Source organism: Flagellimonas iocasae (genome assembly GCF_042682725.1).
Classification (GTDB): Bacteria; Bacteroidota; Bacteroidia; order Flavobacteriales; family Flavobacteriaceae; genus Flagellimonas; species Flagellimonas iocasae.
This window is the reverse complement of record NZ_JBHUHU010000004.1, coordinates 1-57,671: the sequence shown is the minus strand read 5'-3', so window position 1 is coordinate 57,671 and position 57,671 is coordinate 1. Positions and strand designations below refer to the sequence as shown.

At 43.8% G+C, this 57,671-nt stretch carries 50 protein-coding genes (1 of these 50 running past the window's edge); 38 read left to right on the top strand and 12 right to left on the bottom strand.

What is annotated here, in order from left to right; all coding sequences use genetic code 11:
* The 10 genes from ACFSJE_RS14010 to ACFSJE_RS13965 all read left to right on the top strand — a co-directional run.
* A protein-coding gene (locus ACFSJE_RS14010; protein ID WP_036383522.1) for a TonB-dependent receptor crosses the window boundary here: on the top strand, positions 1 to 18 show its 3' end. Its footprint begins 3,507 nt before the window's first position; 18 of the gene's 3,525 nt are visible here — the last part of the coding sequence; its start codon lies beyond the left edge, outside the window; the stop codon is at positions 16 to 18.
* Between the two features lie 17 nt (positions 19 to 35).
* Positions 36 to 1,415 carry a RagB/SusD family nutrient uptake outer membrane protein gene (locus ACFSJE_RS14005; protein WP_036386573.1) on the top strand — a complete coding sequence of 460 codons (1,380 nt, stop codon included), beginning with the start codon at positions 36 to 38 and terminating at the stop codon, positions 1,413 to 1,415.
* A gap of 205 nt (positions 1,416 to 1,620) precedes the next feature.
* Complete coding sequence (locus tag ACFSJE_RS14000) at positions 1,621 to 2,508, top strand: PIG-L deacetylase family protein (protein ID WP_036383524.1); 888 nt, start codon at positions 1,621 to 1,623, stop codon at positions 2,506 to 2,508.
* A gap of 47 nt (positions 2,509 to 2,555) precedes the next feature.
* A complete protein-coding gene (locus ACFSJE_RS13995; protein ID WP_036383526.1) occupies positions 2,556 to 3,818 on the top strand; it encodes an MFS transporter in 1,263 nt (420 codons plus the stop codon).
* Entirely contained in the window at positions 3,815 to 4,660 is an 846-nt protein-coding gene (locus ACFSJE_RS13990) for an ROK family protein (protein WP_225604830.1), read from the top strand. The genes ACFSJE_RS13995 and ACFSJE_RS13990 overlap by 4 nt, the downstream gene beginning before the upstream one ends.
* Before the next feature lie 58 nt (positions 4,661 to 4,718).
* Positions 4,719 to 7,334, top strand: coding sequence for an exo-rhamnogalacturonan lyase family protein (locus tag ACFSJE_RS13985; RefSeq protein WP_225604829.1), 2,616 nt, complete (start codon positions 4,719 to 4,721; stop codon positions 7,332 to 7,334).
* Between the two features lie 86 nt (positions 7,335 to 7,420).
* Positions 7,421 to 8,851: an SLC13 family permease gene (locus ACFSJE_RS13980; RefSeq protein ID WP_036383527.1), complete on the top strand. Its 1,431-nt coding sequence runs from the start codon at positions 7,421 to 7,423 to the stop codon at positions 8,849 to 8,851.
* Positions 8,852 to 9,051: 200 nt separating this feature from the next.
* Positions 9,052 to 9,777, top strand: coding sequence for a DUF6088 family protein (locus ACFSJE_RS13975; RefSeq protein WP_036383530.1), 726 nt, complete (start codon positions 9,052 to 9,054; stop codon positions 9,775 to 9,777).
* Complete coding sequence (locus ACFSJE_RS13970) at positions 9,774 to 10,748, top strand: nucleotidyl transferase AbiEii/AbiGii toxin family protein (protein WP_036383532.1); 975 nt, start codon at positions 9,774 to 9,776, stop codon at positions 10,746 to 10,748. Before ACFSJE_RS13975 ends, ACFSJE_RS13970 begins: the two co-directional genes overlap by 4 nt.
* A gap of 162 nt (positions 10,749 to 10,910) precedes the next feature.
* Positions 10,911 to 11,285, top strand: coding sequence for a hypothetical protein (locus tag ACFSJE_RS13965; RefSeq protein ID WP_127137023.1), 375 nt, complete (start codon positions 10,911 to 10,913; stop codon positions 11,283 to 11,285).
* 297 nt (positions 11,286 to 11,582) lie between these two features.
* Here ACFSJE_RS13965 and ggt read toward each other — a convergent pair whose 3' ends face one another.
* The 10 genes from ggt to ACFSJE_RS13915 all read right to left on the bottom strand — a co-directional run bounded on the left by ggt (position 11,583) and on the right by ACFSJE_RS13915 (position 29,275).
* Positions 11,583 to 13,268: a gamma-glutamyltransferase gene (gene ggt / locus ACFSJE_RS13960; protein ID WP_119647236.1), complete on the bottom strand. Its 1,686-nt coding sequence runs from the start codon at positions 13,266 to 13,268 to the stop codon at positions 11,583 to 11,585.
* 64 nt (positions 13,269 to 13,332) lie between these two features.
* Entirely contained in the window at positions 13,333 to 14,610 is a 1,278-nt protein-coding gene (locus tag ACFSJE_RS13955) for a M14 family metallopeptidase (protein WP_119647237.1), read from the bottom strand.
* 10 nt (positions 14,611 to 14,620) lie between these two features.
* On the bottom strand, positions 14,621 to 15,991 hold the full coding sequence (locus tag ACFSJE_RS13950; RefSeq protein WP_119647238.1) for an alanine/glycine:cation symporter family protein: 1,371 nt from the start codon (positions 15,989 to 15,991) through the stop codon (positions 14,621 to 14,623).
* A 4-nt stretch (positions 15,992 to 15,995) separates the two neighbouring features.
* Positions 15,996 to 17,318: an amidohydrolase family protein gene (locus ACFSJE_RS13945; RefSeq protein WP_119647239.1), complete on the bottom strand. Its 1,323-nt coding sequence runs from the start codon at positions 17,316 to 17,318 to the stop codon at positions 15,996 to 15,998.
* Between the two features lie 12 nt (positions 17,319 to 17,330).
* Positions 17,331 to 20,351: an amidohydrolase family protein gene (locus tag ACFSJE_RS13940; protein ID WP_119647240.1), complete on the bottom strand. Its 3,021-nt coding sequence runs from the start codon at positions 20,349 to 20,351 to the stop codon at positions 17,331 to 17,333.
* A 28-nt stretch (positions 20,352 to 20,379) separates the two neighbouring features.
* Positions 20,380 to 21,855, bottom strand: a complete 1,476-nt coding sequence (locus ACFSJE_RS13935) for an aminotransferase class V-fold PLP-dependent enzyme (protein ID WP_119647241.1) — start codon at positions 21,853 to 21,855, stop codon at positions 20,380 to 20,382.
* Positions 21,856 to 22,121: 266 nt separating this feature from the next.
* Positions 22,122 to 23,039 carry an N-formylglutamate amidohydrolase gene (locus ACFSJE_RS13930; RefSeq protein ID WP_127137025.1) on the bottom strand — a complete coding sequence of 306 codons (918 nt, stop codon included), beginning with the start codon at positions 23,037 to 23,039 and terminating at the stop codon, positions 22,122 to 22,124.
* 65 nt (positions 23,040 to 23,104) lie between these two features.
* A complete protein-coding gene (locus tag ACFSJE_RS13925) occupies positions 23,105 to 24,502 on the bottom strand; it encodes a SusD/RagB family nutrient-binding outer membrane lipoprotein (protein WP_119647243.1) in 1,398 nt (465 codons plus the stop codon).
* 12 nt (positions 24,503 to 24,514) lie between these two features.
* Positions 24,515 to 28,018 carry a SusC/RagA family TonB-linked outer membrane protein gene (locus ACFSJE_RS13920; RefSeq protein WP_119647244.1) on the bottom strand — a complete coding sequence of 1,168 codons (3,504 nt, stop codon included), beginning with the start codon at positions 28,016 to 28,018 and terminating at the stop codon, positions 24,515 to 24,517.
* Positions 28,019 to 28,123: 105 nt separating this feature from the next.
* Complete coding sequence (locus ACFSJE_RS13915) at positions 28,124 to 29,275, bottom strand: FecR family protein (protein ID WP_119647245.1); 1,152 nt, start codon at positions 29,273 to 29,275, stop codon at positions 28,124 to 28,126.
* Positions 29,276 to 29,390: 115 nt separating this feature from the next.
* Here ACFSJE_RS13915 and ACFSJE_RS13910 point away from each other — a divergent pair, with 115 nt between their 5' ends.
* Positions 29,391 to 29,978 carry an RNA polymerase sigma factor gene (locus ACFSJE_RS13910; RefSeq protein WP_119647246.1) on the top strand — a complete coding sequence of 196 codons (588 nt, stop codon included), beginning with the start codon at positions 29,391 to 29,393 and terminating at the stop codon, positions 29,976 to 29,978.
* 138 nt (positions 29,979 to 30,116) lie between these two features.
* Here the strand turns inward: ACFSJE_RS13910 and ACFSJE_RS13905 are convergent, their stop codons facing one another.
* Positions 30,117 to 30,833 (bottom strand): sulfite exporter TauE/SafE family protein, encoded by a 717-nt coding sequence (locus ACFSJE_RS13905; RefSeq protein WP_119647247.1) that lies wholly within the window; start codon positions 30,831 to 30,833, stop codon positions 30,117 to 30,119.
* 120 nt (positions 30,834 to 30,953) lie between these two features.
* Between ACFSJE_RS13905 and ACFSJE_RS13900 the strand changes: the two genes are divergently transcribed.
* Together ACFSJE_RS13900 and ACFSJE_RS13895 are read left to right on the top strand one after the other, a co-directional pair.
* Positions 30,954 to 31,376 (top strand): Lrp/AsnC family transcriptional regulator, encoded by a 423-nt coding sequence (locus ACFSJE_RS13900; protein ID WP_072882442.1) that lies wholly within the window; start codon positions 30,954 to 30,956, stop codon positions 31,374 to 31,376.
* Between the two features lie 357 nt (positions 31,377 to 31,733).
* Positions 31,734 to 32,210, top strand: coding sequence for a hypothetical protein (locus tag ACFSJE_RS13895; RefSeq protein WP_119647248.1), 477 nt, complete (start codon positions 31,734 to 31,736; stop codon positions 32,208 to 32,210).
* A 41-nt stretch (positions 32,211 to 32,251) separates the two neighbouring features.
* On the opposite strand, the gene ACFSJE_RS13890 is transcribed toward ACFSJE_RS13895, so the two are convergent.
* A complete protein-coding gene (locus tag ACFSJE_RS13890; protein WP_119647249.1) occupies positions 32,252 to 32,479 on the bottom strand; it encodes a hypothetical protein in 228 nt (75 codons plus the stop codon).
* A 1,170-nt stretch (positions 32,480 to 33,649) separates the two neighbouring features.
* Here ACFSJE_RS13890 and ACFSJE_RS13885 point away from each other — a divergent pair.
* From ACFSJE_RS13885 to ACFSJE_RS13765, 25 genes are all read left to right on the top strand, one after another.
* Complete coding sequence (locus tag ACFSJE_RS13885) at positions 33,650 to 34,045, top strand: hypothetical protein (protein WP_225604828.1); 396 nt, start codon at positions 33,650 to 33,652, stop codon at positions 34,043 to 34,045.
* A 118-nt stretch (positions 34,046 to 34,163) separates the two neighbouring features.
* Positions 34,164 to 38,564 (top strand): CusA/CzcA family heavy metal efflux RND transporter, encoded by a 4,401-nt coding sequence (locus tag ACFSJE_RS13880; RefSeq protein WP_036383459.1) that lies wholly within the window; start codon positions 34,164 to 34,166, stop codon positions 38,562 to 38,564.
* An 18-nt stretch (positions 38,565 to 38,582) separates the two neighbouring features.
* Positions 38,583 to 39,845 carry an efflux RND transporter periplasmic adaptor subunit gene (locus ACFSJE_RS13875; protein WP_036383460.1) on the top strand — a complete coding sequence of 421 codons (1,263 nt, stop codon included), beginning with the start codon at positions 38,583 to 38,585 and terminating at the stop codon, positions 39,843 to 39,845.
* A 115-nt stretch (positions 39,846 to 39,960) separates the two neighbouring features.
* On the top strand, positions 39,961 to 40,299 hold the full coding sequence (locus tag ACFSJE_RS13870; RefSeq protein WP_036383461.1) for a P-II family nitrogen regulator: 339 nt from the start codon (positions 39,961 to 39,963) through the stop codon (positions 40,297 to 40,299).
* 10 nt (positions 40,300 to 40,309) lie between these two features.
* Positions 40,310 to 40,732: a Fur family transcriptional regulator gene (locus tag ACFSJE_RS13865; protein ID WP_036383462.1), complete on the top strand. Its 423-nt coding sequence runs from the start codon at positions 40,310 to 40,312 to the stop codon at positions 40,730 to 40,732.
* 34 nt (positions 40,733 to 40,766) lie between these two features.
* Positions 40,767 to 41,138, top strand: a complete 372-nt coding sequence (locus ACFSJE_RS13860; RefSeq protein ID WP_036383464.1) for a SpoIIAA family protein — start codon at positions 40,767 to 40,769, stop codon at positions 41,136 to 41,138.
* Between the two features lie 27 nt (positions 41,139 to 41,165).
* Positions 41,166 to 41,384 carry an SHOCT domain-containing protein gene (locus ACFSJE_RS13855; protein WP_036383466.1) on the top strand — a complete coding sequence of 73 codons (219 nt, stop codon included), beginning with the start codon at positions 41,166 to 41,168 and terminating at the stop codon, positions 41,382 to 41,384.
* A gap of 42 nt (positions 41,385 to 41,426) precedes the next feature.
* Positions 41,427 to 42,197: an AlbA family DNA-binding domain-containing protein gene (locus ACFSJE_RS13850; RefSeq protein WP_036383468.1), complete on the top strand. Its 771-nt coding sequence runs from the start codon at positions 41,427 to 41,429 to the stop codon at positions 42,195 to 42,197.
* Positions 42,198 to 42,278: 81 nt separating this feature from the next.
* Complete coding sequence (locus tag ACFSJE_RS13845) at positions 42,279 to 42,641, top strand: SpoIIAA family protein (RefSeq protein WP_036383471.1); 363 nt, start codon at positions 42,279 to 42,281, stop codon at positions 42,639 to 42,641.
* Positions 42,638 to 44,572 carry a heavy metal translocating P-type ATPase gene (locus ACFSJE_RS13840; RefSeq protein ID WP_036383473.1) on the top strand — a complete coding sequence of 645 codons (1,935 nt, stop codon included), beginning with the start codon at positions 42,638 to 42,640 and terminating at the stop codon, positions 44,570 to 44,572. The genes ACFSJE_RS13845 and ACFSJE_RS13840 overlap by 4 nt, the downstream gene beginning before the upstream one ends.
* A 79-nt stretch (positions 44,573 to 44,651) precedes the next feature.
* Positions 44,652 to 46,640, top strand: coding sequence for a heavy metal translocating P-type ATPase (locus ACFSJE_RS13835; protein ID WP_051947305.1), 1,989 nt, complete (start codon positions 44,652 to 44,654; stop codon positions 46,638 to 46,640).
* Positions 46,641 to 46,679: 39 nt separating this feature from the next.
* Complete coding sequence (locus ACFSJE_RS13830; protein ID WP_036383475.1) at positions 46,680 to 47,114, top strand: Fur family transcriptional regulator; 435 nt, start codon at positions 46,680 to 46,682, stop codon at positions 47,112 to 47,114.
* 87 nt (positions 47,115 to 47,201) lie between these two features.
* Positions 47,202 to 48,605, top strand: a complete 1,404-nt coding sequence (lpdA, locus tag ACFSJE_RS13825; protein ID WP_036383477.1) for a dihydrolipoyl dehydrogenase — start codon at positions 47,202 to 47,204, stop codon at positions 48,603 to 48,605.
* A 19-nt stretch (positions 48,606 to 48,624) separates the two neighbouring features.
* Positions 48,625 to 48,834, top strand: coding sequence for a hypothetical protein (locus ACFSJE_RS13820; protein WP_036383480.1), 210 nt, complete (start codon positions 48,625 to 48,627; stop codon positions 48,832 to 48,834).
* Between the two features lie 43 nt (positions 48,835 to 48,877).
* Positions 48,878 to 49,678: a cation efflux transmembrane domain-containing protein gene (locus tag ACFSJE_RS13815; RefSeq protein ID WP_036383482.1), complete on the top strand. Its 801-nt coding sequence runs from the start codon at positions 48,878 to 48,880 to the stop codon at positions 49,676 to 49,678.
* 36 nt (positions 49,679 to 49,714) lie between these two features.
* Positions 49,715 to 50,626 carry a cation diffusion facilitator family transporter gene (locus ACFSJE_RS13810; protein WP_081894367.1) on the top strand — a complete coding sequence of 304 codons (912 nt, stop codon included), beginning with the start codon at positions 49,715 to 49,717 and terminating at the stop codon, positions 50,624 to 50,626.
* The gene (locus ACFSJE_RS13805; RefSeq protein WP_036383486.1) at positions 50,623 to 51,621 is read left to right on the top strand and encodes a sodium:calcium antiporter; all 999 of its coding nucleotides are present in this window, start codon (positions 50,623 to 50,625) and stop codon (positions 51,619 to 51,621) included. Before ACFSJE_RS13810 ends, ACFSJE_RS13805 begins: the two co-directional genes overlap by 4 nt.
* Before the next feature lie 3 nt (positions 51,622 to 51,624).
* Positions 51,625 to 51,798, top strand: a complete 174-nt coding sequence (locus ACFSJE_RS13800) for a hypothetical protein (RefSeq protein WP_164732281.1) — start codon at positions 51,625 to 51,627, stop codon at positions 51,796 to 51,798.
* Between the two features lie 14 nt (positions 51,799 to 51,812).
* Positions 51,813 to 51,989, top strand: coding sequence for a hypothetical protein (locus tag ACFSJE_RS13795; RefSeq protein ID WP_162987829.1), 177 nt, complete (start codon positions 51,813 to 51,815; stop codon positions 51,987 to 51,989).
* Positions 51,990 to 52,264: 275 nt separating this feature from the next.
* Positions 52,265 to 53,107 carry a universal stress protein gene (locus ACFSJE_RS13790; protein WP_036383490.1) on the top strand — a complete coding sequence of 281 codons (843 nt, stop codon included), beginning with the start codon at positions 52,265 to 52,267 and terminating at the stop codon, positions 53,105 to 53,107.
* Positions 53,108 to 53,472: 365 nt separating this feature from the next.
* Entirely contained in the window at positions 53,473 to 54,543 is a 1,071-nt protein-coding gene (locus ACFSJE_RS13785; protein ID WP_051947306.1) for a di-heme oxidoredictase family protein, read from the top strand.
* Positions 54,544 to 54,984, top strand: coding sequence for a QcrA and Rieske domain-containing protein (locus ACFSJE_RS13780; RefSeq protein WP_036383492.1), 441 nt, complete (start codon positions 54,544 to 54,546; stop codon positions 54,982 to 54,984). It begins immediately after the preceding gene.
* The gene (locus ACFSJE_RS13775; protein ID WP_225604827.1) at positions 54,974 to 56,188 is read left to right on the top strand and encodes a hypothetical protein; all 1,215 of its coding nucleotides are present in this window, start codon (positions 54,974 to 54,976) and stop codon (positions 56,186 to 56,188) included. The genes ACFSJE_RS13780 and ACFSJE_RS13775 overlap by 11 nt, the downstream gene beginning before the upstream one ends.
* Before the next feature lie 246 nt (positions 56,189 to 56,434).
* Positions 56,435 to 56,554, top strand: coding sequence for an ArsR family transcriptional regulator (locus tag ACFSJE_RS13770; RefSeq protein WP_231562679.1), 120 nt, complete (start codon positions 56,435 to 56,437; stop codon positions 56,552 to 56,554).
* Positions 56,541 to 57,671: efflux RND transporter periplasmic adaptor subunit (locus ACFSJE_RS13765; protein ID WP_379831574.1), on the top strand; the 1,131-nt coding region annotated here is incomplete at its 3' end. The genes ACFSJE_RS13770 and ACFSJE_RS13765, both read left to right, overlap by 14 nt.

Below are 57,671 nucleotides of genomic sequence, written 5' to 3'. Positions count from 1 at the left end.
GTAAACTTAAAGTTCTAACCTAAAAAATGGAAAACATGAAACGAGTTCTATATATAATACTATGCACGGTTCTATTCGCCGGATGTAGTGAAGACTTTACCGACCTTGCACCAGTATCCAATAGGAATGAAGCCGATTTCTATAATTCTGCGGATGATTTTGAAGTGGCCATCAATGCAAGTTATTCAGGGCTTCAAAGCACAGGAATTTATGGAAGGGGGTATTGGACCATGTTCGAGATGCGAAGCGATAATACCGATCAAGGTCCGGATGCCACAGGGTTGGCACGTCAATACACCGAAATCAATTCCTTTACCGAAGATGCGTTGAACGAGCAGATTACTTCCGCATGGAGTGAATCGTACAAGGTGATTGCCAATTGCAACGTGATTTTGGAACGGATACCTAATGTGGAAATGGATGCCTCCCTAAAGAACAGGGTCACAGGAGAAGCACTGTTCATTAGATCATTGGTGTACTATCATATGGCCATCGGTTTTGGAAACATCCCTTTACAGCTTACACCATATATCTCTGGGGAAGAGCTGACACAGGTCGACCAAAACACGATTTTGGGACAATTGGTCACGGACCTGACCGCGGCCGAAGATGCCTTACCGGTTTCTTACTCGGGCAGTGAAGTGGGAAAAGCAACAAAGGGAGCGGCTGCTACTCTTTTGGCCAAGGTATTGCTGACCTTGGGTGAAGATTCTGCTGCTGAAACGGTACTTCGGAGAATCATAGCCAATTATGGATATGAACTGCTTCCAGACTATGCCGATTTATGGGGTGTGGCCAATGAGAACAATGCGGAATCCATTTTTGAGGTGCAATACATCAGTGGGGGGATTGGACAAGGAAGCCTTTTTACCAACGATTTTTCACCCAGTACCGATTTGCAAACAGGCTCAGGATTTGGGCGAAACCGACCTACGGTTTCCATGTTGGAGGCATATGAGGACGGTGACCTTCGGTATGATATATCGATGGGGGATTCTTATGTGGATTTGGAAGGAGAGACCATAGAAGCTAGGTACATCAAAAAGTACCGATCTGATTTGGCAATTGAAAACGATTCCGATACCAACTTTGTGGTTTTTAGATATGCAGATGTACTTCTTATGCTGGCCGAAGCATTGGGGGAAACACCCGAAAGCTATGATTTGATCAATGAGATTAGGAATAGGGTAAATCTTCCCGATATTGATGCCTCCACTCCAGGAACCTTCGAAGAAAAACTATTGCAGGAAAGAAGAGTGGAGCTTGCTTTTGAGAACCATAGATGGCCAGATTTAAAACGCTTTGGTATGGTGGATAAAATCCAGGATGCTGAACCCTTCATCACCGGGACAAGGGAGTTTTTCTATATCCCACAACGTGAGATGGACATTAACCCAAATTTTGTACAGAACTAAGCAATGACTTTGATTACGTTATAATGTGTTTTCATTATTTAAGTTAGTTTGATTGGTAGCGCCCCAAAAGACCATGAATCCCTACTTATGATGCTATGGGTGCCATTGTCAAAAAGGACAGGGGTCCGTTTCATAAAGTTGCTTTAAAAGAATCGACCAAAATCACAATTATTAAATTTTTAAGGAACCTAATATAGATTATACGATGAGAAAATTAATGATGGCAATTTGCCTTTGCTTTGCCTTTGCAACCATCCAGGCACAAGAAAAAAAAGTACTCAATATTATAGCCATTGGGGCACACCCTGATGACTGTGACTCAAAATTCGGGGGTACTGCAGCACTCTTTGCAAAAATGGGCCACAATGTGAAATTTTTGGCGTTGACCAACGGAGACGCAGGCCACCAAAGCATGGGAGGAGGGCCATTGGCCAAAAAGCGCAGACAAGAGGCCAAGGATGCGGCCAAAGCTTTGGGTATTGCGGAATACGAAGTTCTGGATAACCATGATGGGGAGCTGTTTCCCACTTTGAACGTTCGACTGGAGGTAATCCGAAGAATACGTGGCTGGAACGCTGATATCGTTTTAGGGTTGAGACCCAATGATTATCATCCCGATCATAGAAATGCAGGTTCCGTTGTACAAGATGCAGCCTACATGAACATTGTGCCCAACGTAGCTCCGGACACACCACCCCTTAAAAAGAATCCAGTTTTTCTATACATGAGCGACCACTTTAAAAAGCCATACCCATTCCAAAAAGACATTGCGGTGATAGTGGATGATGTGATCGATACCAAAGTCAAAGGTTTGGCGGCCCACGATTCACAAATGTTCGAATGGTTGCCATGGACCAATGGAATGGACCTTGCCACCATTCCCAAAGGAGAAAAGGAAAGACTGGCATGGCTGAAGGACAGATGGATGAACAGAAAACCCGATGCCGGCACTTTGGAAGTCGTAAAGAAGTGGTATCCCAACGTGGATGTCTCCAAAGTAAAGCAGGTGGAGTTCTTTGAGATTTGCGAGTATGGAAAACAACCGACCGAAGAAGAAATCAAGGAATTGTTCCCCATGCTGGGTACAGAATAGGAGTGGACCAATATTTGGAACCCCAAGATTAAAATAACCAACCAAAAATGGAGCACAACAAGGCCACAACCAAAAGATATTTTCACATCATTGGGTTGGTAATGATCGTATTCTTTGTAATATCCTTCATCACCAACATACTGAACTCCATAATAGTGGATGTTAAGGGTAGTTTTGATCTAAGTCTGACTTTGACAGGCCTACTGCCATTTACATTCTTTATCGCATATGGGATCATGTCCATACCTGCAGGGTTCCTTTCCGAAAGGTTTAGTGAGAAGACCTTACTGTCCGTATCCTTTCTGGTAATGGCCATTGCCTCTATGGGCTTTGCCCTTACCCCACAGTACAGCGTGTTCAGTATTACACTATTTATACTGGGTTGTTGTATGGCGGTCCTTCAGGTCATTATTAATCCCATGTTACGCGTGGCCGGAGGTGAGGAACATTTTGCCTTCAACTCGGTACTGGCGCAATTGGTGTTTGGGTCAGCGTCTTTTTTAAGTCCTTATCTCTATAAATACTTGGTGAACAAGGAAGAGGTTTCCAACGATATGATTGCAGACATGTTGCGGGGATGGGTGCCTGAGGATTTGCCTTGGGCCTCGCTCTATATTGTGTTTGCCGGAATATCCCTTTTGTTGTTTTTCTATGTTTTTTTTACCAAATATCCAAAGTTTGAAAAGACTGAGGAGGAAAGGGCAGGGGACAAAAGCTCCTATTGGGATTTATTGAAAAACAAATGGACCTTACTGTATTTTATAGGGATGTTTTGTTATGTGGGTACGGAACAAGGTGTTGGAAATTGGATATCCCAATTCTTATCCGAATACCACGGACTTGACCCACAAACCACAGGAGCTGACACTGTATCCTATTTTTGGGCCATGTTGACGGTAGGATGTCTGCTGGGCCTTCTATTGTTGAAGTTTATGGATAGCCGGAAACTGTTGATTTTCGCAACATCCATAACCATAGTCTGTCTTATTTTGGCCTTGACAGGCTCATCCCAAATGGCATTGATAGGTTTTCCAATGGTAGGATTCTTTATTTCGGTAATGTATTCCATTATAGTTTCATTGGCGCTCAACTCGGTAAAGGAACACCATGGTTCGTTGTCCGGAATTTTATGTACCGGTATAGCAGGTGGGGCGGTCATTCCATTTATGGTAGGGGGGCTGGGTGAAATGTTGACCCTGAAATCTGGAATGTTTTTTCTGATACTGCCCTTGGCATTTATTCTTTCCATCGGCTTTTGGGCCAAACCCTTGGTAAATAATAAGACGATAAGCTTAAAGAAGGAACAGTGAAAGGGATTGGAGCAGAGGTTCTTGGGGTTGATATAGGTGGAACTAAGATCAAATCGGGCAGGGTGATGGGAAACAGAATAGTGGATACCCATCTCATTGAAGTAAATCGAGATGATTCAGAGGAAATTGCCCTCAATAAGGTGTTTGGGGCCATTGATGAGCTTATGACTGATTCAATTCGAGCCATAGGTATAGGTGTTCCCGCGGTAGTAGATCCAGATTCAGGAATGGTATATGATGTACAAAACATTCCATCTTGGACAAAAGTTCCTTTGAGAAGAAAAGTTCAAGATCGGTACAATGTGCCTGTCCATATTAACAACGATGCCAACTGTTTCGCGTTGGGCGAGAAGCATTTTGGGAAAGCCATGGGATATTCGAATTGTGTAGCGCTTTCATTGGGAACAGGATTGGGTATGGGCATTTTGGTGGATGGAAAGCTATACAATGGCGTACTGTGCGGAGCGGGGGAAGTAGGTATGATTCCTTATAAGGATGGGATTATGGAGCATTATGCAGGTAGTTTTTTCTTTGATGAAAAATACGGGGAGTCGGCCAAAGCCTTATTCAGGAAGGCCATGGATAAAGATAAGTTAGCTCTACAGGCGTACAAGGAATACGGAGTTCATCTAGGAGAAGCCATCAAGGCCATTCTTTATATGTATGCTCCCCAAGCCATAGTCCTTGGCGGATCCATAAGCAAGGCATATGCGTTTTTTAAAGAATCGATGCATGAAACCTTAATTTCATTTGCTTATCAAAAACAATTGGAACAAACAAAAATTGAAACATCAGACTTAATGGATGCTCCCATATTGGGCGCGGCTGCATTGTGTCTGTAAAATGTATAATCGTATTGCACAAATGAGAATACTAGCTTTAATATTACTTACATGTTTTTTGCTTAAATCCTGTGGGACCCCAGAAAAGGGCAAGCAGGTCAACATTACCATAGAGAACAATAAAGAAGGTGCACCAATAACCCTTGGAATTCCTTTTCCAAAAGGTACACTCCATTCGGTGGACCATCTACGTCTGTTGACATCCCGAGGTACTGAGATTCCTTGTCAAACCACAGAAGTGAGCAATTGGGGGCCAACCGACGAAAGTGTTAAATGGGTATGGGTTTTCTTTTTCTCCGAAAAAGACTCAGAATACATATTGGAATATGGTGATTCTGTAATACCCATACTTCCCAAAGAAAAGATTGTTTCCATGAACAACATGCGGCCCCAAGGTGGGATAGAGGTGAATACAGGGCCTTTGTCCTTCTCCATACATAAAAAAGGGAATGGTTTTTTGGATGAAGTGTTTTTGGATTCCAACAAAGATGGAAAGTTTGATAAGGAGGAGCTCATTGTTTCTTCACCAGGAAAAAATAGGGGTTCTTTTCTCGATCTTTTGGATGATGCCGGAATAGATACTTCGAAAGCGGTGATAAATGAGGTGTTCAGGGAGAAAGGATCTGGCCCGATGCACAGTATATTCCGGATAGAAGGAACCTATACCTATAGCAGATCGGATAACAATCTGTCCCCTTTTACCATTTGGTTGCACGCCTATGCGGGAAAAAGCTACATAAAAGTTTTGCATACCATGACCTATACAGGAATCCCGGACAAACATAAACCACAAGAAGGGGAACATGCCAATATTGCCACACAAAATAAGATAATCGTAACGGAGAACACTGAGAACGATATGGGTTGGACTCAGCCCAATGATCAAATTGCAGCCTGTGGGCTTCAGCTTAAATACCATCTGGATAATGAAGTAAATGTTTCAATGCCTCTATATGAAGGAAGCTGGAAAGAAGACAAAGCCAATACTTTTCTGGAGGAAATCGCTGCCAATGGGGAATCCCCAGTTCAACTTTTACAACAAGGCCCGGCAAGGAGAAAGAGCACCAGTTTAAGAAGTTTGTACCTCAACGGTTTCAAAAAGGAGGACGATGGGAACAATCCCGATACGGCTTTGGAATTTAGGGCCACTGTTTCAGAAGGGGAAGAAAGTAAAGCAATAGTGGAAAGGGCTAAAGGATGGCTCAACGTTACCGACGGAAAACGAGGAGTAGGCGTTGGGATTAAAAACTTTATGAAGGAATATCCCAAAGGGATTGAGGTCGATCCTGCCAATGGAACTCTTTTGGGCAGTGTTTGGCCCAAGGAAAACGGTCCCATGAACTTTGCTAGACATAATACCGAACCGGATGGGGGCATGTTGGGCAATTTTGCCCAAGGGATTACCAAGACCACAGAGTTTGTCTATTACTTCCACAACAACGATGCTATGGATAAAGTAGGGAAAAAGATGGATTATATCATCGAAAACCCAGTGGCGCATGCCACACCTGAGTGGTATACCCAATCCAAGGCATACGGTAATATGGCCCCTTTTTCATCCAAGCATCCGGAATTTGAGAACGCCCTGCAATATAAATACCAATGGTGGGCCTATAACCAAAAGCATGAGCCGTGGTATGGGATTTTCAACTATGGGGATGGGAAAAGTTACTACTTTAATGGAAAATGGGTACAATGGACCAATAATGAACCCACAGTGGACTTCATGCTCTGGACCAACTTTATGCGGACAGGAGACTCCAAATATTATAATTTGGCCCAAGCCATGAGTAGGCATACCATGGATGTGGACAATGTGCATTGGCCCAAAAAAAGAACCTATTATGGGGAGATAAATGATGCCATAGACTTCTGGAACTATGAGGATGAACCCAAGTCCACCCCCTATTTGGGCATAGGAAGAAGGCATGCCAATGAACACTGGTATGCTCTTTTGAGTGCCCATGTATGGATACAAGGTTGGATTGCATCATATTACCTTTCTGCCGACCATAGGGCCCTCGAAGTGGCCAGAATGACTGGGGATACTTATATCAACAGAATATGGGGGGAGCATGATCTAAGGGGAAGAAGGTTATATCTATCCGTTTTAAACCTTGTTGAACTGTACGATGCCACCAAGCTCCAAAAGTATAAGGACGAACTGGACGATAGGGTCAAGTTAATGTTGGAATTCCAGGAACGTCAGGGAGGAAACCTACTCTTGGATAGATATGGGTATAGTCAGACCTATGTTGCCCAAGGACTTTATAAGTACCAACAGATAACCGGTGATGAAACCGTGAGACAAGCTCTTTTGAAACATGCTCGCTGGGTCAGGGATGTGCCTCCCTTGAACCATGAGATGGAATCATATTTGGCGACCATATATCCATTGTTGATAGGATATGAGTTCAGTGGGGAAAAAGTGTATCTGAATGAAGCTCTTGAGAGAGCCAAAGTACTAATGATCGGAGAACTGCCCAAAGAACCAGCGTCCTATGAAAATGCGGAAGCTTTTAGCGAAGATCTGGTCAAGATTTCCTATTTGCCAAAAAGTAAAAAGAGCTTTACCAATTGGGAAACCAATCAAGGACTTCGCGTATTTGGATGGACCCATGCCTATAACATTCCTTACCTGTTGTACTGGATGGACAAGGAACATATGAATTAAATCTTGTAATCTTTGCGAAAAGAGGCGGTTCGATCATAGATCAACGCCTCTTTTTTATATAACCATACCAAATCAATTCAAAAAACATGTCATATAAACGTATGGGCCTTTTACTTGGTCCGATTCTGTTTCTTCTCATTCATTTCTTTTTTAGCGGGGAGGGTCTCTCCTCCCAAGGAAGGGATATCTTGGCCGTTACCTTATGGATAGGTGTTTGGTGGATTTTGGAGGTGCTTCCGATAGCTGCCACGGCGCTGCTTCCCATTGTTTTGTTTCCCATGTTGGGGGCACTGGGCCTAGAGGAAACCACAGCTAACTATGGCCATAAATATGTTTTCTTGTACATGGGTGGGTTTATGTTGGCAATGGCCATAGAAAAATGGAACCTGCACAAGAGAATCGCATTGCATATCATAAGGGCCATTGGTACCAATATGTATACCATTGTATTAGGATTTATGGTGGCTACTGCGTTTCTTTCCATGTGGATATCGAACACGGCCACTGCAGTGATGGTAATGCCGATGGCCATATCCATTGTAAAACAGTTAAAGGACAATCCACGGACCGCCAAGGACGAAAATGCTGTTTTTGGCAAGTTGCTGATGCTTTCCATCGCATATTCGGCATCCATTGGAGGGATAGCAACATTGATAGGTACCCCACCCAATCTGGTTTTCGCCGGTTTTGTACAGAAGGCCTATGGGTTGGATATCAGTTTTTGGCAATGGATGAAGTTTGGACTTCCGATATCGATTCTACTGTTGATTTTGGCATGGCTATACCTTACGCGGATTGCCTACCCGTTGCGGCAAGGAAGATTTCCTGGGGGAAGGGAAGAGATCCATAGGCTTATACAGGAACTGGGACCTATGAAAAGGGAAGAAAAGATTGTTATGGCCGTTTTTGTTCTTACCGCACTCTGTTGGATAACACGGTCGTTCTTATTACAAAAGATTGTTCCTGGGATAGATGATACCATAATAGCCATTGGAGCGGCACTTGTTTTGTTCATTTTGCCTGCTGGAAAGGGTAGGAAGATGATAAAATGGGAAGAAGCTGTTCAGATTCCTTGGGGGATAATTCTGTTGTTTGGTGGAGGAATGGCCATCGCTAGTGGTTTTGAGACTAGTGGGTTGGCAATTTATCTGGGTTCACAAATGACATTCTTTGATGGATTACCCTTGCTTACGTTGATATTATTGGTCATAACCTGCATAAATTTTTTGACGGAAGTCACCTCGAATTTGGCCACTACGGCCATGATGTTGCCTGTTTTGGCACCATTGGCGGTGACCTTGGATGTTGATCCGTTCGTGTTGATGGTTGCCTGTACCACTGCCGCTTCCTGTGCTTTTATGCTTCCAGTGGCAACGCCCCCAAATGCGGTGGTCTTTGGATCGGGCTACCTTAGAATCCCCGATATGGTACGTACTGGTTTTTTAATGAATTTAATTTCCATTCTTGTGTTGGCCATTGCGGTGTATTTCCTATTGCCTCTATTTTTGAAAATATAAGGGATGGTGGAGGAATGTATGTTCACATCAAAGAGAAATTTCTAGTAACATATTGAGTGGTTTGTTAAAAACCTATACCAATAATATCTTGTGACTAATTAATATCAAGGCGGATCATCGAATAATCTTTTTAATCAATATGTCAAGTTTTTTGCGCATAAAACTTGACATGTAATTTATTTGGATATCTTTGCATTGTAATGACAATTGCGAAAAAAATAGCGGATAAAATAGCGGAACTCCCGAAGGACAGTACTTTTGGTTATGCCGATTTACCTATTCGGTCAGAAGAATATGTAACCGCTGCAAAGGCCTTGGAACGACTACAAAAAAAAGGAATTATAAGAAAATTGTCCAAAGGCATTTTTTACAAACCCAATGTAACGGTTTTTGGAGAACTAAAGCCAAGGGAAGAGGATATTCTAAGACCATATTTATACGAAGATGGTAAGCGAATAGCCTATATAACCGGAACCTCTTTGTACAATCAGTTGAACCTGACTACCCAAATACCGTCACTATACAAAATAGCAAGTGCCGAAAAGCGCATATATATTAATAGAGGCGGCATCAAAGCAAAGCCCGTAAAGAGCTACGCACCCGTTACTGATAAAAATTATAGGATGTTGGGTTTTTTGGATGCCATGAAAGACCTTAATAGCATTCCGGATGTTGATAAAAAATCCGCTATTCTTATTTTTTTAAGACGTTTAGGGAAAATGACACCCAAAGAATTGGATGTACTCATCAAGTATGCTCTCTTGTACCCACCACGGGTAAGGGCTTTGTTGGGAGCACTATTAGAACAACTTGATGTGGCAATCGATATAAAAGAATTGAAAAACTCACTTAATCCACTTACTATCTATAGATATAATTTGCGTGATACCACATTGACAACACAACCAAATTGGAATATCGTATGAATCTGCACACTAATAGTGAACTCTTTGCTGAGGCGATAAGGGCAACTGCCCAACGTATGGATATTCTAGAAATTTACGTGGAAAAGGATTATTGGATATGCTATGCCCTAAAGCTCATTTATGAAAGTGCAAACAAAGATGAGGCCATATTTAAGGGGGGTACAGCTTTGTCAAAGTGTTTTAAATACATTGACCGTTTTAGTGAAGATATTGATTTGGTAGTATTGCGCAGGGAAGAAGAGACGGGGAGCCAATTAAAGAACAAGCTTAAAAGAATAACCAAGGAAATAGTAGAACCATTCGAGGAGGTGGATATTGATGGAATCACCAATAAAATGGGAATGATAAGAAAGATTGCCTATAACTATCCCAAAATCTTTGAGGGCGATTTTGGACAAGTAAGGGATACTATCATTGTTGAAGCTACGTGGTTAGGTCACTTTGAACCATATATTAAGAAGGTCGTCAATACGTATATCTATGAAATGATGGTTGACTCAAACCAAACCAAACTAGCAGAGACTTATGGATTATTACCCTTTGAAGTACTTGTGTTGGATGTCAAAAGAACACTTTGCGAAAAAATAATGAGTTTGGTCCGGTTTTCCCATACTAAAAACCCAATTGAGGATTTGAACAACAAAATTAGGCATGTATACGATATTCATCAATTATTAAAGGATGAAACGGTTCTAGGATTTTTCAATTCGGGTGCATTTGATAAAATGCTCCTAAGGGTAGCCCATGATGATACGCAAAGTTTTAAGAACAACAATGATTGGTTAAAGTACCACCCAAAACAAGCATTGATTTTCAAAGAACCTGAAAAAACATGGAACCAACTTAAAGATACCTATCGCAATGAGTTTGAGTATTTGGTTTATGGAAAATTGCCAAAAGAGGAAAGCATTTTGGAAATAATTCTGTCCATATCAAATAGACTCACAAAAATAAAATGGGAGAATGTATAATGTAGATCAAATAGTAGACCAAAACAAGGACACGAAATGCAAATCTTTAATCTACTTATCTCTACCTACCCACTATCCAGCAGAGGAAATCACTTCTGCCGTTGAATCGGTTGGATATCATTTTACCAAGAAATAAAAGGAATGTCCAGAAGAATAGATTAAATGGTTCAAATAGGATTGGGGGTTACCTTGATCCTATTCGGATTGTATAAGTTTTTTGGATTTCTGCCTCACGACCGTGTGATGACCGAGGAGTCCATTGCTGTTTACAAAGGACTATTGGCCAATAAATTTATAATGCCAACAGTGGGTGTGGTGGAACTGTTACCAGTTATACTTTTGGTCGTTGGTAGATGGATAATTGTTGCATTGTTAGCTATGATTCCTATTGCTTTTGGAATCATGGGTTTTCACTTTGCGGTGGATATACAGGGCATTTTTTGGGGAATTTTGATAGCTTTTGGGCTTGTTTACCTTCTTTCAATGCATTTTTCTAACGTTGGATACCTAATCAAGGAAGTGGATACCATTGGTTGAATATCGTGATTTTCCATAAACCGCAACCAATAATTGAATTTATTGGTTTTTGAAAATTCCTTTACTATAATATGTAAAGTTCAATTTTTTGTTTGTAATCGCCCCAAGGTGTCTTTGGCTTTTAAATTAAAGGGATATCAATCAGGAATATAAAGGGTAAGCGATATTTGAGGAAGAACGTTTCAATCTTTCATGGGTAAATTCCCTTACCTTGAAGGTGTATAGGATACGTAAAGTCAATGGTCTCAAAAATCATCAGTATGCGTTTTACCAAGTAGGGTTTGGTTCTCTGGGTGGTCAATATCCCGCAGCGGTATCGTCCCCTCGTTTGTCCGCCCCGCCCTCAAGTCTGCCGTCTTCCAGCACTCGGATGGCGTCTACCTTTCCTATGATCCGGGTCCTGCCCTCATTGATTTGGTAGCCTTTTGCCTTTAGGGTTTCAATGGTTTCCAAAGGAAAGCCTTCGGGTTCGAACACGACTACATCGGGCATCCATTGGTGGTGGAACCGCGGAGCGTTCACGGCATCCTGCATGCTGAGATTGAACTCGTGGACATTGAGTATGGTCTGGGCCACGGCCGTGATGATCGTGGAACCTCCAGGGGTGCCGACGACCATGTAAAGCTCGCCGTCCCTTTCCACTACGGTCGGTGACATACTGCTCAACATTCGTTTCTCGGGTGCAATACTGTTGGCCTCGGAGCCAGGAAGACCGAACATATTGGGAACACCGGGCTTGGTACTGAAATCATCCATTTCATTGTTCAGGAAAAATCCCAAGGCATCAATATAAAGTTTGGAACCGTATCCACCGTTCAGGGTCGTGGTCGCACTGATGGCATTGCCCTCCGCATCGATAATGGAGTAGTGGGTGGTCTCGCTGCTTTCCACAATTTCCACCGTTCCATGGCCTACTTCCGAGGACAAGGTGGCCCTATCAAAAGTAAAATCGGCCATTCTGCACTTTAAGTAGTCAACGTCCATGAGCCCCTTATAGGGAATGTCCACGAAATCGGGATCACCAAGGTAATGGTTCCGATCCGCATAGGCTCTTCTGGAAGCTTCGGTGAACAATTGGATGGCCCTTGTCGAATTGTGGCCATAGCTAGCTATTTCATAGGGTGCTATCATGGTAAAGATCTGATCCATGGTCATACCACCACTGCTGGGGGGACCCATTGAGATGATCTTGATGTCCTTGTAGTCAAATACAATGGGCGATCTCCACTTGGCCTCATACCTAGCGAGATCCTCCTCCGTGATCACACCTCCCTTTGCCTGTACATAGGCCGCTATTTTTTGGGCTACCTCCCCTTTGTAGAACCCATCACGTCCCTCGTTCATGATCTTTTCCAAGGTGGTGGCCAATGCCGGGTATTTGATGGTATCACCAGCTTTGTACACGGTCGCGAACTTGGTGCTGTCACTATTAGCTTCAATGAATCGTTTTCGGGTACCTTCTAATCTTTTGGCCTGTTTTTCGGTCACCACGACCCCTTTTCTCGCCAAGGCAATGATGGGTTCCATGATTTTGTTGAGGGGCAGTTTTCCGAATTTCTTGTGGACTTCCAGAACCCCGGCCACGGTACCTGGGACACCTACGGCGGTTCCCCCAGATGTGCTCAGCCCAGGTATGACATTGCCCAGGGAGTCGAGATACATGTCCCTATGGGCGGCCAATGGAGCCTTTTCCCTGTAATCGATACTTCCCACTTCACCATTACTCTTGCGATAGACCATAAATCCCCCGCCCCCGAGGTTTCCCGCAAAAGGGTAGGCCACCGCTAGGGAAAGTTCGGTGGCTACCATGGCATCGAAAACATTCCCGCCTTTTTTCATGATTTCAACGCCTATCTCCGAAGCTTCCCTACGTGCAGAGACGACCATGGCATTTTCCGTGACCAAACCTGTCGGTTCGGCAGGTAACTCACGGGTACATTGGGTAAATAGTAGTAAGGGAAGAAAATATAGCATTCTTTTCATGGGTTTATTTTTAAGGTACTTAATGTTGCTTTTCTGGATTCCGGGTTTTGCTCTTTTGTCCGGGTCAGGGAATGTCCTTGATACGCTCCAACATGATCTCCATAAGTGCTTCGGCGCCCTTCTCCGCCTTTTCCTTTAAAAAATCCCTTGGGGTATTGTCCCCGACCTCAAAGACCAAGGCCTCGGCACCATGTTTTACGAAGAAATAGTTCCTTGATACCGTGGTAGGGACCAAATCCCCATTAGGCTTGATATTGGGATCATATCCCTCGATGCGCTTCTTTAGGCCATCCAGCCAGGTGGAGACCAAATTGGGCATGTTTCCATGGAGTTCCGGATCCACGGTATAGTAAATATCATCCCAAGTGGAATGGAAATCTATGCCGAAATAGAACTTCCCTTGGGTCTTCTCGACCATCCCTTCCATGAAATCCTTGACCGCAGAGGTTTCCGGTTGGTTAAAATTGGCCCAATCCCGGTTGAGGTCTATTCCACCGGTATTATGTCTCCAAAACCCATTGTCGACCCCGTCAGGGTTCATCAAGGGGACCACATAGATGGTAAATTCCTTTCGGAACTTTTTGGCCAATTTGGTATTCGAGGAAAGGGTCTCCACAAAGGATTTCATAGTCAGGTACCCTGTTACCTCAGGGGGATGCTGTCTGGAAATGATCATAATCATATTTTTGGAGTCCGTATCGCCAATGCTGAGCAAATTGAGGTTCCGGCCCTCACGGCTCTTTCCAATGGTGTTCTTGGTCACGAACTTTTTCTGGGAAATACTGTCCATCCAGGCATTTACCCGGGCCGAATTTTCCAATTCTTGTCCAGCGACCCAGAGTGTATCCGGGCCCACTTCCAATCGCATTTTGACCTTTTCAGGCAAGGAGCCGGGGCCAAAGGCCTTTTCTCCCTTACCAATCTCAACATAACGAAGGGAATCCAATGCGGTCCAGTGCACTCCGTCATGGCTGAGCTTTGGATAGTACCTGTGTTTGTTGTCCGCTTGATAGGTCAGCCATACATCAATGGTCATAGGACGCTTTCCCCAAACCTTGAACGCATACCACGGACTGGTATTGATCGGAGTGTTCTCCGAAGTGATCAATAGGGTATAGGTACTGTCATTGTTCTGGACCAAGCCGTTCAACCGGGCACCGTCGAACTCATTGGAGAAGGTTATACCTTGATCCGGAAAGGCAAACTGTCCCTTCCATTGCTTTTGGACCGGTTTGGAATCCGTTGGTACGGCATTCACAGGGGGTTGGCCCTGGAACCGTTGTTCTTGGCCAAATAGGTTCGCTATGGCCAACAGGCTTAGGAGTACAAAGATTTTTTTCATAATAGGATTTTTAAGCTAGTTGTTTTTGCAGTTCAATTTTCTTGAAATAGGATGCGTTGGCCGCATTGATGCGCGGTGCCAATAAAATCGCCGAAACCATGGTGGGGATGGACATTAGGGCAAAGCTGATATCGATGATGCCCACGACACCGGCCAAGGAGGAAACCGAGCCAAGGAATATGCCCGCGATATACAGGTAGTTATAGATGTTCCGATATTTGGCTCCAAACAGGAATACCACACATTTCGATCCATAATAGGAATAGGTGAACAAAGAGGTCAATGCGAATATGGCCACGATAAAGATCAACAACGGGGCACCTATTACAGGCATGGCAGAAACGAAAGCTTCCAAAGTAATGGACACACCACTGAGGTCCGAACGCTGCCAACTTCCCGTGACCAAGATGGCAATGGCGGTCAAGGTACATACCACTATGGTGTCGATAAAGGGCCCCAACATCGCTACCAGTCCTTCCTTGATCGGTTCGGTGTTCTTTGAGGCACCATGTGCCAAGGGAGCGGTGCCGATACCTGCCTCATTCGAAAAGGCGGCCCTTCGTACCCCCATAATGATGATGGCACCCAGACTTCCCCCCAACACCGCATCGCCGGTCATGGCATCCCTAAATACGTCCATTAGGACCGGAATGATCCTACCATGGTTGACCACCAAAATATAGCTAACAGATAAAAAATACAAAGTGACCATAAAAGGGACCAGTCGACTGGCCAGGTTTGCTATGCGCCTGATTCCCCCAAATATGACCAGACCCACCAAAAAGCAGATTACGATCGCCACCATTGAAAGGGTCAGGTCCTTGGATGGTCCCATAAACGAGAGGGGCATCACTTCCACGACGACCTGGGTCAACTGGTTTGCCGTAAAAATGGGAAGTGAGCCAAAGATCCCTGCCATTGAAAAGAAAATGGCCAGGGGTTTCCATGGTTTGCCTAGACCATTGACGATGACATACATGGGCCCCCCTTGAGATTCCCCCGAATCATCGGTACCCCTGTACATGACGGAAAGGGAACAGGTATAATATTTGGTCGCCATCCCGATCAAGGCACTGATCCACATCCAGAAAAGGGCACCAGGCCCACCCATCGTAATGGCAAGGGCCACCCCTGAAATATTGCCCATGCCCAAGGTGGAGGACAAGGCTGTGGTCAATGCCTTGAAAGCACTGATCTGTCCAACATTCGAGGCCGTCTCGTACTTTCCCCTGATGACCTGAAGGGCATGCCAGAAATGCTTGAACGGCAATAACCTGGAATACACCAAAAGATATATTCCGCCACCCACCAACAGCAATAATAGGGGAAATCCCCAAATCCAGTCACTGATTCCGGTTATCGTTGCTTCAATTTTTCCCATCTATCTATTCGTTCTGGCCTAATTTGGAGGAATAGCGTTTGTAGTCCAATTGTTGTGGTCCTTCCAAATCGATCTGCTTGCCGCCAATAAATGCCAAGGTCAACGCATTGGTCTGTATATCGAGTGCATCCCCCTTGGACACAAATAGACTGGCTGTCTTGCCCATGGCAATGGACCCCAGCTTATCGTCAATTCCCAGAATTTTTGCGGGATGCAAAGTAATGGTTTTCAGGGCTTCCTCCTTTTTCATCCCAAATGCCACCGATGTTCCCGCATAAAAGGGCAGATTGATGGAGTTGGACAACGATCCCACATGGTACATGGATACCTCGATGCCCATCCGTTGCAATTTTGTTGGCAAACCATAAAAGGCATCATAGTCCATATCATCGTTTCTGGGGAGGTTGTAGGTAGGCGGTACAATCACCGGAACTTGGTTTTCCTTGAGAAAATCGACAACTTCCAGGGAACCCTCAGAGGCCACCAAGGAGATTTGGTCAATGCCAAAGGACTTGGCAAAGGTGATGCTCTGTATGATTTCCTTGGGTTCATTCGCATGGATGACAAGTACCCTTTCTTTTTGGAACAGATTCGTTAAGGCCTCCAACTTCAAATTGGTTTGGGCAGTGGGCATTTGTTCGTATTGCTTGGCATCGGAGAACAATTTTTCCAGTTCACCGGTAATCTTTTCGTAAGAAGTATTGGGGCGGAGCATCCTGCTGTTCGTCTCGGCATCATAATAACTCGATAGGGCAGAGGGCCAATCGAGGTGTATGGCCGCAGCCCTTTTGAATACGGCTTCCTCCCAGTTCCAGCCATCCAAGGACATTACCGATGAGGTGCCTGGAATGACACCTCTTGATCGAATCGATTCAATGTAAAGAACCCCATTGAACCGCAAAGGTGGAAGAAAAGTTGATGTCATATCAAAGGCGTAGACTGTTTGTAGGTTGGGAAGATAATCCCCTTCCTCCAAGGTATCATTGGTATGCGGAACGCCACTGATTTCGTTGATACCGATAATGGAATTCAAAAGGATAAAACCCGGATATACCTGTTGTCCGGTTATGTCTATGATCTTATAATCGATCCCATTGGCGTCCAGATCAGAGGCTTTGCCCAAGAAGGTAATGGTCCCCTTGTCAAATCCGACCGCGGTGTCCTCCAGTACCCGGCCATCTCCGGTATGGACGGTCCCCCCAACCAAAAGGATGGGAGTTTCCTGCTCCTTGGCAACCATCGGAAGAATCTGGGCATCCAATCCTTCCAAAAGGCTCGAAAGGATCAGTATCATGGTCAATATCGTATACAATGTCTTGTTTTTCATGTTCTTGATTATTTAGTACTGCATCTCCAAGGACTCACAATGGAATTCCAACCGTTCCAAGGATATTCTGGTTGATACGTTCTCGGTGCCTTCCAACCCTTCCATTTTTTTGAGGAGTCTGGCACGCTCTTTTGAATTCTCCCTGCGCAACTGCGCATCCTTGGCCAGATCAAAATAAATGGCCCCTTCAATGATGGTCTTTTCAGGTTTGGAATAAAGCGACAGTGGATCTCCTGTCCAAAGGACAACATCCGCGGATTTACCGACTTTGATACTTCCCATGGTATCGTCCAGGTGCAAGAGCCTTGCCGGGTTCAAGGTGACCATTTTAAGGGCTTCCTCTGGTGTGAGCCCCCCATATCTGACCATCTTTGCTGCCTCATGGTTCAAGTGTCGCATTGTTTCACCGCTATCGGAGTTCAATGCAGTGACCACACCTTCACGGTCCATGATGGGGGCATTGTACGGGGTCCCGTTCCTAGCCTCCCATTTATAGTTCCAACGATCGGAAAATGTGCTGCCCCCGACCCCGTGTTCCTTCATTCGGTCCGCGATCCGATAGCCCTCCAATGCATGGGTGAACGTGTTCAGGGCAAAACCAAACCGCTCCGCGACCTCCATCAACATCAACATTTCCTTATCCTGGTAGGAGTGGGCCGTAATGAACCGTTTTTTCTCCAAGATTTCCAACATGGTCTCATGAAGAATGTTTTTACGGGGTTCCACTGCGGTCCTTTTTTCCTTTGTGCCCAAGCTTCTATAGGCATCCCATTCCTTTTTGTAATCCAAGGCCTCAGTGAAGGCATTGGTATAAAATTGTTCCACGCCCATCAAGGACCTTGGAAATCGTATGGATACGTTGTTTTTTGAACGTTTCACGTTCTCTCCAAGGGCAAATTTTATGAAGGGGTCAGCGCCCTGGATCAACAATCCCTTGGCATCCTCCCCCCATTTGAATTTTACTAGGGCGGACTGGCCCCCAATGGGATCCGAAGATCCATGTAGGAGCTGCGCCGCAACGACGCCCCCGGCCAAAGCCCTATAAATGCCCGGGTCATCGGGGTCGATCACGTCCTGCATCCGGACCATTCCCGAATTTGGTGCCATTTCATTGATACCGCCCAAGGCAATATGGGAATGCTCATCAATGATTCCAGGGGTCAGGTGCTTGCCCGTACCGTCCAATACCAAGGCATCCTTGGCACTGAGATCGGTCCCGATCTTGGCAATCTTGCCATTTTCAAGAAGCACGTCCGTGTCCATGAGGATTCCTTCATCTTCGTTCGTCCAAACGGTGACATCGGTGATTAAAATGGATCGGGATGCAATCTTTTCCGGACTGCCAAAGGCCAAGAATGGATAGAATACCTCACCCAAGTCGACAGGACCCTTATCCTGTATCTTTTGAGCTCCCAAGGTGCCCCTTCCTTTTTCTTTCATCCGGGCGGTCCAAGGTTGGTCCTCCCCAAAGTTCAGGGTGCCAGTACCGTTAAGCACGGTCATTCCCTTTTCTTGTTTGGTCCAACCTTTCAGATTGTATTGGCTTCCCTTGACCGTGAATTTAAGGACAGGAAGATCCCCGTCCATTTTAAATTCCACCTTTTCCTTTGATCCATCGGTCAATGTCAATTCGGCTTGGTACTTAGGGCCTTTTCCGATAATGGACAATACGGCCTTTAAGCCACCTACGGATAAATCGTATTCCCCAAGGATGGATTCGGAAATGGGTTCGTTTACCACATAGGGTTTCCCTTCGATCCAGTTGTCCATAATTTGAGTGCCCGGTTCAAAAAGATCACCGTCCGTAACGATGAAGTTGGCCATTTTACCGGCTTCCAAAGTGCCCATATCCTGGTCAACGCCCAACCATTTGGCCGGAACGGTGGTCAAAGAGGAGAGTGCAGCCGTTTTGCTCAGGCCATACGCCACTGATTTTCTCAGATTTTTCAAGAAGTCAGGAAGATTTTCAGGTGGAAAGGAGGTGATGGCAAAGGGTATGCTGTTCTTTTCCAAAGATGCCGGGTTTGTAGGGGCCAGTTCCCAATGCTTAAGATCGGCCAAGGTGATTTTCTTGGTGATGTAGGGGTCACTCACATCATAGGCCTTGGGAAAGTCGATCGGAATGATCATCGGAGCTTTCATGTCCTTCACTTCCATAATCCGTTGATATTCGTCTCCGCCTCCCTTTATAATGAACTCGAACCCGAATTCATCCGCTATTTTATCGGCTCTTAAGGCGGTCAACCAACCATCGGCCTCCATGATTTTGGGCAGGTTCCCATTGACCAGCATGGCATCCAACGACAGGTCCGAAAAAGGGCTGTCGGTTTGTGCCCCATACCACTTGGCATCGTAAAAGGTCTGACGCAAAAGGGCAATGGTCCCCATAGCGGAAATGGGATAGTCCTGGGTCGAGGTGCCCTTGTCAAAAGAGTAATGGTCGGCCACCTTGGAATTGATGACCAAATTGTTTTCCGTATCCTCGCCTAGGGCTACTAGGGCAGCGGTTCCCCGTGCAATTCCATCCCTTCTGATGGACGCTACGGCACCAAATCCTTGGGCCCTCCATTTGGAGGCAAGCTTTTTGTCCACGGTAAAGTTTTCGGAACTGTTGTATTGCGATTTTATGGCCTCGTTGGCATTGTAGGGTCCCTTGGTATTGGACTGTATCTGTTCCCTACTGAGAACAGGGTTCCTGAATGGGGGACGTTTTACCTCGGGTTGCCCATATTCCCCAAACATGTCTATAAAAGAGGGATAGATATAACGTCCGCTGAGATCGATTTCCAGATAGCCGTTGGGTACCTGGTTCCCCGCTTGTACCGAAACGACCTTACCGTCTTGGATGACCAACATCGCATTCTCCAAAACTTGCGTTGGGGCTGTGACGATGGTCGCATGGGTGAGGGCCACCCTGTCCGGGCGCGCATCGAGGACATCGTTTTTGGGAAAGGTCTCCTGTGCGAAGGAACTCCCCATGGATAGCATGATACCTAACAAAAAGAGGTATCCAAAGGTTTTTTTTATCTTCATTGTTGGTGATTTTATGATTTATTTGGTTTTAGATTTCAAACCATTGGTCTAGGTCCAGTCTTTGGTTGGATTCGGACTTGTGGTAAAAGGTATTGCTCATTGGATCGTAATCATATGCTTTGGCCATTTCAGCACCATGCTCCGCTATTTCGCGAAGTGCATCCAGTATAAGGTCCAGTTCCCCATCCGTCATAGTGGGATGGAGTGAGAGACGGACCCACCCAGGTTTGTCCTTAAGGTTCCCGTGCTCGATCTGGTCGGTAATGTGCCGTGATCGTTCTTGGGTGACCTCCAATAGTATGTGTCCATAGGTGCCGGCACAGGAACAGCCGCCCCGGACCTGGATTCCATAGTGGTCGTTCAATAATCGGACCACCAGATTGTAATGGAGATGTTCCACATAAAAGGAAAAGACTCCTAAGCGGTACCTGACTTCCGGTGCGAATACATGCAAGCCCTTGATCTTGGGCAACTCCTCGAAACATTTTCTGGTAAGTTCATTTTCCCGTTGCCGGATCTGCTCTATGCCCATTTTTTCCTTCAGAGCGATCGATAGGGCTGTCCTTATGGTCTGTAGGAATCCAGGCGTTCCACCATCTTCCCGGGCCTCAATACTTTCAAAAAAACTGTGCCCCCCCCAAGGATTCGTCCATTTTACCGTTCCACCACCTGGATTGTCCGGAATCCGGTTCTTGTAAAGCGCCTTGTCGAAAACCAAAACGCCTGAACTGCCAGGCCCCCCTAAAAACTTATGTGGGGAGAAAAAAATGGCATCCAATTTCCTTGCCTTGTTCTCCGGGTGCATATCAATCTGGACGTAGGGTGCTGATGCGGCAAAATCCACAAAACAGTACCCGTCGTGTTCATGCATGATTTCAGCCAACTCATAATAGGGGGTTCCCACCCCCGTGACATTGGAACAGGCCGTAAAGGAACCGATCTTGAGTTTTCGGTCCCCATATTTACGAAGTTCCCTGCGCAATTGGCGTGTATCGACGAACAGGTCTTCTGTAGGCTGTAACAATACGACATCGGCCATGGTCTCCAACCAGGTCGTCTGATTGGAATGGTGTTCCATATGGGTCAAAAAAACGACAGGTCTTTCGGTCTCTGGAATCGAGAGGGAATTCTTGAACTTTTCTGGGAGCTTTAGCCCCAAAATACGCTGAAACTTGCAGAGCACCCCGGTCATACCGGTGTCAGTGGTAATAATGACATCTTCCTCGGAGGCATTGACATGTTCCTTGATCCGGTGTTTAGCCTCCTCGTAAAGATTGGTCATCAATTTCCCGGTAAAAGTGGTCTCGGAATGGGTGTTCCCGACAAAGGGACCGATTTTTTTTTTCATGATATCCTCTATGGGGCCATATAACCTACCGCTCGCGATCCAATCCGCATAGACGATCTTTTTGGTCCCAAAAGGGGTTTCGATATTTTCGTCGATACCGATAATATTTCTTCGAAAGGAATTGAAGTACGATTCCAATGATGTTTCTTTTTTCAAGATTATTATTATGAAAAGCTACCCTTTATCCAATCCAACTCAACAAACTACTAATTCAAATATTTATGGCAATGTGTTGAAGACCCCATACGATAAGGCCTAAGTTTCTATTTTTACTTGTTTTGAATTGATAGATAAGGGCAGCTTTATTGATTAATTAATTTTCACAGAATGCGATATTCTGTAAACCCTATTGTACTGGATTCTTCCCGGCTTATCGGTCAGTTATTGCCTCTAGGGAAAAATCCCGGGCACTGAATTTTGTTTCAGTCCATATAGGATTCCACAAAGTCCAAATAAGTAGTGATGGATTCCGCAAAGGCTTTGGAAAAGTTTTTCCGGTTCTCCTCACTGTCACGGACCCCTTGGAAATTGGCCTCTATCTGCATCCCGAAAACTTTGGGGTGGTCGTAAGCGGTATATCTTCTAGTGTTATATCCTCCGTTGAAGTAGGGCTCGCCCTCCTTGGGATAGGGGTCGCCTTGGCTTGGAACCGCAGGGAAACCGGCTCGTTCCATAAGGGTTCCGAAAGCGTTTTCCCCGGTCAAGAGTTGGTTGAGTCCCAATTGTGGGTTACCCTTTAATAGGTTCCGTACCGAAGTGTTTCCGCCAATTTCAGACTCGGAACTTTCCCCTTCCCTTAGTTCCTTGAGGGCAGGTGTCCTAAGTAGGTACCCCAACTCCAAACGTTTTACTTTATGGCTTTGGCCGTGAAGGTCGATGTACATCGCATATCCGTATTTTTTGATGGCCGCATCCAAGGCCTCCTCGATATGCTTGTGATATTGTCTCCAGGTATACTCCATTTGTGGGTTTCCACAGGTGGCCTCCTCCAGGTCCCGGTTAAAATCGATCTTACTCCTTGCCAATCGGGCAATGACCAGGTATGGTTTTTTGCCATGGACCTTGAACGCATTCTCTATTTCCAGTGCGAGCTCGACCGTATTGTTGTCCATTACCTTCGCGCCACAATCCCTGTCCTTGATCTCCTCAGGAGATATGGTGCCCCCATGTGGGGCACTGATAACCAAAGGGATGTTGCCCTTGACGGTTTCCAGCCAGCTGTCCTCGAATATTTTCCGTCCTTCGGACAAAGCCTTTTTGTCCGAACCGTCCGATGTGCTTTTGCCACCAGCGCACTGCACTTGAAGAAGTGCAGTGGCAACTAGAAGGCAAATGAGCATGTTTTTCCCAATCTTTCCTTGAAAAAATAGATCCCTATGCATTTTTCGGTGACTTAATTTTTCAATTATTGATTGACTTTGGTAGGTTCATATAAACCAGGATCTGCCGGGGCCGCAGGATTTGACAAGACCTCGTCCTGGGGATACAACATACGCTCCACGTTTTGTGTACTGGTCGGTACGTTCAAAGGAAAAGGCACCGCTACGTCCGAATCATTCTTTCGGAGTCTGCGCGCATCATCGAATGGCATATAGGTGGTAAAGCCAGAAACATATCGTTCTTCGATGATTTCCCTGAGCAAGGCAGTATTCGGGTCTGTCCCGTCTATATTTTCCATGCCACCGGAATTGAAATCCCCGGCCACATAGGCTTCATATAAATAGGGTTCGGCGGAAAAATTCGCATTTAGGAAACTTCCGGTATTCAGATAGGCACGCAACTCGTTCAAATGTCCCAAACCAATTTCGAAACTTTGGGTACGGGCACCCGCTTCCGCCAATATGAGCATATTCTCCTGAAATGTGATCATTGGCTGTGGTTCAAGTTCCTGTGCTACACCCAGATTTCCGTCCGCATCCGATTGGTCGATGACATAGTACTGGCGCCTGGCCGTTTCATCGGTCTTGGCATTGTTTCGGGAGATTCCACTGGTATCGTCCAATAGCTGCATCAAATAACTGTCCCCGGTCCCTGTGTTCGGGCTACCGGCCAAAACAATGTAGTATTTGTTTTTGGTGGCGTTTTGCCCCGTAACGTCAAGGGGATTGAACATCATGTTGTTATCACTAGTGGAAATCCCGTTCAAGGCTGCACTATAAGCTTCGCCATATGCTTTGGTATGCATAAAGTAACGAGCTTTAAGGGTCCATGCGGATTCGAGCCATTTGTCGCGGTCTCCTTGGAAGATGTAATCCTCCAGAACGCCAAAACCGGCAGCACCCTCTAAATCGGCGATGGCACTGTCCAACAGTATCTGTAACTGTTCAAAAACATAGAGTTGGTCATCGAATTCAGGGTTTTCTATATCACCCAATGCCTGAGAATATGGGATATCGCCGAACAAGGAAGCATAAGTACCCACCAAATGAGCTTCTACTACCTTGGAGATACCCAATAATAGGGGGTTGTCCACAGCTCTGTCCTGTATTTGCCGCACTGGCGTCAAAACATTTTGGTAGCCATCCCAATCAAAGGTATTGTTGGCGACATTGTATTGATATCTTTCCAGTTCCACTTGTTCAAAACCGGTCAGTTGTCCGGACCAATAACCCGCCATTCTACTATAGGCCCCCAATTGGATGCCGATGTTTGAAAGCTCCGCGCCGTTTAGGAAAAGACCTGCGTCAATATCTGTTAAAGTTAATTGGTTCGGATTTTCGTTGAGATCTTCGACCATTTTTTCACAACCAAAAAAAACGAAAGCCGTGAAAATCAAAAGAATTTGTATATATGTTGATTTCATGATTATTAGGTTTTAGAAATTGGCTTGAAGGTTAAACAAAATCGAACGTGTTCCGGGATTGTTGAAGTAATTCATTCCGAAGGCATTGCTGACACCATAGTTATTGGTCTCTGGGTCCACATCCTTGATACCGGTCCATAGAATCAAATCCCGTCCCGTCACCGATATCCGGAACGAATCCAATGCCAGTTTTTTACTCAACTTAAGGCCTGAAAATGTATACCCAAGGGTCACGTTACGGAGCTTGGTCCACGTGGCATCCTCGATGAACAGGTCATTGGTCTTGTTGAAACCAAGGCCACCTCCGATACCGCGATACCAAGATTCATCCAATAGAACATCCCCACCACCAAAGTCGGCAATGTTCCCCCTTACCGTGGTTCCGGCTAGGATTACATCTCCATTGACATTGACAAGGTCCTCTGTTAGGGTAACCTCCTGGGCTACATCCTTGTGTACGCCAAACCCATATAATACCACTCGTGTTCTATTAATGAAATCGCCACCTTGGGAATGTTCGAACAAGAAGCTGAAGTCAAGACCTTTAAAGTTTAGTTGCATGCCGATGCCTCCCCTCCAATCGGGATTTGGATCTCCGAGTACGCGGCTTTCCGTATCCAATTGTGGAAAACCGTTGGCATCCAAAGCCAAACTATTGTCCTCATTTCTTAGGGTTCCTGGCAAGAAAAAGGAACTCATCGGATATCCCTTGACGGCTTTTGATGTTCCTCCAATATCCACGGTTTCGGCTCCAGCAATATCCACAACCATATTTTCGTTGTTGTTGTAATTGGTGTTGATCGAAAGTTTGAGGTCATCGGTTTCGATCAACTTGCCAGTAAGATCGACTTCAAGACCTTTGTTCTCGATGACCGCGGCGTTCTTATAGTTAAAGTTGAAACCGGAACTCGGATTGGCTTTGACGGCAAAGAGGATGTCCTTGGTTTCATTTCTATAATAGGTAAACCCTAATCCCACTCGGTCTTTAAAGAACCGTAAATCGGTACCAACTTCCCACTCTGTCTTAATCTCTGGTTTCAGATTTGGATTTCCTTTTTCCGAATCGACCATAAAACTTCCTCCGAAGTTTGAAAATCCTGTTGTGGCCAAAGTCTCGAATTTATAGGGAGCCGGTTGAATCCCTACCTTTCCCCAAGCTGCCCTAAGCTTTCCAAAACTCAGGAAATCAGAGGAACCGACCAGATCACTGAACTGCCAGGCAAGGTCTACTGAAGGATAGAAAAAACTCCCTTTTATGGTTGAAGAGGCTTCCAAGGCTCCTGAAAAATTGAAAAACAATTGACCATAAAGATTTATTCCCAAAATACCATAACCACGGTTTGAGCGAATATGCTGAAGATTACGATTCCAAGAACTGGCCGCTTGATCTGGATTGAGATCTGGTGTGGGTAACCTTGAATCAACGGCAAAAGGACTTATTGTATTTGTATTGATAACTCTTTTCCGATCATTGAAGTTAACACCGAACGTGGCGGATACCCCTAAATCATTGCTAAAGTCATGTGTAGCAACTATAATTCCATCTAAATTGAACTCCTTGCTGTTAATATCCGTCTGACTCCAATACCCGCTACTTCGAAGGCCACTAGCCGAACCGATTGGATAAAATTGACTTCTTGCATCCGTATAATAATCCAGACCGCCCCTTAAAATGACTTTTAGCCAATTGACAGGGTCAATGGTCAACTCGGGATTGATGATGAAACGGTTGACATCATTGGGTGCTTTTTGTTCGTTTAAAGTCCATAAGGGATTGTTGTAAATGGGATTTTCAGATTCTCCCAATTGGCGTCTATAGGACCTTTGTCGATTTGTGATGATGTCTCCGTTGGATGCCGTGTAGGTTCCGATATAGTCTGTAATATCAAAATCAGGTGCGGTCCTTAAAAGCCCTAAAAGGATACCGTTGGTTGTTTCCCCGGCCTGTTCAATACGATTCGATCTAGTGTTGGTAAAGGATACTCTATTGTTCCAACTCAACCAATCTGTCATTTGGAACTTGGTGTTCAACCTAACATTTTGTCTTTTGTAATCATAATTTTTGATGATTCCTTTTTGATCCAAATTCTCATAACTAAAAAAGTAAGAGGCTCTTTGCCCTCCGCCATTTACGGATACATTGTGTTGTGAAAAGGTTCCAATACGAAAAACCTTGTCATAATTACTATCAGTAAATGTTTCTCTTGAGTTTTTTGAAATTACGGGATAATATCGATTGCCGGTTGTGCTTGACAAAAAAGATGCTCCGGATGTATCCAAGTCATCGGGCTCACCTGAGCGGTCTGTGATTTTGTCGCCCCAGGATTCTGCAAAAGAAGTACTAAAAACTCCATTACGTCCTTGTCCAAAGGAGTTCTGAAGAGGAGTTCTTACATTGATATAATCATAGGATTGTGAAAAAGTATATTGTATGGTTGGCTTTTGACCCAATTGACCACTTTTTGTAGTAATCACAATAACCCCATTTGCAGCACGGGAACCCCAAAGGGCAGCAGCTGATGCACCTTTCAAAATCTGAACTGAGGCGATATCCTTTGGATTGATGTCGTCCAATCGCGATTGTTGGCTGAGGGTGACGCCTCCAATATTGTCATTGCTCACGGGAATACCATCCAAAATGATCAAAGGCTGACTGGCACCTTGAATGGTGTTCGCACCGCGGATCTGTATGGAAGATCCAGCCCCTGGGTCACCATTGGATTTGCCGATCCGTACCCCTGATGCCTTACCTGCCAATGCATTGATAACCCCGGCTTCCCCAGATTTGGCAATGTTCTCGGATTGGATAGTGGAACTTGTGGAACCTGATTCATCCTTTAGTTGCTTGGTACCAATGGCCGTTACGATAACTTCATCCAAATTACTGACACTGGGGACCATGGTCACATTGACGACGGGATTGTTCCCTACGGTTATTTCCTTGGTTTGGTAACCAATATAGGAGTATACCAAAATGTCTCCTTGGGAGGCATCGATGGCATAGTTTCCATCGAAATCGGAGGAGACCCCCTTTATTGTCCCCTTAATGACAATACTGACCCCAGGTAGGGGGGAGTTGTTCTCATCAGTAACGGTTCCTGTGATGTTAATGAAATTTGGCTTCGATGCCTTTTCTGATTGGGTGCTGATCTTTTCCGGTTCATTTTCCTTTTCTACAAGGACGATCAACTTTCTCCTGATTTCATAAGAAATATTGCTTTCGGCAAGGATAATGTCCATCAGGACATCGATTTTAACTTTTTCCACATCCACCGAAATCCTTTTGTTCAAATCCAATGTGGAATTTTTGTATAGGATATTGTAATCGGTACTCTCCTCAATTTTTTCGAAAACGGATGCTATGGATGCATTTTCCATTTTCATCGAAACGAATTTTTGAGAATATGAATTATTGGCATTGAGTTGGAACAGTGCAACCAATAAAAACAGGGCGGAAATTTTCATTTTCAAATCTATTTTAGCACTAAAATAGCTTTTGCATAGTGTGTTTTTCATACTTTTGATATGGTTTAAAAATTGGTCATTCAGTTTTTGAATTGTTTGAAAACCAGGGATTGTTCCCGCAATTCCTGGTTCTTTTTTAGGTTTAGTTCATAGGCGTTAGTTGTTTTTCTGAGTTAGTATTATTTTATCGTTGGTTATCTTATAGGCAAAATCCTTGATTCTTTGGAATCCTTGTAGGACCTCTTCAATAGTTTCCGTTTTGAAGCGACCCGTGTACCGTTCACTTTTAAGAAGGTCCCCCCTTATTTCGATGGCCACATTGTAGTGCCTCTCCAATTTTTTGGTAATGTGGATGAAATCTTCGTTTTTGAAATACAGGATGCCTTCCTTCCAGGCAATGTACCTGCTGACATCCACATCGGTCAGTTGAAGTTCTTTATGACCATTGGAATAGAATGCCATTTGGTTCGGTTTTAAAAGGAGATGTGATGCTTCGAAACCATTGCTCCTTTTGACCGAGAGACTGCCTTCCACCAAGACCACTTGAACGGTTTCGTCATCGGGATAGCTGGATAGGTTAAATTGAGTGCCCAAAACTTTAGTGTCCAACTCCCTTGTTTTGACCCTGAAAGGGCGCAAGGAATCGGATTCTACGGTGAAATATGCTTCCCCTGTCAATTCCACATCCCTTGGTCCCGAAGCATAAAATGCCGTGGGATAGGTCAAGGAAGAACCGGAATTGAGATAGACCTGGGTTCCATCGGAAAGCACAATCTCGAATTTCTTCCCATAGGGTACGTTGAGGGTATTGTATACCAAGGGTTCGCCCAAATCATCGTTCTCAATGCTAACTTTTTTGTATACAATCTTAGATCCATCCTGTTCAGCAATGATATTGTTTGAACGCGTGACAATTGAGGCATCCTTGTTCGATAGTTCCTTGGTCGTACCATTGTCCAGGACAATGGTGACTTCCTGTTGGCCAACGGTCTTTGGGCTATTGTTTCTTAACAAAAGCAATGTTGATATTCCGATAAGCCCGATAAAAATTGCAGCATACCGCAACCAAGCCTGTCTTCTTTTTCTTTTGGACCTGACTAAAAGGTCAAATTTTGACAGTAATTCCTTTTTGTACTGTTCGGCATTTTCCTGACCTAGGGACCGTGTTATCAAATAGTGAAGCTCGGCCGATTCCTTAAAGGAAGAAGGATTGTCCTTGACCCATTGGGCCAATTGCTCAATTTCATCCGGGTTTGAAGGGTTTTCAAAGAAATTGAAAATAATTTTTTTGATATGTTTATTTTTCATTATCGTTAAATGCGGATTACCAAAATGTTATTTGTTAAACGATCTGAAATTGACAAACCCTTGGTTTTAATCAAAAAATATTGATAATATTGATCGGACTTAGAAGATAGGTGCAATGGATTCCAATGATATCGGGGAAAATATTGATTTAATCGCAATCCAAAAGGGCAGTCGAAAGGAATTCGAGAAGGTTGTTGAGCTTTATTACAACGAACTCTTTTTTTATGCCAAAAGTTTATGTAGGGACGAATTGTTGGCCAAGGATTTGGTCCAAGAAGCTTTTTTTGGACTATGGCAAAAAAGGGAAACTTTGAATGCAAAAACGGTTCTTAGGGGGTGGCTTTATCTTTCATTGAAGAATAAATTCCTGGATCATGTAAAAAAGTACAGAAAGGAAACCTATTTTTTCGAGAGGACCTATTCGGAGACCATGGAAACCCTTTCACAACAGGATCACCAAGAAAACCTATCCAGAAAGATTGAATTGATGGATAGGGAGATTGACTTGTTGCCCAAGAAATGTCAACAAGTATTGGTCTTGAGCAAAAAGGAAGGTTTGACCAATGCGGAAATTTCAGATTATCTCAACATTTCCATCAAAACCGTGGAAGGCCATCTTTCCAATGCATATAAAATCCTCAAGGAAAAGTTGTATGAGAAATTTCAAATTTTGTTCACTGTAATCGGTTTCAGATCAAAGTGATGACGAATCGTTCTAGGTTCAATCCTTCATAGACCCCGATAGGGTTATAGTTGATTCAAATTTTTGCCAATCCTACCGTTAGTTGTTAATGGATTTCTTCCATCATTTTTTTACAGGACATGAATTTTGTTCTTTATACTAGAATAATAATGAAAGTCCTGAAACCATTAGCAAAAACAGGATGCTCTTTTTATAATGGGCCTTTCCTGATTTTTTGAACGTTTTTCTTCCCAAAAACTGGGCGGAAAGGAAAATGGGAAAAATAATCGCGGCGTATTTACATTGCTCAAAATTTAAAATGCCATTTAAGGCCAAGGTTGGTATTCTGGTAAGGGTAACAAGTCCTAAAATGCCAATCATCGTGGCCCTTATGGTATTGATTTCCTTGATCCTATTCTCCACGCAGATGATATACAATGGTCCCCCAGTGGAGAATATCCCAGAGAAAAAACCTGCCAAAATACCAAGACCTAAAATACTGGTATTCCCCAGATTCGATTCTCGCTTACCTAGAAGGGAATACAACACGTATGCGAGTATAAAGGCACCAAGCATTTTTTTTAAAAAGAATGGCTTGGAATATGAGAGGACCAAAACCCCTAAAACAACCCCTACAATTGATGTTATGGAAAGGTCAAGGATTGTTTTTTTATCAATGAAAACCCATTCCCTGTAAATTAGGAAAATACTTGAAAATACATAGAATAGGGAAATGTAGGCAATGGCCTCCGGTAATTGAAACTTCAATAATAAGATGGGAAGTGCAATGAGAGAACCTGCAAATCCCATGGCACTTTGAACATAAAACCCTGCAAAAATACCTATGGTCAAAGTAATAAGTGAAAATAAATCCATGTTCCAGAAATTGAACGGCTAAGCTAGTGGGTTGTAAAATGGTTTAAAAATTGAAAAATTGGAGAAAACAGGTATATTTAATTGAATATGCGTTATTTTGACAAAAAATATGTTGAAAAGATGGTTGATGGAATAGATAACCGAATAATTGGTCTTCTGAGAAAGAATTCTAGGTATTCATTTGCCGAAATCGGCAGAATCATTTCACTTTCGCCTTCATCTGTGAGGGAAAGGATTCAAAAGCTGGAAGATTTAGGCATAATCGAATCGTACAGTCTCAAGGTCAATTATGCCTTGTTGGGATATGGGATGGAGGTCTTTATCCTTCTAAAGATTTTCGATGGAAAACTAAAGTATTTTTTGGAGGAAATCCATGACTTTGTTGAAGTGGAGGAGGCGTATAGGATTACCGGCCCGTATAATATCCATATTAGAGCAATTCTGCGGGACCAAAAACATTTGCAGGACTTTGTGGACAGGCTCATCAATTATGGAAGTCCAACAACCCTTTTGATTCTATCCGATATTGAAAAGAACTTGTGATTCATTGTTTACTTATTTGCGAACCGCATAATTCGATTTTAAATGTAATATAATATAATGATTTTTTGATTTTAATTTTTTGCATTAAGACATAAAATATAATCCACCCTGAGAAAATGTTCTAAGCATAATATTCTGGAGCTTGTCTGGTTATAAACTCTGCAAGAGATCTGTCCTCAATATAAAAAGATACATAGGATAAACAATTCTTTATATTGTGATAGGTTATGTTGAAAGAAGTTCCCAAAAACAGTCAACATAAACTGAAATCATTTTATGAATTCGTCAATGCCTCTTAAAAGATAAAGTTAGAAGGGCTTATTTTTATATCTTTGTTTATATCCCAAATCTGGCCTCATGAGAAAATACACAATTACAGTTGGAGTGATATTGGTAATATCTTCTTGTAGCAAAGATGATGACGTTTCAATTAATGACAGGAAGGAGGCACTTTTTGGCCAATGGGAATATGAGGCTATTGATTCCGATACTGCCGTTGATATCAATGGTGACGGGACCGTAAACATTGACCTATATAACACAAACGAAATTCGTCAATGTCTTAAAGACAACTTAATCTTTTTTACAGAAGGGGCAATTGGAGAAAAAAACGAGTTTAGAATTAATGAAAATGGTCTTTTCTGTGGTGAAGTTGACCCATATAGTACGGTGGAATCGGACAAATATGAGTTGATCAATAACGAAATTCTACGCTTCGAGAACAGAAATGATATGCGAATCATAGAGTTTACCAAGAACCGTCTTGTACTGGAACAGGATGATTTTTTGGATGATCAGGATGTCGTTATCACATATACTTACAAACGGTGTTGATTCAGATATTGAATAAGTGGGGCATAGCCCATTAATGAATTTTATACCCTTACCACGGAGCCAAAAGTCCAATCGCTCCATTGCCCATCACTGTCCCGTACCCTTACTTCATAAGGCTGATCTAGGTATTTCAATCTACTTTCACGCGGTTCGGTCTCCATCTCAAAATACCTGTCGACACCACTTCCCTTGGCTTCGCTGTAGTTCAACAATTTGGTATCCCAACGATTGTCCTGTCTGTTGAAAATGCGGATCTCGACCTGTTCCAAGCTTGCTCCATTATAGGCCTCCGAACAGTTAATGCTAAAGCAGGTATATATCCATTCTGTATATCGTCTATTTTATATTAAATAACTGATATTGATTTAACTGTATTTAATTATATTTTTATTAGTTCGATATTAGTTCGATTTCGAGAGGTAATTCTAATGAGTGATTACTTTATTCTCACCAATGATAATCAAAATTTCAAAGAGATTGAAGTAATGCGGGGCATTCATTTGCAAATATACACAGGGGAAAACCACAGTTTTTATGTGGATTTCCTGTAATGGGGTCTCAAATAAATTTTCTAAATTGGAAAACTCCCCCATTTTAAAAGCCACTCAAAATGAGGTGTGTGTATTTCTTACCCTAAAATTGGCTTCCCTAATTTTTTGAATATTTAAAAATTACCGAATATGAAAGCCACGTTCCACTCTTATTTCTCATTTTTTGCTTTTTTTCAGTACCAATTTCAGCTCAATATGGACGGTTTACAGAAGAAGAAAGACTTCGCGAACTCAGGAAAAATAGCGAACCATTACGTTTGCTTGTAGAGGATATCCGTAGGGCGGTTTACCCAAGCGAAAAGGACTTGGACGACTGTCTACCTCCTTTTACAAGTGGAACAATAACCCTTGAAGGGGCATCAGAAGGCGAGGCGGGAATTGAATTAAACCTAGTTCTGTTTAAAATAACATCAAAAAAGAACAAAGGGAAAATAAACAAATCTGTAATAACTTTTGTAAGGCACACGATTTGTAGTCCATTGATGGATAAAGTGAGAGATGGAAGCACGGAGAATTTTAATATTATTAGAAATCTTATTGTCTTATTGTTCAGCCTTTTCAGTTTATTAATTTTAGTGACTATTTGAAACCTTACCCTATTTTTGAAGTTCTTTTGTAACCCAGTCGCACGTAATCATTGTTATATTTGCAATTTGAAATTTTTGGCAATCATATTATAAATATATTTCTTGGCACTCAATTTTATGTCTGATATCTTACGATATAATATATATATATGACCTATCCTATGGAAAGCCTATTTCGCCCTCAAAAGATTTATGGATCTGCAGAATAACTAGTTTTTAGTGCTTCATGAAACCTTTTATCCCTGCTTTCAAGTTTTTGCACAACCTGTGCATCGATTAATTCTTACCTTTGTTGAAATTTATGAAAACACTTTTTTCCATATCAATGTCGCTATTATTCTTTTTTCAGGGAATTAGTATTGATATGGACTTTTGTGGACCCATTAAAGAAATTTCAAGCATCCTAATCCATTACCAAGACCATAAAGTTTATGGTGACTCTTTCCTTGAATATGTAGTTGAAGATTACTTTGGTAACGTAGCAAAAGCTGAAAGGCACCATAATGACTCTGGTAAGCAGAAAACACCAATCCATTCCCATCAGCAATGTTGCCACCCTTTAGTATTAATTATTGCGAACAACAATTCGGCTTTAATTAATCTATTAAAGTTTGAAGGGAAAGAACAGTTTAACTTATATAAAGTAAACTTCACTTCCAGATATTTGGAATCGCTTTTCCAACCACCTAAAGTATAATTCAGTTTTTTTAAGGATAGCTATATCCTTACGTGATGCTTTTCAAAATAAGCATCACATTATAAACGCATTGTATCTCATTGCATTGCGATGTTTAAACTGAATTAATACTTTTACTATGATTAACAAAATCATTTCATTTTCCATTAATAACAAGTTTATTATTGGGCTCTTCATAGTGGCACTGGTAGGTACGGGCATTTGGTCTATGGCCACTATAAATCTGGGTTCTGTCCCCGATATTACCAACAACCAAGTACAGGTTATTACAGTAGCCCCAAATTTAGGTACTGAGGATATTGAACAATTTGTTACCTATCCTGTAGAATTGGCAATGGCCAACCTTCCTGACGTTATCGAGCTGCGTTCGGTATCTCGTTTTGGGCTGTCCGTGGTTACCATTGTTTTTAAGGACGAAGCAGGCACCTATCTTCCCCGGCAATTGGTGCAAGAAAAATTGACCGAAGTCGCCGGGGAAATTCCCGAAGGTTTTGGTACGCCTTTTATGGCACCCATTACTACGGGTCTGGGCGAAATATTCCAATACACCTTAAAGGTAAAAGAAGGATACGAAGATAAATACGATGCAATGGAACTTCGTACCATTCAGGATTGGATTGTTAAACGCCAAATGGCATTAGTGCCCGGTGTGGTCGAGGTCAATGCTTTTGGGGGCTATGTGAAGCAGTACGAAGTGGCCATAAACCCTGACAAACTAAAAAGTTTTGGCATTACCATGGGGCAGGTTTTTGAAGCCCTTAAGGTGAACAATGCCAATACAGGCGGTGCCTATATTGAAAAAAACCATCAGGCCAACTTTATCCGTGGCGAAGGTTTGGCCAGTAGCCTTGAAGATTTGGAAAATACGGTGGTTACTACCCAAAATGGAACACCTGTTCTGGTACGTGATATCGCTCAGAAAGTGGGCTATGGGAATCAGGTACGTTATGGGGCGTTTACCCAAGATGGCCACGAATCCGTGGGAGGTCAGATTTTGATGTTAAAGGGAGAAAGCCCAAGTAATGTGATCAATAATGTAGAAAAACGAATTGACGAGATACAAAAATCGCTTCCCGAGGGCGTTTATATTGAACCGTTCTTAAGCCGTGCCGAACTTATAGCCAGGACCACAAGTACGGTAGAGAAGAACTTGATTGAAGGTTCATTGATTGTGATCTTTGTGCTTGTACTGCTCTTGGGGAGTTTACGTGGCGGATTGATTACCGCTTCGGTAATCCCGTTATCATTACTCTTCGCATTTATCCTGATGAAACAGTTCGGCGTATGGGCAAATTTAATGTCCCTTGGTGCCATCGATTTTGGGATTATCGTGGATGGTGCGGTCATTATCGTGGAAGGTATGGTATTGCATATCCATCAACGGATGAAAAAATCAAAAGCAGCGATAGGTCAGGCCGAAATGGACGAAATGGCATACGAATCGGGAAGTACGATGATGAACTCTGCCTTTTTCGGTCAGCTTATCATTCTTATCGTATTTACACCAATCCTTTTCCTTACCGGAGTTGAAGGAAAAATGTTCCGTCCCATGGCATTTACCTTTGGTTTTGCCGTACTTGGGGCGATTATCCTATGCCTTACCTACGTACCTATGGTTTCGGCCTTGTTCCTGAAACCTGCAAAAAACCAGGACCATTGGTTTGCCAAATTTGAAAATAGTATCGATAGGTTCAGTGATAAAATCATGGCAGGGTTGAACAAAGCCTATAAGCCATTGCTGTCGTTTGCATTGCGTTTTAAGGCTGGTATTGTTTTAGGGGCAGTTGCTTTACTGGCAATCGCAGGATTTATATTCAGCACTATGGGTGGTGAATTTATCCCAAAGCTGGATGAAGGCGATATTGCCATGCAGGCCCTGATAAAACCGGGCAGTAGCCTTACCGAATCCATTGAAGCTTCAAAAAAACTTCAGAACTTGATAAATGAATTTCCCGAAGTGAAGACCATGATCTCGAGGATCGGGGTGGCCGAAATCCCTACCGACCCCATGCCCATGGACATTGCCGATAGTTACATCATCCTTGAAAAGGATAAGAGCAAATGGACCAGTGCGGAGAGCAAGGAAGAACTCATAGAAAAAATAAAGGAAAAGATTTCGGTTATCCCGGGGGTGAACTTCGTGTTTACCCAACCCGTAGAGCTCCGTTTCAATGAACTGTTGACGGGTGTCCGGGAAGATGTTGCCATCAAGATCTATGGTGAGGACCTGGATGTTCTGGCCGAAAAGGCACAGGAAATGGCGGCAATCATACAAACCGTAGATGGCGCTGGTGATGTACGGGCGGAAGCGACCAGTGGCCTGCCACAGATGACCGTTGTCTATAACCGGGCAAAGATGGCGCAATACGGGGTTACCATTGACAAGCTCAACGATTATGTGAGTGCCGCCTTCGCAGGGGAATCGGCAAGTGTCATATTCGAGGGCGAAAAGCGCTTTGACGTGGTCATCCGTCTGGCCGAGGACTATCGAAAGGATATCAACAACCTTAAAAATCTGTATATAGACCTGCCCAGTGGTAACCAAGTGCCCCTAAAGGAATTGGCGGACATCAGCTATAAACCCGGGCCCATGCAGATTTCCAGGGACAATACCTACCGGCGAATCTATGTGGGGGTAAACGTTCGGGGCAGGGATGTCAAGTCCATGGTCGAGGAGGTTCAGCAAAAGCTCGATGCCCAGTTGAAACTGCCCCCGGGGTATTATATAACCTATGGCGGTTCTTTTGAGAACCTTCAAAGGGCGACCGACCGATTAATGATCGTAGTGCCTATTGCACTGTTCCTAATTTTCATATTGCTCTACTTTGCTTTGAGCTCGTTCTCACAGTCGGTAATGATTTATATGGCAGTACCCCTGGCAGCCATTGGTGGCGTGTTTGCCCTTTGGATACGGGGAATGCCATTCAGTATTTCCGCAGGAGTCGGATTTATCGTGCTTTTTGGTGTTGCAGTATTGAACGGACTGGTACTGATAAACAAATTCAATGATTTAAAAGAAAGTGGTATGACAAATTTAAAAGACAGGATCTACGAGGCAACCCACGAGCGCTTGCGCCCTATATTGCTTACGGCAACGGCGGCCATTATGGGCTTTATCCCAATGGCGATTTCTACTTCCGGTGGTGCAGAAGTGCAGCGACCATTGGCAACCGTTGTTATTGGTGGCTTGATTACGGCAACCTTTTTAACATTGGTGGTAGTCCCGGTACTTTATAGTTGGTTGGAATCCCGTAAGGAGCGTAGAAATAATGGTGACGATACGGGTTATATCAAAAAAAGCCAAGCCATCATTCCAGTTTTATTGTTGGTTGGAGGATTTTTATCATCTGGTAACCTATCGGCCCAAAACAATCCCATCGCTCAAACCTTGACTTTAGATGAAGCTATAGTAATGGCAAGGGAAAATTATCCCACCCTAAAGGAAGGACAAGCGTTCATAGACAGGGAACAGGCCTTGAAGGGCACCAGTTTTGACCTGGGCAGCACGTTTCTATATGCCGGCAGGGAAGACCAAGGCCTGAATCAGGGAAATCTGCGTACCTTCGGGGTACAACAGGGCAACATTGACCTGCTCTCCGGGTTTTCAAAATCCAGGTTCTATAAGGAACGCACCAAGCTGGGCGAGAAATTCTATGACCTTAGTGAGCAGCAGCTGGTACGGGATGTGATGCAGGCCTATTATGAGATTGCCTACAATAAGGCCCGCCTGAAGCTTGCCGAGCGGCTGGACAGCATTTATGCCGATTTTGAAAGCGCGGCCAAATTAAGGTACGATAGCGGTGAGACCGGAAAACTCGCCTATATTTCGGCTACCTCGGAGTACCAACAAATACAGGTGTTAAAGCAACAGTCCTATGATGATATCGAGATTGCCAAAAGGGCATTGAAGCAATATCTGGGAATCGATGGTTCCATTGATACGATGGATGGGCCTTATGGGATCATAAACCCAATATCGGTTGTGGACACTTTGGATATAAGCAATAACCCGTTGCTGCAATTCGACCTTCAGAACGCTGCAGTGGGCAAAGCGAACGTAAAGGTCGAAAAATCCCAGTTCCTGCCAAAGTTCAGCCTGAGCTATGACAATCTCAAGTATAATGATGTTACGGGGTTCAATGCCTATCAGGCGGGCATCAGCATCCCTTTGTGGTTCCTTCCGCAAAAAAATAGGGTAAGGGCGGCCAAGGCAGATGCCATGGTGGCCGAAAACCAGTATTTGACACAAAAGGCGACCACCGAGAGCCTGGTCTCCCAACTGTACAAAGCCCAGGACAAAACGTTGAAGTCGTTGAGGTACTATGAAGAAGCGGCACTGCCACTGGCAGAGGAACAGTTGACCACTGCCGAACTGGCAAACAAGGAAGGTGAGATAGACTACATTAGCTATATCACCATCCTCAACAGTGCCATCAACATCAAAATAAACCATTTGGATTTCATCAACCAATATAACCAACAGGCCATTGAGATACAATATCAATTGGGCAATCTATAATCTTAAAAAGAAAGAAAAATGAAGAATATACTATTAGTTAGTACCGTATTATTGACACTTATGTTTCTGAGCTGTAACGATGCCCCAAAATCCGAGCTTGGGCATAACGAAACGGAAGGCGTATCAAAAACCGAAGCACCTGGAGAAGATGCGCACGGAGAAGAGGGTCACGACGAAGAAGAAGGTGGCCACGAAGGGGAAGAAGGGGAAGAAGGTGTTGTTGAACTTACAAAACAACAGGCCGAAACCATCGGTCTGGAAACGAAACCTCTGGAGGAACGTAATTTAGGGAACAACATTAAGGTAACAGGAACACTCGAACTCTTCCCACAGGACAGGGCAAACATTAGTCCCTTTATTGGTGGAAATGTTAGCTCGATCAAGGTAGTACCGGGCAACATTGTGCGCAAGGGACAGGTGTTGGCCTATATAGAACACCCGGATATCATCGCCATGCAACAGGAATACCAGGAAAAGAATGACGAACTGGTATTTTTAAAGCAGGATTTTGAGCGCAAAAAGACCCTCTATGACAAAGGGGTTTCCTCTGGCAAGGAATTCCAAATGGCGCAATCCAAATTTCGTTCCACCACTTCCAGTGTAAACGGCCTAAAGTCCAAACTACGCTTGTTGGGACTGGACCCTTCCAAAGTGGCCGAAGGGGAGATCTATTCTGCCATCCCCATTATTACGCCCATTAGTGGCTATGTGGGCGAAGTAATGGTAAGCCTGGGCGATTATGTGGCCCCACAATCCAAAATGTTCTCGATAAGCGATAATTCGAAAATCTATGTCAATTTCAAAGTATATGAAAAGGACATCAAGCAGGTCAAGGAGGGACAACAGATTTATTTTTCAACAGCCTCAAAACCTAATGAATTGTTAAAGGCCACCGTGCGTTCCATAGGGCAGACGTTTGAGAGCGATCCGAAGGCCATAGAGGTATTGGCAGATATCGAGAATAAAGACAAGGACCTTTTGCCCGGAATGTATGTGGAGGGAAGAATTGTACAAGGAGAAAAATCAGGCTTTGCTGTTCCCGAGGAAGCTATTGTCCAGGAAGGTGAACAGTCTTATATCTTCATCATGGATGAGGATGAAGAACCTGTTGAAAATAAAATGAAATATAAACGCATCCCCGTGAGCACGGGGGTCAACGATCTGGGGTTTGTTGAAGTTAACCTGCCTGCAGGAACACCCGAAAATATCAAAATAGTAACAAATGGGGCCTATACTCTTTCTTCAGAAATGGTGAAAGGCGAATTGGAGCACGGACATTAATTCTCTAAAAATCAAGGATTTTGATTCCGAGTTTGTTTATCGACTTAATTTAGTTAGTTAAAAATTAAAGAACAGGCTCGGTTCAAAATCGATTAAAAATTTAAACATTTTAAAAATGAAAGAAATAAAAGCATTTGTTAAACCGAACAGGATACAAAGGGTCATCGAAGCCCTTAGCGATAAAGGTTTTAAAAGTATGACGCTTTCACAGGCGGAGGGTACTGGAGCATTCAAAGCAAAAGGCGCGAAGCCCTCATTGGATTTTCACGTAACCGATAGTCCGGTGGTAAAAGTGGAGCTGGTATGTCAAAATGAAGAAGCACAATCGGCAATCGATATTATTACGGAAAACGGTAAAACGCCCGACCCAGGGGACGGTATCATCTATTTATCGGATATTGAGGATGCCTTCCAGATCAAAACGGGGGAATCCTTAAAACGGTACGACCTCTGACCCATCGCACATGGAAAAAATCGTCAAAAAATTGGAGAGCAAGGGAATACGACCCACCCCGATGCGTCTGTTGACCTATAAAAAGTTACTGGAAAACGAGGTGGCCATCAGTTTGGGCGAATTGGAGAGTTTCTTCGAGAAGTCGGAAAGGAGTACCCTTTTCCGGACGATGAAAACATTTGAGGAAAAAGGCATCGTACATCAAATAGAGGACGGTACGGGCATTATGAAATATGCGCTCTGTGAGGAAGACTGTGAATGTGAGGTGGGCAACGACCTGCACCTGCATTTTCATTGCACCCGGTGCAACGAGACCGTTTGTTTGACCGACCGTAAAATCCCGCAGGTAAACCTGCCCCAAGGATATATGGCAGAGGATATCAATCTGGTCGTAACGGGAGTATGCAATAAATGCAATGGCAATTTGGAGTAACCTTTAAGGACAATAATATCAAAAGAATACGACGATGATAGCAATCTATAAAAAAGACCAAATCTTATATACCATCGCAGATCAAGAGCTGGATGCCGATGATGGGGCGACCTTAGTCAAGGCCCTGAATGAACATTTGAAAAGCAATGAACTGCCCGCTTGGTATATGGAAATGGAGCCTCGCAAAAAAGGAGTGAAGAAAAGCAGCGGTGAGAGGTTGGATATTTCCTTTCCCGAAGAAGCACGGCTTAAGAAAATAGCCTTGGTGGGCGAAAAAACATGGCAAGAACGGTTTACCGAATCGCTATTGCCGTTTAGTGAAGCCCACATAAAATATTTCGGACCTGAAGATGGAAACATGGCCAACAACTGGCTCGAACAAACAAGCAATAGCAATAGTAACTGAAACATGAATCTTTAAATCTAGAAAATTATGATGGACGATTGGTATTTTGGGGGAATGCACTGGATATGGTGGGGGTTATGGATAATCCTCATCTTCTGGATATTCCTGATTCCCTACCCCACACCGGGACAGAAAAACAGAAAGGACAGGGCAATGGAAGCCCTGAGGGAGCGGTACGCCCGCGGCGAAATCGACGAAGAGGAGTTTGAGAAACGCAAGACGTTCCTGTTAAAGGACAAAAAATAACAGTGTTTTGCTTTTGACCGAACGACCATAACACCGTTATCTATGCAAAGAAGAAAAATAGGGATATGGCTTTTGGCAGGCTTTGCCTTTGGGGTCTTTATACTGCAACCCTTGGGCCTATCCCTTTTTCTCTTTGACCGGTCGGGCGATTCCGGTCACTGGCCAAGCTATCTTGGCGAGGCTTTTGAAACCGTATGGGGTTTTACCGATGTTGACCAAGTCCTTAAAAACCTGTTGTTCGGAATATTGGGAAGCAGCCTTGCCTTGATGGTCTTTTTCAGAAAAAAGATTTTTCAACTGAACAGGAAACGGATGGATGGGCAAACCCTGCTGGAACTCATTAAAAAAGGCGAGAATGATTTGGTGGAGTTCAAATCAAGTCTGCGATGGGATTTACGTCAATCCAAAGTGAATAAACAGTTGGAATTTGTAATTATCAAGACCATAGCGGGTTTTATGAACACCAACGGTGGTAATTTGCTTATAGGAGTAGACGATAACGGCAACATCCTCGGTCTAAACCAGGATTTTGACACCTTGAAAAAACCGGGTACAGATGGTTTTGAGCAATACCTGATGCAGTTGATATCTTTAAAATTGGGAACCCATTTATGTACGGCTGTAAATGTATCTTTTTACAGATATGGAGAAAATGACGTGTGCTACATAGAAATAGACCCGGCCAAAACACCAGTCTATCTAAGTCAAGACGGGAGGTCACGGTTTTATATTAGAACGGGCAACGGAACGCGCGAACTCGATTTGCCCGAAGCCATCTTGCACTTAGGAAAAGAGAAGGCGCTTTATAATTAAGAAAAGTAAGTGTAGGCCAATGGATATTTGCACATACAACGCACTAATATTTTAAATAGATTAATATAAAGATATACAAATATGTTACAGATAATAAACTTAGAACAAGAACATCTTATTGCCGCTAAAATCAGCGGGAAACTTACGGAAAAGGATATGGAAAAGATGCATCCGCTTATCCACAACATCATAGAAAAAGGGCATAAAGTGGATTTCTATTTTGAAATGGAAGATTTAAAAGGCTATACCCTTAAAGGCTTTTGGGAAGACCTAAAGATTGATTCGGCTCATTTGGGAGATTATGGCAAGATGGCCTTTGTGGGCAATAAAAAATGGCAGGAATGGGCCGCGAAGGCAACTGATTTTTTCATAAAGTCTGAAGTTAAATTTTTTGATAGTAAAAATAAAGAGCAGGCAATGACCTGGGTCTCAACAAAAGGATGAAAAAGAAAAAACTACAGCTACGGGAGCTAAAAGGGAAACAGTCCACTGTAATTTCAGCAACCGAAAAAAAGCTCAAAACCTATTTACCGGCAATTTTCAGCTTTGTGATGCTCATAGTTGGTATTGCCATTGACTATTTCGATGCCTTTCCTTTCTTTAAGGGATGGGTCAGGATTGTGTGGTACACGGTGGCTTACATCCCTGTTGGCTTTCCCGTCATCAAGGAGGGATGGGAAAGTATTAAAAATGGCGATTTCTTTACAGAATTTTTCCTGATGTCCATCGCAACCTTGGGAGCATTTGCCATAGGCGAATATCCAGAGGGCGTTGCCGTGATGTTGTTCTATGCCGTGGGCGAACTGTTCCAAAATGCTGCCGTAAACCGTGCCAAAGGAAACATTAGGGCACTTCTGGATGCACGACCGGACGAGGCATTGGTCTATCGTAATGGGGACTTCGTTTCCGTCAATCCCGAAACGGTCAATATTGGCGAGAAGATACAGGTACGGGTGGGCGAAAAAATCCCATTGGATGGCAAACTGCTATCAAACAAAGCATCGCTCAATACAGCTGCCATTACTGGCGAAAGCAAACCCGACACCATAACACAGAACGAAAAAGTCTTTGCGGGAAGCATCAATCTCGACGGTGTCATCGAAGTAGAAACCACCAAGAAATTCAAGGACAGTTCCATCGCCCGTATTCTGGAGATGGTACAGAATGCCACGGCCCGGAAATCAAAGACCGAATTATTTATTAGGAAGTTTGCACGGATTTATACGCCCATCGTGGTTTTCCTTGCTATCGGACTCACTTTGTTACCATACTTTTTTGTCGATGAATATGTGTTTAGGGATTGGCTATACCGAGCTTTAATTTTCTTGGTGATTTCCTGCCCTTGTGCCTTGGTCATTTCCATTCCACTGGGCTATTTCGGCGGTCTGGGTGCGGCATCGCGCAACGGAATCCTGTTCAAAGGTGCATCCTTTCTCGATGCAATGACCAAAGTGAATACTGTGGTGATGGACAAAACCGGAACCGTTACCAAAGGGGTCTTTAAGATTAAGGAAGTGATAAATACATCCGCTTTTGCGGAAGTGGAATTTATGAAATACCTGATGGCGATGGAAGAACAATCTACCCACCCCATTGCAAAGGCAATTCTGGAATACAAAGCGGACGGTACTGATTTTAAGGCATCCGAAGTTTCTGAAGTTGCCGGTAAGGGATTAAAGGGCACAGTCAACCATAAGCAGGTCTTGGTCGGCAACAAAGCATTGATGACTTCCAATAGTGTTGATGTTCCACCTGAAACCGATGTGATAGTCGAATCTATAGTGATGGTCGCCATCGATGGAAAATTCGCAGGCTATGTGACCATTGCCGATGAACTTAAGGAAGACGCGCATCACACCATTCAACAGATTCGGGTGGCCGGAATAGCTAAAATCATAATGCTCTCTGGAGACAAGGATTCCATAACCCAACAAGTTGCCAAGGAACTGAATATTGATTGGGCCAAAGGCGGCTTGCTACCCGAAGATAAGCTCAACGAGGTCGAAAAGCTCAAGGAACAACCTGAATCCACGGTAGCATTTATGGGCGACGGCATCAACGATGCACCCGTGCTCGCAGCCAGTGATGTGGGTATTGCAATGGGTGGTTTGGGCAGCGATGTGGCCATAGAGACCGCAGACGTTATCATCCAGACCGACCAGCCGAGCAGGATGGCCCGAGGAATCCAAATTGGACGCTCAACACGCCGTATCGTATGGCAAAATATTGGTCTTACTTTTGGGGTAAAAGGGATTTTTCTCATTTTGGGTGCCATCGGTTTGGCTACGATGTGGGAGGCTGTGTTTGCCGATGTAGGTGTTTCGTTCGTTGCCATTCTCAATGCAATACGTTTGCAAAAAATGAATTGGAAATAGCAAAAATGTTAACCTTTAACAAATTACAAGCCCAAAACTGGATTAAATCTTAATTAACGATAACAAAACCATTAATAATATGAAAGACAAGGAAAAACACAGCAAAGACGATGGCCACAACCACGACCACGGCGGCATCTTCGGCAAAAACACCGAACTCTATTTTGCTATTTTAAGCGGGGTCACACTAATTACGGGTTTCCTATTGGAGAAATTTACCGGGGTTTCAGAAAACATTCCTTTTTGGCTCTATATTGCGGCCTACTTTTTCGGTGGCTATTTTACCTTGAAGGAGGCCATCGTCAAGATTTCCAAGGGCGGATTTGAAATCGATTTCCTGATGCTGGTCGCAGCTGCAGGAGCCGCCTATTTGGGCGAATGGGCAGAAGGTGCCTTGTTGCTGTTCCTGTTTAGTTTGGGTCACGCACTGGAAAACTATGCAATGGGCAAGGCCAAGAAATCCATTGCAGCGTTAACAGACCTTGCGCCTAAAACCGCACTATTAAAGAAGGATGACGATACCGTTGAAGTCGGTATAGAAGAGTTACAGATAGGTGATACTATCGTGGTACGCCCCAACAGTAAAATATCTGCTGATGGTGTTATTGTAAAGGGCAATAGTAGTATAGACCAGTCACCCATTACCGGGGAAAGCGTTCCAGTGGACAAAACACCAATAGAAAATCCCGATAAGGAATATACAGCAAAAAGCGATATTCCCGACGAGAACCGTGTATTTTCAGGAACTATCAATGGCAACAATACCCTCGAAATAAAGGTGATTAAAGAGGCAAAAGATTCTACCCTCAACCGCTTGGTCACTATGGTTCAAGAGGCCCAGGACCAAAAATCGCCCACACAATTATTGACAGACAAGTTTGAGCGGTACTACGTGCCATCGGTAATCTTATTGGTCATAGTATTAAATTTTGCTTTTTTGGTCATCGATGAAACGTGGAATGAAAGCCTGTACCGTTCCCTGGCGGTACTTGTGGCAGCCAGTCCTTGTGCCCTGGCCATTTCTACGCCATCTGCTGTATTGAGTGGTGTGGCAAGAGCAGCACGAGGCGGGGTTTTGATAAAAGGCGGTCGCCCCTTGGAAGACTTAGGGGTACTTACCGCTCTCGCTTTTGACAAAACGGGAACACTTACCGAAGGAAAACCAAAGCTTACCGACGTCGAAAGTTTTGGCAGTATAGATAAAAAGGAACTGTTGGAAATCGCGATTGCGGTTGAGGAACTGAGTGACCATCCCCTGGCAAAGGCTGTTGTAAGGGATGGGATGGAGCGGCTTGGGAAGGACACCAAAATTCCCGATGCCGATGATTTGGAAGCCGTACAGGGCAAGGGCATAAAGGCAAACTATCAAGGGAATTCCATTTACATAGGCAACCTTGAGCTTTTTGAGGATATTGATAAAGGTGTTCCCAGCGATGTATCAGAAAAGGTAAGAGCGCTTGAAGGGGAAGGAAAGACCACGATGCTAATAAAAAGGGGCAATGAATTTATAGGGATGCTGGGGCTAATGGACACGCCACGGGAAAAAGCCAAGGAAACCCTTGCCCAACTAAAGGAAATAGGCATCAAGAAAATGATAATGCTTACCGGCGACAACCAGAAAGTAGCCGACGCTGTAGCCGAGGAAATCGGTTTGACCGAAGCTCGCGGAAGTCTGCTTCCCGAAGAAAAAGTGGAGGCCATCAAAAAACTTGCGGAACAGGAAAATAAACTGGCAATGATAGGTGATGGGGTCAATGATGCCCCTGCTATGGCAAACAGTACCGTTGGTATTGCAATGGGTGCGGCGGGAAGCGACGTGGCTTTAGAGACCGCAGATATAGCACTAATGGCAGACAAACTGGAAACCTTGCCTTTTGCCATCGGTTTGAGCAGAAAAGCGAAGGCGATAATCAAGCAAAACTTATGGGTTAGCTTGGGGGTTGTTGCCCTTTTAATTCCTGCGACCATAATGAGCTGGGCAAGTATCGGCATAGCCGTGGCGGTTCACGAAGGCTCTACGTTGGTAGTGGTGGTCAATGCATTGCGTTTGCTCGCCTATAAAAAATAAATCCAATAAAGGAGATTGCCTTTGAATCAAGATTAAAAAATGAACAAAACGGAAAAAATATTGTCAAGTCACGGTATTCGCCCTACTCAAATGAGGTCCAAGATATACAGGTATCTGAGAAGGAAGCAAAGTGCCGTGTCCTTTTCCGATTTAAAAAAGGTCTTTGCCGAAAAGAGCGAAACCAATAAGACAGCAAACAGAACGACCTTTTATCGCAACCTTAAGATTTTTGAGGAGAAGGGACTTATTCATCAGATTAATGATGGAACCGGAGTGGCAAAATTTGCAATTTCTGATGAAAACGTTAAAGGTAAATATGGTTCGGATTTACATCTGCATTTTCATTGTACCGAATGTAAGAAAACAATCTGTTTGCCAAATAAAATACCGGAAGAAAGTTTACCAAGTGATTATAAAATAAACGATGTCAACTTGGTATTAAAAGGGATATGCGTGAAATGTAAGGAAAAATAACAGGTGGGAGTTCCAGAACTTTGAACCCTTGCGCCCAAGAGGCAAGTTCAAGGTTCTTCCACCTTATTTAACCAAAAAAATACAATTATGGAAAAATATGATATAACAATTATTGGTTCCGGTCCAGGTGGCTACATGTGTGCCATACGTGCTGCACAACTGGGCTTTAAAGTGGCCATAATCGAAAGGTACAGTACCCTTGGCGGCACTTGCCTTAACGTGGGTTGTATCCCTTCAAAAGCCTGGCTGGAAGCATCGGAACATTACCACAAGCTCAAACACCAATTCGAGGATTTCGGCATTGATGTCAAGGAGGCGAATGTAGATATTGTAAAAATGAACCAAAGGGTTCAAGACGTCGTGGGGGAAATCATCAACGGGGTAGCCTACCTGATGAAAAAGAACAAGGTTACCGTTTATGAAGGCCACGGAAACATCAAGGACAAAAACACCATTGAAATTAAGGGCGAGGACAAAACACAAACCATAGAAACCGATAAAATGGTCATCGCCACCGGGTCAAAACCTGCATCCTTGCCCAACATAGAAATAGATAAAAAAAGGATTATTTCCTCTACGGAAGCGCTTGCCCTTAAAGAAATCCCCAAACACTTGATGGTCGTTGGAGGTGGTGTCATTGGGGTCGAGATAGGTTCGGTTTTCGCCAGGTTAGGTTCAAAGGTTTCCATCGTAGAGTATTTTGATGGGCTTATTTATACAATGGACAAATCCGTAGGGCATCAATTGTACAGGTCCCTAAGAAAACAAGATATCGAGTTCTATCTGGAACACAAGGTCACAAAAGCTGTGGCAGCAGATGATAAAGTAACCCTTACGGCACAGAACAGGAAAGACGACAAGGAAATGCAGTTGGAAGGCGACTATTGCCTGATGGCCATTGGGAGAAAACCTTTTACATCAGGCTTGGGCCTTGCAAACGTGGGAGTGGAAACCAACGAAAAAGGACAAATAAAAGTAGACGATAACCTGGAAACCAATGTAAAAGGGGTCTATGCCATTGGAGATGTAGTCCGAGGTGCGATGCTCGCCCATAAGGCCAGTGAAGAAGGTGTTTTTGTGGCCGAACGCATTGCGGGACAAAAGCCGCACATCAATTATTCCCTCATACCAAACATTGTCTATACACAGCCCGAAGTAGCCGGCGTGGGACTTACCGAAGAGGAACTTAAAGAAGCAGGAAGGGCTATAAAAACGGGCACGTTTCCCTTTAAGGCCAATGCACGGGCCAAGATAAGTATGGACACCGATGGCTTTATAAAAGTGATTGCAGACAAGGAAACCGATGAAATTTTGGGCGTTCATATGATAGGTCCGCGCATAGCCGATAGTTATACGGAAGCTGTCGTGGCGATGGAATTCAGGGCAGCGGCAGAGGATATTGCCAGAATGTCCCACGGACACCCCACATTTTCAGAAACCTTTAAGGAAGCCTGCTTGGCTGCTACCGAAGACAGGGCGTTGCATATATAAAATTATAAAAAAAACGAAGATGAAGAAAATTCAAAAACTAACCCAAGAAATCAACGAATTGACCCTAAGGATTGAACACGAATATCCCGAACTCTATCGGTATTTGGATGAGAACCCCATAACGATTCCCGTAGATGATGAAGCAAAACCGACCATTAAATCGTTCGCTGATTATTTGGAGAGCTTAAAATCGATTTTGGAAAAATATATGGAATCCCATAGTAAGTAAAGATTTAAAAGACCAAACGTAGAATTTAATACAGATTATTTAAATGTCCACTATAAACAAAAGCACTTTTAAGGTAAGTCAAATGGATTGCCCTTCAGAAGAACAGATGATACGGATGAAACTGGAGTCAAATCCTCAAATCAAATATCTGGACTTTGACATTCCGAATAGGAAATTAGATGTGTACCATCAAGGGAATGCCCAAGAAATAAACGTGGAATTGGGTGCATTAAAGTTGGGGGAAAAACTTTTGGGAACAGAAAAGGCGGAAGCACCTAATACTGAAGATGAGACCAAACAAAAGAAGATACTCTGGTGGGTCTTGTACATCAATTTTGGTTTTTTTGTTATCGAAATGACTACGGGTTGGATTTCTTCCTCGATGGGTCTAATTGCCGATTCACTGGATATGCTGGCCGATTCCATTGTATATGCATTGAGCCTTTTTGCCGTAGGCGGCGCTATTTCCAGAAAAAAGAAAGTGGCGAAATTCAGTGGCTATTTTCAGATGGCGTTGGCCCTGCTGGGATTTTCGGAAGTCGTGAGAAGGTTTTTGAGTAGTAGCGAAACCCCTTTGTTCCAATGGATGATTATCGTTTCCATTTTCGCCCTTATCGGCAACCTCGTTTCCCTATGGTTGATAAACAAGGCCAAAAGCAAGGAAGCGCATATGCAGGCAAGTGCCATCTTTACCTCAAACGACATTATTGTGAACGGCGGGGTAATACTGGCAGGGGTGCTGGTTTATTTTTTAGACAGTAAATGGCCCGATTTGGTCATAGGCGGTATTGTATTTGCCTTTGTGATGCGTGGGGCCATTAGAATTTTAAAATTGTCCAAATAACGTATTGGGAAGAAAAGAAATAGCAAAAGAAAGATTTTGGAAAGGAATCCAAATGCCATATCCCGAATAGGACTCAAAACTACCCTCGTAGGTATTTTGATCAGTGCATTATTGGCATTGATCAAAGGTTTGGGCGGGGTGTTCGGGCATTCTTATGCCCTTATTGCCGATGCGATCGAATCCGGGGCGGATGTGCTGACATCCGCACTATTATGGGCCGGGTTGAGATGGTCGTCAAGGCCACCGGATGAAAACCATCCCTACGGACACGGTAAGATAGAGGCCCTGGTGGCGGTGGGTATTGCCATAGCCCTAACCATTGCAGGTGGTATAATCATAAGGGACAGCATCGACCATATTCTGGTACCCCACAAAACTCCTGCACCCTTCACACTCTTCATACTGGTATTTGTTGTCCTCACGAAAGAGGCGTTGTATCGCTATGTCATGAAAACAGGTGATGAAATCAATAGTTCGGCCGTCAAGGCCGATGCATTTCACCATAGGAGTGATGCCATTACGTCGATAGCCGCTTTTATAGGGATTTCCATAGCATTGATCGGTGGCGAAGGGTTTGAGATAGCGGATGATTTCGCGGCACTCATTGCAGCGGGCATTATTCTGTTCAATGCCTATAAAATAGCTAGGTCATCGGTAAGGGAGTTGCTGGACGAAGCTGTGGAGCCCGAATTTCGAAATGAGGTTATCCGACTGGCCGAAGCCGTTCCTGAAGTGGTAAGGGTAGAGCGCTGCCATTCCCGAAAGATGGGAACGGCCTTTCATATCGATATGCATATTTGGATCGATGGGGAATTAACTGTGACCGAGGGCCATGATATTGCACACAAAGTAAAGGAGAGATTGTTCAGGTCATATTCCGAGATACTTGACGTGCACATCCATATCGAACCTAGCAAAGAGAGAAATGTTAAAATGACAGAATTATGAACATATGGCCATGGGTACTCGTTTTGGGCCTAGCGGCCTGGGCAGCACACTGGGGTGCGGATCGATTGTTGACTCCTTTAAAGTTGCTCCGCAAGCAATGGGGGCTTACCGCATCCGCTGGAGCCGCTTTTCTTGCCCTTGTAACGGCCAGTCCTGAAGTTGCCATCAATATAACCAGTGCGGCACGGGACGTTTCCGATATTGGCCTGGGCAACTTATTGGGTTCCAATATTATTTCCATTCCCTTGATGGTGACCATAGCTTATTTTGCTTCCAGGAAACAATTCAAGAACAACAAGGAACATCAAGAACATCTTGATAAAAACATTCTGGCGTTGAACAAACGTTCGGTTTCCGTACTGTCCCTTCCTTATCTGGGCATTATCGCCCTTGTGGCCATTTTAACTCTGCCAAAGCCCTGGCGTGGCCTGCAACCTGTGGACGGGTGGATTATGCTGGCGGCCTATGCTGCGTTCTTGACCCACGCAATCATAAAAGGCAAGGAAAAGGGCAAAAAAGTAGAATGGAACAAAAAACAGGTCTGGTTATCGATTGCCGGGGCCTTTGCGATAGCAGTTGGCGCTTTTTTCATAGTGAAGGCGACCGAAAATATTGTTTCTGCCCTAAATATTTCTGAAATCGTGGGAGGCCTTTTCATCACGGGCATAATGACCACGGCACCGGAAATATTCAAGACCTGGAGCGTGGTAAAAGGGGGCGAGGTGACAGCGGGCACCACCAGTGTTATTGCAGACAATGCCGTAACGATGACGGTGGCATTTTTTCCGCTGGCTTTGGTAACCACCCCCATTGAGGACTTTGAACTGTTCTGGGTCAACCTGGCCTTTGTCGGGCTTATGCCACTGCTTTACACACTATTTGTGCATCAAAGCAAGGAACTGCACGGTTTCTCTCGTTGGCAGATTTTTGTATTTGATGCGGCATATATAGTTTATTTACTGGTCATGGTTTTTTACGTGTTGAAACTTTTTTGATAGATGAAAGACGAACTTTTTAAAGATTGCTCGATGAGGCTCAATATGCTGGATGAAAACATCCACAAATTGGCCGTAAAGTATGCTAAAGAATACTATACGACAAACCAATGCTCCAAGGAGGAAGCCCTTGAACGCGGCATTGTAAAAGCAGAGATGGAAGGGCGAAAGCTCTAAAAAAAGTATACAATATGGACTGGACATTTGAAGATTTCAAAACAAAACTTGATGGCCTACAGCCGTCAGTTCGGAAGAAGGCCCTCAAAATTGCACAAGAATTGGTAAAGGAGAATGGGTATTCTCGTGAGAAGGCCATTACGGAGGGAATCAAACGTGCAGAAGAATGGTTTTATGACCTTAGGGGATAGCATTGGTGCGTTGATTTTAGTAAAGCACAGTATAATATGTCACGGGAAAGAAGAAAGCGGAGACTAGAGGAAAAAAAGGGGAATTCAATAAACAGGAAAGTAAGAACCAGAAAGGAGAAAGGGTATTGCTTGTTGGTTTTTGTGGCAATGTTCCTTGCGGTGCTGACAATTGCCTTTTTAGATGCCATTCTATATGGTTTTTACCTGCTTTTCAATTGAATAATTAAACCTAAAAAGAAAGATTAATGAAGTCAAATCAATAAAAACAAAATGATATGAAAGATAAAGGAATTTTAATACCCGTAGATTTCACACAGGTTTCAGAAAATGCGGTGAGCTACGCAATTGGGCTAGCACAAAAATTGAAATCAAAACTGGTTTTTGTCCACGCCTATTCAGTGGCATATCCATCCGGTACGCCCATCGGGATGGCAACTATGGCACACAATGTAACAGATACCACAGCATCACAAGAAAAACTCAATAAAGAAAAATTGGATAAGTTTCTAAGAGGCTTTCCTGAACTGGACAAGTTGGAATTTCAAGCAATTGTCGGTTTCGGGGCAACGGTCGATGTGATTTCTGGCCTGGCTAAGGAAATGAATACCAGTCTTGTCGTTATGGGTACCAAGGGCACGGCTTCGGGATTTGATGAAATTTTTATTGGAACCGTTACCGAAAAGGTGACACAAAAGGCGCCTTGTCCAGTACTGGCCGTACCTGAAGATGCCAGCTATACTGCATATAAGCGTATCGGGGTCGCAGTGGATACGGATAGTATGGATAATAGAATAGATTTTGAAATATTGTCCAGATTATTGCAAAACTATAATGCACAGTTGCACTTTGTACATATAGCGGACAAACAGGAAAGAGTGCCGGAGAAAGCATTTATTCGTGAAAGATTTGGCAAACTTCTTGTACCTAAGCAATGGTTCTTTACAGTTATCGAGGAAGACAAACCCGAAGAGGGTATCGATGAATTTTTGACTGAAACCCCAATAGACCTATTGGTTTTGCTTTACAGGGAACACGGATTTTTTGAGGCACTTTTCAAAAAGGGGCTAAGAAAAAAAATGCTGTATGCCTCCAAGGCCCCACTGCTGATAGTTAAGTAGCTTTTCTACCTATGTGATACTCTAGTAAATATTAGGTATAGCTTACTATGCGAAATTATCGTGCTCATTCTGGGCGCAGGTGGATTGGCTACCATGTGGGAAGCAGTCTTTGCGGATGTGGGCGTGGCGTTATTGGCGATTTTTAATGCGGTGCGGTTGCAGCGGATGAAGTGGGCATAAGCCCATAGTAAATATCGAAATATAAATTTTCATTCTGGCCAACCGACATTTCCCACAGTACGGGATTTTCATAATTAAATCAACAAACCCTTTAAGGTTTAACCACTTCTTTATTGAAGAATTTTACATCTATATTTAGACTTATCTAAAAATATATTTTATTTGGAATAAATATCATTATAGTAATGTCTAAAATCATTCATTTCTTTATTGGCCTGTCTTTAATCGCTCTATTTGGCTGTGAAAATTTGGGTCCGGAAGAACCTATGGAATTTGAGCTGTTGGACGGGCCATTGGACGGATTGTCCTTAAGCGAGCAACAACTGTTTTTAGCAGGGGATATAGCTTTTAACGATGATGTTTTCACGGTTGAAAAAGGTCTTGGCCCCTTGTTTGTTGGCACCAGCTGTGCAAGTTGCCATTCAGGGGATGGCAAGGGTCATCCTTTCAATCAACTAATCAGATTCGGTAACAATGACTTGAACTTACCCTCGATGTTATCCTTCGGTGATGGCAGGAACCAAATTCAAAATAAAGCCATACCGGGTTTTGAACCGGAGACCGTGCCTGAAGGCTTCCCATTTTCCATTTTGGTCGCTCCGGCGGTAACGGGATTGGGTTTGTTGGATGCTGTCCCTGACGCGAATATTTTGGCTCTCGCAGACCCTTCTGATGCAAATCAAGACGGTATTAGTGGAAGACCTCACTACAATATTCCTCCTGAATTCACCAAGATTCGGAATAATAGTGTTCCCCAGGGCAACAATTATATCTTCAGGTTTGGAAAGAAAGCGGGTAGTTATGATTTGTTGCACCAAAGCGTCAGCGCATATAACCAGGACATAGGGATTACATCTCTTTATGACCCCATTGACCCGTTCAGTGGACTTGAAGAGGATCTTGAAATTAGTACCCAAACCTTGAACGATGTCGTTTTCTACCTTAAAACCTTAAAAGCACCAATTCCCAGAAATCAAACAGACCCCGATGTCATTGCTGGAAAAGAACTCTTTGAATCGGTACAATGTGCTGTCTGTCACACACCCACGTTGACCACAGGATTTTCCCCAATTGAATCGTTATCCTTTAAGGAATTTCATCCCTACTCGGATTTGTTGTTACATGATGGAAGGGCTTCGAGTATTGAGGAGGCCATTGAATTGCACGGCGGTGAGGCCGATAATTCAAAAGCCCAGTATTTGTCCCTGACCCCAAAAGAAAAATCACAACTGATAAAATTCATTAATTCCCTATAAGTGCATAGAAAAGATTTTATTAAACAATTTGGATATCTGATAGCAGTCCTGCCAGCTTCCTCCGCTTTACTCGGTAGTTGCGCAGGCCTGTATTATGCATCCTTCGTTGAAGAAGGGGGAGTGCTACGAGTTTCAAAGGGGGAGTTTCAACAGGTGAAAGGGGGAAAGCAGATTGAACGTGATTTTGTGGTCATCCAGAGCGATTCCATGCGATACCCCATCGGAATATTCAAAACACAAAACAGTAATTATCTGGCCAGTTTGATGCAATGTACCCATAGGGGCTGTGAACTCAACATTGGCGGCGGCATATTCAACTGTCCATGTCATGGCAGTGAGTTCGACCGTTCAGGCAGGGTTTTAGAAGGGCCGGCCGAAGAAAACCTAAAATCATTTGAAACAACCGCCGATAATGAAAATATCTATGTGCATGGTTCGTAAAATATATGCAGCCCTTGCTTTAATGAACATTTACGTTTTAACCCTTAGCTCGCAAACTAGCGACAGGGACAGTATTAAGGAATCGATGAATATGGATGCGGTTTATGACCGTCCTTTTCTAACTTTCGATAAATTTCCAGTCAATCTGGGCGGTTATCTAGAGGCGAACTCAATCTACAGTATTGAGGACGGATTGTCCGAGGGGCTTTCTTTTCAGGCCCGAAGATTGACCCTTTTTGTCTCGGCTTCTATTTCAAAGCGCATTAAGTTTTTGACCGAATTGGAATTTGAAAACGGGACAGAGGAAATTGCCATTGAATTCGCCTCCATGGACATTGCTTTGCACCCCTTGTTGAACCTTAGGGGAGGCATCGTACTGAATCCAATAGGTTCCTTTAATCAAAATCACGACGGACCAAAATGGGAGTTTGTCGAGCGGCCAGATGTCAGCACCAATTTGTTGCCCGCCACTTTCTCCAATGCCGGATTTGGGATATATGGAAAGGCATATAAGGAAGCTTGGACCTTGGGCTATGAAGCATACCTCACCAATGGCTTTGATACAAGCATTATAGATAAAGAGGGAGAAAGAACATTTTTGGCTTCGGTCAAGGAGAATTCCTCGCGATTCGAGGAGAATTTTAGCGGAAATGCGCTCCTCAATGGAAAGTTGGCCATTAAGCATAGAAAATTAGGGGAATTGGGCATTTCTTATATGGGTGGGGCCTACAATAGGAAAGAAGTTGACGGGCTTCAGGTTGATACACAATCAGGGAGGGTAGATGTTCTTGCCCTGGATTTAAATACTGCCATTAAAAAAACGGGGACAAGGTTTATCGGTGAAATGGCCTACATATGGGTCGATGTTCCGGACACTTTTACCCAGCAGTTTGGTGATCGGCAAGTTGGTTTTTTTGTGGATATTGTCCAACCGGTACTAAAGACCGAAGTATTGGACTGGGAAAATGCCGTACTCAACCTGTCGCTCAGAACGGATTATGTGGACTACAACATTGGCAGGTTTGCCCAGACCAATACGAATGTTGGGGATGATTTATTCGCAATTACACCTGCAATAAGCTTTAGGCCCGCACCACAGACCGTTCTAAGGATCAACTACAGATACCAGTGGCAACAGGATATTCTCAACAATCCTGCCTCAAGAACGGCCACATGGTATTTTGGATTCAGCACCTATTTTTAATAAAATATTTTACATAGCTACTTTGATTTAATATCGGGTAGAATGTATTTAAGTAAAGTGTAATTTTGGAAGAGCAATGGTGGAGAATATTATTTTAGTATTTGCTTAAATAATTATATTTTTTTCAAAAACAATACTATGGCACTTGAATTAAGTTGAGCACGCGACGAGGCCGACCAAAAGCAGCTAATACGTTGTCGCGAAACCTTGGGAACAAACTCAGAGACAATTGTCGAAATCAGCAAAGTGCTAGCCCTGGCCGGTAACGAAACTCGGTTAAAGATACTTTTCTGGTTGAACGAGGAAGGTGAGCTTTGTCCCTGTGATTTTGCCGATATACTTGAAATGAGCGGTGGAAGCGGATGAACGATCGATCTATTCCCAATCTTCCCATATTCCCGGGAGGGTGGAACGGCTAATGGTCAATTTTACAGGGGAGTACATCAAGCAGGGGCAGATCATCGCCTATATTTATTCCCCTGACCTGGTCACTGCACAAGAGGAACTTTTTGAAGCAAGAAAGGTGGCGGACACCCAACCGCAGTTTTTTAATGCCGCCAAGGAAAAATTAAAAAACTGGAAGCTTTCCGACAACCAAATCGCACAGATACTTCAATCCGGGACCGTTAAGGAGGAATTGCCGATACATGCCGATGTTTCAGGCTACGTTACCGAAAAAATGGTAAACCTTGGCGACTATGTCAACAAGGGCAAGGCATTATATCAAATTGCCAACCTGAACAGCGTTTGGGTATTGTTCGATATTTATGAGTCCGACATGCCCTGGGTAAGGAAAGGCGACGAAGTGGTCTTTACCATACCCTCCCTCCCGGGCGAAAACTTCAAAGGCAGGATTTCCTATATCGACCCGGTGATCAATCCCATGACTAGGGTTGCCAAGGCCAGAATCGAGATCGGGAACGCCGGTTTAAGGTTAAAGCCGGAAATGTTCGCTTCCGGAACCGTAAAAGCAAAACAGCCCATTGCATCAGAAGCGATAACCATTCCTAAGTCGGCAGTGATGTGGACCGGGGAACGTTCTGTGGTATACATCAAGAATACCACATCCAATGGGGTGAATTTTGTGTTGCGCGATGTCACCTTGGGACCATCGTTGGGAAATGGTTTCATTGTCAAGGAGGGGCTGCAAGAAGGGGATGAGATCGCGGTAAACGGGACCTTTAGTATCGACGCGGCGGCCCAATTGGCCGGGAAACCGAGCATGATGAATCCTGAAGGTGGGCCCGCCATGACGGGACATAACCACGGAGGCATGAAGATGGGGGATGACAAGGGTACAGGCGGTAGCGATCATTCGGAAATGGATATGGGGGATCCCGGCTTGGAAAACAAAACAGACCATTCTGATATGAACCAGCGAATGACGGCGACAGCGACTTTTAAAAACCAATTAAAACAGGTGTTGAGCGCCTACTTGGAGTTAAAGGATGCGCTTGTCAATGATAATGCCGCCAAGTCCAAT

Coding starts and splice junctions, on each gene's coding strand:
- ACFSJE_RS14005 (WP_036386573.1), top strand. CDS start 36: ATGAAACGAGTTCTATATATAATACTATGCACGGTTCTATTCGCCGGA.
- ACFSJE_RS14000 (WP_036383524.1), top strand. CDS start 1,621: ATGAGAAAATTAATGATGGCAATTTGCCTTTGCTTTGCCTTTGCAACC.
- ACFSJE_RS13995 (WP_036383526.1), top strand. CDS start 2,556: ATGGAGCACAACAAGGCCACAACCAAAAGATATTTTCACATCATTGGG.
- ACFSJE_RS13980 (WP_036383527.1), top strand. CDS start 7,421: ATGTCATATAAACGTATGGGCCTTTTACTTGGTCCGATTCTGTTTCTT.
- ACFSJE_RS13975 (WP_036383530.1), top strand. CDS start 9,052: ATGACAATTGCGAAAAAAATAGCGGATAAAATAGCGGAACTCCCGAAG.
- ACFSJE_RS13970 (WP_036383532.1), top strand. CDS start 9,774: ATGAATCTGCACACTAATAGTGAACTCTTTGCTGAGGCGATAAGGGCA.
- ACFSJE_RS13965 (WP_127137023.1), top strand. CDS start 10,911: ATGGTTCAAATAGGATTGGGGGTTACCTTGATCCTATTCGGATTGTAT.
- ggt (WP_119647236.1), bottom strand. CDS start 13,268: ATGAAAAGAATGCTATATTTTCTTCCCTTACTACTATTTACCCAATGT.
- ACFSJE_RS13955 (WP_119647237.1), bottom strand. CDS start 14,610: ATGAAAAAAATCTTTGTACTCCTAAGCCTGTTGGCCATAGCGAACCTA.
- ACFSJE_RS13950 (WP_119647238.1), bottom strand. CDS start 15,991: ATGGGAAAAATTGAAGCAACGATAACCGGAATCAGTGACTGGATTTGG.
- ACFSJE_RS13945 (WP_119647239.1), bottom strand. CDS start 17,318: ATGAAAAACAAGACATTGTATACGATATTGACCATGATACTGATCCTT.
- ACFSJE_RS13940 (WP_119647240.1), bottom strand. CDS start 20,351: ATGAAGATAAAAAAAACCTTTGGATACCTCTTTTTGTTAGGTATCATG.
- ACFSJE_RS13930 (WP_127137025.1), bottom strand. CDS start 23,039: ATGCTCATTTGCCTTCTAGTTGCCACTGCACTTCTTCAAGTGCAGTGC.
- ACFSJE_RS13925 (WP_119647243.1), bottom strand. CDS start 24,502: ATGAAATCAACATATATACAAATTCTTTTGATTTTCACGGCTTTCGTT.
- ACFSJE_RS13920 (WP_119647244.1), bottom strand. CDS start 28,018: ATGAAAAACACACTATGCAAAAGCTATTTTAGTGCTAAAATAGATTTG.
- ACFSJE_RS13915 (WP_119647245.1), bottom strand. CDS start 29,275: ATGAAAAATAAACATATCAAAAAAATTATTTTCAATTTCTTTGAAAAC.
- ACFSJE_RS13910 (WP_119647246.1), top strand. CDS start 29,391: ATGGATTCCAATGATATCGGGGAAAATATTGATTTAATCGCAATCCAA.
- ACFSJE_RS13905 (WP_119647247.1), bottom strand. CDS start 30,833: ATGGATTTATTTTCACTTATTACTTTGACCATAGGTATTTTTGCAGGG.
- ACFSJE_RS13900 (WP_072882442.1), top strand. CDS start 30,954: ATGGTTGATGGAATAGATAACCGAATAATTGGTCTTCTGAGAAAGAAT.
- ACFSJE_RS13895 (WP_119647248.1), top strand. CDS start 31,734: ATGAGAAAATACACAATTACAGTTGGAGTGATATTGGTAATATCTTCT.
- ACFSJE_RS13885 (WP_225604828.1), top strand. CDS start 33,650: ATGAAAACACTTTTTTCCATATCAATGTCGCTATTATTCTTTTTTCAG.
- ACFSJE_RS13880 (WP_036383459.1), top strand. CDS start 34,164: ATGATTAACAAAATCATTTCATTTTCCATTAATAACAAGTTTATTATT.
- ACFSJE_RS13875 (WP_036383460.1), top strand. CDS start 38,583: ATGAAGAATATACTATTAGTTAGTACCGTATTATTGACACTTATGTTT.
- ACFSJE_RS13870 (WP_036383461.1), top strand. CDS start 39,961: ATGAAAGAAATAAAAGCATTTGTTAAACCGAACAGGATACAAAGGGTC.
- ACFSJE_RS13865 (WP_036383462.1), top strand. CDS start 40,310: ATGGAAAAAATCGTCAAAAAATTGGAGAGCAAGGGAATACGACCCACC.
- ACFSJE_RS13860 (WP_036383464.1), top strand. CDS start 40,767: ATGATAGCAATCTATAAAAAAGACCAAATCTTATATACCATCGCAGAT.
- ACFSJE_RS13855 (WP_036383466.1), top strand. CDS start 41,166: ATGATGGACGATTGGTATTTTGGGGGAATGCACTGGATATGGTGGGGG.
- ACFSJE_RS13850 (WP_036383468.1), top strand. CDS start 41,427: ATGCAAAGAAGAAAAATAGGGATATGGCTTTTGGCAGGCTTTGCCTTT.
- ACFSJE_RS13845 (WP_036383471.1), top strand. CDS start 42,279: ATGTTACAGATAATAAACTTAGAACAAGAACATCTTATTGCCGCTAAA.
- ACFSJE_RS13840 (WP_036383473.1), top strand. CDS start 42,638: ATGAAAAAGAAAAAACTACAGCTACGGGAGCTAAAAGGGAAACAGTCC.
- ACFSJE_RS13835 (WP_051947305.1), top strand. CDS start 44,652: ATGAAAGACAAGGAAAAACACAGCAAAGACGATGGCCACAACCACGAC.
- ACFSJE_RS13830 (WP_036383475.1), top strand. CDS start 46,680: ATGAACAAAACGGAAAAAATATTGTCAAGTCACGGTATTCGCCCTACT.
- lpdA (WP_036383477.1), top strand. CDS start 47,202: ATGGAAAAATATGATATAACAATTATTGGTTCCGGTCCAGGTGGCTAC.
- ACFSJE_RS13820 (WP_036383480.1), top strand. CDS start 48,625: ATGAAGAAAATTCAAAAACTAACCCAAGAAATCAACGAATTGACCCTA.
- ACFSJE_RS13815 (WP_036383482.1), top strand. CDS start 48,878: ATGTCCACTATAAACAAAAGCACTTTTAAGGTAAGTCAAATGGATTGC.
- ACFSJE_RS13805 (WP_036383486.1), top strand. CDS start 50,623: ATGAACATATGGCCATGGGTACTCGTTTTGGGCCTAGCGGCCTGGGCA.
- ACFSJE_RS13800 (WP_164732281.1), top strand. CDS start 51,625: ATGAAAGACGAACTTTTTAAAGATTGCTCGATGAGGCTCAATATGCTG.
- ACFSJE_RS13795 (WP_162987829.1), top strand. CDS start 51,813: ATGGACTGGACATTTGAAGATTTCAAAACAAAACTTGATGGCCTACAG.
- ACFSJE_RS13790 (WP_036383490.1), top strand. CDS start 52,265: ATGAAAGATAAAGGAATTTTAATACCCGTAGATTTCACACAGGTTTCA.
- ACFSJE_RS13785 (WP_051947306.1), top strand. CDS start 53,473: ATGTCTAAAATCATTCATTTCTTTATTGGCCTGTCTTTAATCGCTCTA.
- ACFSJE_RS13775 (WP_225604827.1), top strand. CDS start 54,974: ATGGTTCGTAAAATATATGCAGCCCTTGCTTTAATGAACATTTACGTT.